The organism is Olivibacter jilunii, assembly GCF_900607235.1.
Classification (GTDB): Bacteria; Bacteroidota; Bacteroidia; order Sphingobacteriales; family Sphingobacteriaceae; genus Olivibacter; species Olivibacter oleidegradans.
In genome coordinates, this window is record NZ_LR027848.1 from 711,598 (window position 1) to 769,268 (window position 57,671).

General features: G+C 40.6%; 40 protein-coding genes (2 of these 40 only partly in view). 20 read left to right on the forward strand and 20 right to left on the reverse strand.

The window, feature by feature from the left end; genetic code table 11:
• Nucleotides 1-1,504, forward strand: partial view of a M56 family metallopeptidase gene (locus tag E0E36_RS03075; RefSeq protein ID WP_130854679.1) — the 3' portion only. Its footprint begins 281 nt before the window's first position; the window shows 1,504 of its 1,785 coding nt (coding positions 282-1,785); its start codon lies off the left edge, out of view; it ends in the stop codon at nucleotides 1,502-1,504.
• A 113-nt stretch (nucleotides 1,505-1,617) separates the two neighbouring features.
• Nucleotides 1,618-2,028 (forward strand): BrxA/BrxB family bacilliredoxin, encoded by a 411-nt coding sequence (locus E0E36_RS03080; RefSeq protein WP_013664527.1) that lies wholly within the window; start codon nucleotides 1,618-1,620, stop codon nucleotides 2,026-2,028.
• An 81-nt stretch (nucleotides 2,029-2,109) separates the two neighbouring features.
• Here E0E36_RS03080 and cdaA read toward each other — a convergent pair whose 3' ends face one another.
• From cdaA to E0E36_RS03095, 3 genes are all read right to left on the reverse strand, one after another.
• Entirely contained in the window at nucleotides 2,110-2,901 is a 792-nt protein-coding gene (gene cdaA, locus E0E36_RS03085) for a diadenylate cyclase CdaA (RefSeq protein WP_165446905.1), read from the reverse strand.
• 67 nt (nucleotides 2,902-2,968) lie between these two features.
• Complete coding sequence (locus E0E36_RS03090) at nucleotides 2,969-4,294, reverse strand: TolC family protein (protein ID WP_130854680.1); 1,326 nt, start codon at nucleotides 4,292-4,294, stop codon at nucleotides 2,969-2,971.
• 149 nt (nucleotides 4,295-4,443) lie between these two features.
• Nucleotides 4,444-5,691 carry a dicarboxylate/amino acid:cation symporter gene (locus E0E36_RS03095; RefSeq protein ID WP_013664524.1) on the reverse strand — a complete coding sequence of 416 codons (1,248 nt, stop codon included), beginning with the start codon at nucleotides 5,689-5,691 and terminating at the stop codon, nucleotides 4,444-4,446.
• 113 nt (nucleotides 5,692-5,804) lie between these two features.
• Between E0E36_RS03095 and E0E36_RS03100 the strand changes: the two genes are divergently transcribed.
• Nucleotides 5,805-6,902 carry a lipase family protein gene (locus E0E36_RS03100; protein WP_130854681.1) on the forward strand — a complete coding sequence of 366 codons (1,098 nt, stop codon included), beginning with the start codon at nucleotides 5,805-5,807 and terminating at the stop codon, nucleotides 6,900-6,902.
• Nucleotides 6,903-6,904: 2 nt separating this feature from the next.
• On the opposite strand, the gene E0E36_RS03105 is transcribed toward E0E36_RS03100, so the two are convergent.
• The 4 genes from E0E36_RS03105 to E0E36_RS03120 form a co-directional block, all read right to left on the reverse strand.
• Nucleotides 6,905-7,570: an ABC transporter ATP-binding protein gene (locus E0E36_RS03105; RefSeq protein ID WP_013664523.1), complete on the reverse strand. Its 666-nt coding sequence runs from the start codon at nucleotides 7,568-7,570 to the stop codon at nucleotides 6,905-6,907.
• A 138-nt stretch (nucleotides 7,571-7,708) separates the two neighbouring features.
• The gene (locus E0E36_RS03110) at nucleotides 7,709-10,099 is read right to left on the reverse strand and encodes an ABC transporter permease (RefSeq protein WP_130854682.1); all 2,391 of its coding nucleotides are present in this window, start codon (nucleotides 10,097-10,099) and stop codon (nucleotides 7,709-7,711) included.
• Between the two features lie 378 nt (nucleotides 10,100-10,477).
• Complete coding sequence (locus E0E36_RS03115; RefSeq protein WP_130854683.1) at nucleotides 10,478-12,898, reverse strand: ABC transporter permease; 2,421 nt, start codon at nucleotides 12,896-12,898, stop codon at nucleotides 10,478-10,480.
• A 70-nt stretch (nucleotides 12,899-12,968) separates the two neighbouring features.
• Nucleotides 12,969-15,377, reverse strand: a complete 2,409-nt coding sequence (locus E0E36_RS03120) for an ABC transporter permease (RefSeq protein ID WP_130854684.1) — start codon at nucleotides 15,375-15,377, stop codon at nucleotides 12,969-12,971.
• 490 nt (nucleotides 15,378-15,867) lie between these two features.
• Here E0E36_RS03120 and E0E36_RS03125 point away from each other — a divergent pair, with 490 nt between their 5' ends.
• Together E0E36_RS03125 and E0E36_RS03130 are read left to right on the forward strand one after the other, a co-directional pair.
• Nucleotides 15,868-16,812, forward strand: a complete 945-nt coding sequence (locus E0E36_RS03125; protein ID WP_130854685.1) for an NAD(P)-dependent alcohol dehydrogenase — start codon at nucleotides 15,868-15,870, stop codon at nucleotides 16,810-16,812.
• Between the two features lie 511 nt (nucleotides 16,813-17,323).
• Nucleotides 17,324-18,727: an MATE family efflux transporter gene (locus tag E0E36_RS03130; protein WP_130854686.1), complete on the forward strand. Its 1,404-nt coding sequence runs from the start codon at nucleotides 17,324-17,326 to the stop codon at nucleotides 18,725-18,727.
• Between the two features lie 171 nt (nucleotides 18,728-18,898).
• Here the strand turns inward: E0E36_RS03130 and E0E36_RS03135 are convergent, their stop codons facing one another.
• Together E0E36_RS03135 and E0E36_RS03140 are read right to left on the reverse strand one after the other, a co-directional pair.
• Complete coding sequence (locus tag E0E36_RS03135; RefSeq protein ID WP_130854687.1) at nucleotides 18,899-21,334, reverse strand: ABC transporter permease; 2,436 nt, start codon at nucleotides 21,332-21,334, stop codon at nucleotides 18,899-18,901.
• A 149-nt stretch (nucleotides 21,335-21,483) separates the two neighbouring features.
• Nucleotides 21,484-23,880, reverse strand: coding sequence for an ABC transporter permease (locus tag E0E36_RS03140; RefSeq protein WP_130854688.1), 2,397 nt, complete (start codon nucleotides 23,878-23,880; stop codon nucleotides 21,484-21,486).
• Between the two features lie 265 nt (nucleotides 23,881-24,145).
• Here E0E36_RS03140 and E0E36_RS03145 point away from each other — a divergent pair, with 265 nt between their 5' ends.
• Genes E0E36_RS03145 through E0E36_RS03160 form a run of 4 tightly spaced genes read left to right on the forward strand, consistent with a single transcriptional unit; the run spans nucleotide 24,146 to nucleotide 25,956 of the window.
• The gene (locus E0E36_RS03145; RefSeq protein WP_130854689.1) at nucleotides 24,146-24,493 is read left to right on the forward strand and encodes a hypothetical protein; all 348 of its coding nucleotides are present in this window, start codon (nucleotides 24,146-24,148) and stop codon (nucleotides 24,491-24,493) included.
• A gap of 1 nt (nucleotide 24,494) precedes the next feature.
• Nucleotides 24,495-24,896: a hypothetical protein gene (locus E0E36_RS03150; protein ID WP_130854690.1), complete on the forward strand. Its 402-nt coding sequence runs from the start codon at nucleotides 24,495-24,497 to the stop codon at nucleotides 24,894-24,896.
• The gene (locus E0E36_RS03155; RefSeq protein WP_130854691.1) at nucleotides 24,886-25,284 is read left to right on the forward strand and encodes a hypothetical protein; all 399 of its coding nucleotides are present in this window, start codon (nucleotides 24,886-24,888) and stop codon (nucleotides 25,282-25,284) included. Before E0E36_RS03150 ends, E0E36_RS03155 begins: the two co-directional genes overlap by 11 nt.
• 12 nt (nucleotides 25,285-25,296) lie before the next feature.
• Complete coding sequence (locus E0E36_RS03160; protein WP_130854692.1) at nucleotides 25,297-25,956, forward strand: hypothetical protein; 660 nt, start codon at nucleotides 25,297-25,299, stop codon at nucleotides 25,954-25,956.
• A gap of 10 nt (nucleotides 25,957-25,966) precedes the next feature.
• Here the strand turns inward: E0E36_RS03160 and E0E36_RS03165 are convergent, their stop codons facing one another.
• Complete coding sequence (locus tag E0E36_RS03165; protein ID WP_130854693.1) at nucleotides 25,967-28,339, reverse strand: ABC transporter permease; 2,373 nt, start codon at nucleotides 28,337-28,339, stop codon at nucleotides 25,967-25,969.
• Nucleotides 28,340-28,493: 154 nt separating this feature from the next.
• Entirely contained in the window at nucleotides 28,494-30,905 is a 2,412-nt protein-coding gene (locus E0E36_RS03170) for an ABC transporter permease (protein WP_130854694.1), read from the reverse strand.
• A 475-nt stretch (nucleotides 30,906-31,380) separates the two neighbouring features.
• On the opposite strand from E0E36_RS03170, the gene E0E36_RS03175 reads away from it, so the two are divergent.
• Nucleotides 31,381-31,953 carry a PhnA domain-containing protein gene (locus E0E36_RS03175; protein ID WP_130854695.1) on the forward strand — a complete coding sequence of 191 codons (573 nt, stop codon included), beginning with the start codon at nucleotides 31,381-31,383 and terminating at the stop codon, nucleotides 31,951-31,953.
• A gap of 130 nt (nucleotides 31,954-32,083) precedes the next feature.
• Here the strand turns inward: E0E36_RS03175 and E0E36_RS03180 are convergent, their stop codons facing one another.
• Complete coding sequence (locus E0E36_RS03180; protein WP_371719638.1) at nucleotides 32,084-33,838, reverse strand: HEPN domain-containing protein; 1,755 nt, start codon at nucleotides 33,836-33,838, stop codon at nucleotides 32,084-32,086.
• Between E0E36_RS03180 and E0E36_RS28300 the strand changes: the two genes are divergently transcribed.
• The 3 genes from E0E36_RS28300 to E0E36_RS03195 all read left to right on the forward strand — a co-directional run bounded on the left by E0E36_RS28300 (nucleotide 33,804) and on the right by E0E36_RS03195 (nucleotide 34,533).
• Nucleotides 33,804-33,890 (forward strand): hypothetical protein, encoded by an 87-nt coding sequence (locus E0E36_RS28300; protein WP_354004832.1) that lies wholly within the window; start codon nucleotides 33,804-33,806, stop codon nucleotides 33,888-33,890. The two genes, E0E36_RS03180 and E0E36_RS28300, sit on opposite strands and share 35 nt — an antisense overlap.
• Nucleotides 33,891-34,014: 124 nt before the next feature.
• A complete protein-coding gene (locus E0E36_RS03190) occupies nucleotides 34,015-34,233 on the forward strand; it encodes a helix-turn-helix domain-containing protein (protein ID WP_013664512.1) in 219 nt (72 codons plus the stop codon).
• 69 nt (nucleotides 34,234-34,302) lie between these two features.
• Nucleotides 34,303-34,533, forward strand: a complete 231-nt coding sequence (locus E0E36_RS03195; protein ID WP_130854697.1) for a hypothetical protein — start codon at nucleotides 34,303-34,305, stop codon at nucleotides 34,531-34,533.
• 88 nt (nucleotides 34,534-34,621) lie between these two features.
• On the opposite strand, the gene E0E36_RS03200 is transcribed toward E0E36_RS03195, so the two are convergent.
• The 6 genes from E0E36_RS03200 to E0E36_RS03225 form a co-directional block, all read right to left on the reverse strand.
• Complete coding sequence (locus E0E36_RS03200) at nucleotides 34,622-37,045, reverse strand: ABC transporter permease (protein WP_165446906.1); 2,424 nt, start codon at nucleotides 37,043-37,045, stop codon at nucleotides 34,622-34,624.
• Between the two features lie 105 nt (nucleotides 37,046-37,150).
• A complete protein-coding gene (locus E0E36_RS03205) occupies nucleotides 37,151-39,532 on the reverse strand; it encodes an ABC transporter permease (protein WP_130854699.1) in 2,382 nt (793 codons plus the stop codon).
• Nucleotides 39,533-39,720: 188 nt separating this feature from the next.
• Nucleotides 39,721-40,191, reverse strand: a complete 471-nt coding sequence (locus E0E36_RS03210; RefSeq protein WP_130854700.1) for a GNAT family N-acetyltransferase — start codon at nucleotides 40,189-40,191, stop codon at nucleotides 39,721-39,723.
• A 204-nt stretch (nucleotides 40,192-40,395) separates the two neighbouring features.
• Nucleotides 40,396-40,815 carry a type II toxin-antitoxin system VapC family toxin gene (locus E0E36_RS03215; RefSeq protein WP_130854701.1) on the reverse strand — a complete coding sequence of 140 codons (420 nt, stop codon included), beginning with the start codon at nucleotides 40,813-40,815 and terminating at the stop codon, nucleotides 40,396-40,398.
• The gene (locus E0E36_RS03220; protein ID WP_130854702.1) at nucleotides 40,805-41,050 is read right to left on the reverse strand and encodes a DUF6364 family protein; all 246 of its coding nucleotides are present in this window, start codon (nucleotides 41,048-41,050) and stop codon (nucleotides 40,805-40,807) included. The genes E0E36_RS03215 and E0E36_RS03220 overlap by 11 nt, the downstream gene beginning before the upstream one ends.
• Nucleotides 41,051-41,289: 239 nt before the next feature.
• Nucleotides 41,290-43,353: a helix-turn-helix domain-containing protein gene (locus E0E36_RS03225; protein ID WP_130854703.1), complete on the reverse strand. Its 2,064-nt coding sequence runs from the start codon at nucleotides 43,351-43,353 to the stop codon at nucleotides 41,290-41,292.
• A 295-nt stretch (nucleotides 43,354-43,648) separates the two neighbouring features.
• Here E0E36_RS03225 and E0E36_RS03230 point away from each other — a divergent pair, with 295 nt between their 5' ends.
• Together E0E36_RS03230 and E0E36_RS03235 are read left to right on the forward strand one after the other, a co-directional pair.
• The gene (locus tag E0E36_RS03230) at nucleotides 43,649-44,239 is read left to right on the forward strand and encodes an ankyrin repeat domain-containing protein (protein ID WP_130854704.1); all 591 of its coding nucleotides are present in this window, start codon (nucleotides 43,649-43,651) and stop codon (nucleotides 44,237-44,239) included.
• Nucleotides 44,240-44,262: 23 nt separating this feature from the next.
• Nucleotides 44,263-45,309, forward strand: coding sequence for an acyltransferase family protein (locus tag E0E36_RS03235; RefSeq protein WP_130854705.1), 1,047 nt, complete (start codon nucleotides 44,263-44,265; stop codon nucleotides 45,307-45,309).
• Between the two features lie 92 nt (nucleotides 45,310-45,401).
• Here the strand turns inward: E0E36_RS03235 and E0E36_RS03240 are convergent, their stop codons facing one another.
• Nucleotides 45,402-47,816: an ABC transporter permease gene (locus E0E36_RS03240; protein WP_130854706.1), complete on the reverse strand. Its 2,415-nt coding sequence runs from the start codon at nucleotides 47,814-47,816 to the stop codon at nucleotides 45,402-45,404.
• Between the two features lie 429 nt (nucleotides 47,817-48,245).
• On the opposite strand from E0E36_RS03240, the gene E0E36_RS03245 reads away from it, so the two are divergent.
• The 5 genes from E0E36_RS03245 to E0E36_RS03265 are packed head-to-tail and all read left to right on the forward strand — an operon-like array spanning nucleotide 48,246 to nucleotide 56,834.
• Entirely contained in the window at nucleotides 48,246-51,509 is a 3,264-nt protein-coding gene (locus tag E0E36_RS03245) for a SusC/RagA family TonB-linked outer membrane protein (RefSeq protein WP_130854707.1), read from the forward strand.
• A 10-nt stretch (nucleotides 51,510-51,519) separates the two neighbouring features.
• The gene (locus tag E0E36_RS03250; protein ID WP_130854708.1) at nucleotides 51,520-53,277 is read left to right on the forward strand and encodes a RagB/SusD family nutrient uptake outer membrane protein; all 1,758 of its coding nucleotides are present in this window, start codon (nucleotides 51,520-51,522) and stop codon (nucleotides 53,275-53,277) included.
• A gap of 42 nt (nucleotides 53,278-53,319) precedes the next feature.
• Complete coding sequence (locus E0E36_RS03255; protein ID WP_130854709.1) at nucleotides 53,320-54,072, forward strand: rhamnogalacturonan acetylesterase; 753 nt, start codon at nucleotides 53,320-53,322, stop codon at nucleotides 54,070-54,072.
• Nucleotides 54,073-54,092: 20 nt separating this feature from the next.
• A complete protein-coding gene (locus E0E36_RS03260; RefSeq protein ID WP_130854710.1) occupies nucleotides 54,093-55,307 on the forward strand; it encodes a Gfo/Idh/MocA family protein in 1,215 nt (404 codons plus the stop codon).
• 33 nt (nucleotides 55,308-55,340) lie between these two features.
• Nucleotides 55,341-56,834 carry a pectate lyase gene (locus E0E36_RS03265; RefSeq protein WP_207303709.1) on the forward strand — a complete coding sequence of 498 codons (1,494 nt, stop codon included), beginning with the start codon at nucleotides 55,341-55,343 and terminating at the stop codon, nucleotides 56,832-56,834.
• A 121-nt stretch (nucleotides 56,835-56,955) separates the two neighbouring features.
• Here the strand turns inward: E0E36_RS03265 and E0E36_RS03270 are convergent, their stop codons facing one another.
• Nucleotides 56,956-57,671: the 3' portion of an ABC transporter permease gene (locus tag E0E36_RS03270; RefSeq protein WP_130854711.1), read on the reverse strand. 1,687 nt of this gene lie beyond the right edge of the window; 716 of the gene's 2,403 nt are visible here — the last part of the coding sequence; its start codon lies off the right edge, out of view; it ends in the stop codon at nucleotides 56,956-56,958.

Sequence of the window (57,671 nt, forward strand, 5' to 3'; positions counted from 1 at the left end):
TTTATTGATATTAGAACGCTACTTTCCGTATATGAGCCTTTTCTATATACTAGGGGTGTGTATACAATTCACGGTTTTAATGGTTGGGTACTTGGGGATTATCCAATTAAGAAGGGCAGAGAAAGGGGGTGTCCCGGAACCTTGGGAAAGGATATTTACCCGCCTCAATGAAACGATGGGTATACGGAAAAAGGTTGGTTTTTACCTTTCCGCAAAGGTAGAGATTCCAACAGTTATTGGATATTTCAAGCCCCTTATTTTATTTCCAATAGCGGCATTATCAGCTCTTGACCTTAAACAAGTAGAAACCATACTCATTCATGAGCTTAGTCATATCCGTAGAAATGATTATGTGCTTAACATGTTAAAATGTTTGGTTGAAGCAATTTTGTTCTTTAATCCTTTTGTACGAATATTATGTAGAATGCTCGAAAAGGAGAGAGAATATACCTGCGATGACGAAGTGCTTAATTACGGAGGAGATGCTATGGTATATGCTTATGCCTTGCTATCTCTTGAAAGTGCTCGCACGAAAAATTCACCGTCTCTAGCTTTAGGGGCCTTTAACAATAAAGAACATCTTCTTCAACGAATTAAAAGAATAACCATTATGAAAACTACAACATTAAATACACGCCATAAATTGAGCGCAATGGCACTTTTAATTGCAGGAGCCTTAGGCTTGGCTTGGGTCAGTCCCGCTAATGACACTGTACCGCATCCGCCTAAACCTCCTGTATTGGCAGAAGCAGATCGTCCTGCACCGCCTTTGCCCATTATTCCTCGTCGTCCTTCTGCGGAAACATTGGAGCCTCTTCCTCCCTTAGCGCCTCTTGCACCGACAGCACCCTTGGCACCCCCATCGAAACCAGATACCTTGGACGAATTAAAAGTAACTGAAAGTGTGGTAAAGTTATTCTCTTCTCCTGAGTGGAAAACCTTGCAGCGAGAGATTGAAGCTAATGGCAAAGAAATAGGGGAAGTAGTAGCGAAGCAATTTGAGACGCCCGAATGGATGACTTTTCAAAAAGAGCTGAGCCAAAATGCAGCGGAACTAGCGCAGCTGAGCACGACCGAGCTTTTTAACTCTCCAGAGTGGAAAGCAGCTATGAAAGATGTACAAGAACAAGCACAAGAGATGGGGCTTCGTGCGATAGGGGGCCACGATTCCACCTATTTTAAATCAAATGAGTGGAAGCAGAAAGAAAAGGAAATGGAAGAGAAGAGCAGGAAACTGGAAGACCTTTCTAAACAAATTGAAGAGAAAATGAATGGCCCCGAAGTAAAGGCAAAAAGAGAAGCCCTCGAAAAGAGGTCGAACGATTTAAGCAAGCGGGCTGAAGTTTTTCAAAAGCAATTTGAAACACCTGAATTTAAAGCAAAGCAGGAAGCGCTTGCAAAAAAAGCAGCTGCATTAGCACGGCGTTCTGAAGCATTCCAGGCAAAAGTAGAAGCAGAATTTAAAGCAAGGTCAGATCAGAAAAAGATAGATTCGGAGAAGTAACTACCTGCTTGTCCCCGAGTATATAATCTGACATTATGTTGAAATAGCTGTATTGCCCATCCGGTTCATATCTAGTATCTTTGCTTTATTATATAAACATAAAAAAGGAAAAGATGTATCCAGAATATTTGGTTGAGCCTATGCGCAAAGAGTTGACTGCTGTAGGCTTTGAGGAACTTAAAACGCCTGAAGAAGTTGATGCGGCGATTAATAGTGAGGGAACTGTTTTTGTTGTCGTAAATTCAGTATGTGGCTGTGCGGCAGCAAATGCTCGTCCGGCAGCTAAGGCTGCTATTCAAAACGAGAAGAAACCTGCGAAGATAGTAACCGTTTTTGCGGGCATGGAGAAAGATGCAGTAGATAAGGCAAGGAACTATATGTTACCTTATCCACCGTCCTCGCCATCAATGGCTTTATTCAAAGATGGTAAATTAGTGCATATGATTGAAAGGCATCACATTGAAGGCAGACCTGCGCAGATGATCGCAGACAACTTGGTAGCTGCTTTCAACGAGTACTGCTAAGAACCAATAATTATCTTATTTGTAGGCTCTCAAAAGAATTTGAGGGCTTTTTTTTGTTAACAGGGCGGGTCTGCGACGAAGCTACACATCCTCATTTAAAAGACGTTCAAGTTCGTCATGCGTAATATTCATATTAACATTTCCTTGTTTGGCATATGAAATCTCGCCCGTTTCTTCAGACACAATAACCGCAACCGCATCACTCATTTCGGTAACGCCAATACCGGCGCGGTGCCGCAGGCCAAATTGGAGCGGAAGGTCTTCGCTATCGGATAAAGGTAGGATACAACTGGCTGTTTTGATTCTAAAATCCACGATTACCAGGGCTCCGTCGTGTAGTGGACTGTTTTTTTGAAAAATGCTTTCTAATAAGCGTTTTGAAATTTCGGCATCTATAAATTCGCCGCTATTCTGATAGTATTCCTCATCAAAAAATTTAGAGAAAACGATCAGCGCACCGGTCCGTGATTTAGACATACTCCTACAAGCATCAATAATAGGTTTTAATCGAGCGGTATTGTCTTTTTCGATCTCTTTCTTTCCCAGGAAAAGTGACCAAAGTTTTTTATTTCGTCTAAAGCTGATGTTCTTTCCGATATGAATTAAAAATCGCCTTATTTCCTGCTGGAACACAACAATTAATGCAATGGAACCGACACTGATAAAGCCACCAAATATTTCGGTAAGCAAGCGCATTTGCGATTGCTTTACCACTAAATAGGCTAAATAGATAATGAACAGTCCGATCAGGATATTTACCGCAATGGTTCCCCTGATGAGGTTATAAATGTAATAGATGATGATAGCTACCAAAAAGATATCAATTACATCCAGTAGGCGGATGTTGAAAAAGCTAAAATCAATATTGCCCATAACATCCGCAATTTATAAATTTTTTTGCTTAGCCTGATAGCATGAGCTGATTTTGCTTGATCCTTGCTTAGCGCTGACCGTTATAGTAGTTCGCAATACGCTGTCTCAGTTGCCATTCATATTGAGCTACCACTAAACTGATATTCGCTTGATCATATTTTGTTTTTTGAAGAAGGAATTCAACTGAATTAATGTCCCCCGCTTCGAAACGAACTTCCGCCACGCGGAAGGACTCTTTGTAAGCTTCTACTTGCTCACGGATTTCCAGGTATTTTTCTTTGGCTGTCTGTAAATTGATCAACACCTGTGCTGTTTGCTGTTGTAAATTATTCTCTGTGTTCTCAAGATCAATCTCCGCGTTTCTTAATTCAAGTTTGGCCCTGGAGACATTAATTCTTCTTCTAAAGCCATCTAGAATAGGGATGCTCAAGGTCAATCCCGCGCCCTTTCCTAAATTGTCCTGAATTTGATCCATGTAGGTCCCTCTGTTTTCGTCAGCGTTTGAGTATCGACTAGTTAGGTTGGCCCCGAGGGATAATGTTGGAAAATATAAAGAACGAGTCGCTTTCAGTTGATATTCAGCGCTCTCTTTCCAGAATTGGGCCGCCTTTAAAGTTCCAAGTGAAGCAGCGGCTCTTTCATAAAGGGCCTCTTGACTTAATGACGCACTGGAAACATCAGGTAGTTGATTAATCGGTTCAAATGAAAGCGCTTGGCTATAAGGGATATTTAATAAGCGTGTCAGCACGATTACATTTGTTCTAAGCGTATTTTCACCAGTTAATACTGTAATTTGATCACCGGAAAACTGTCCCTTTACATCATAATATTCTCCCGGAGCAACTGCTCCGTCCCTATTTAGAATGGCTAAACGTTCCAGTTGTTTTTTGGTGACATCTCGTTGTTGTTTATACTGCTCCAGCGCATCTTTTGCTGTAATGACCTGCAAGTACGCGAGGATCACGTCCATCGTTAGGTTATCTTTTATCCGCTGCTCATCCATTTGGGTAGCTTTATAAGCGAAGGCCTGTTGTCGAATGGTTCTAAGCAAATTGAGGCCGTTGAATAAAACCATGTTTGTATTCAGCCGCTGATTTCCCGATGTTATATTTTCAGAAACAATCGCGTTTGTTATGGGGTCTGTTGAAAAACCTGTGTTAATATTGTGATCGAAGCTTCCACTGAGCGTAGGCAATAAGGCCGCTTTAGCTTGTTTCAAATCTAATGAAGCAGCTTGGCTGCTGTTAGCACTTTTCTGTGCCTCCGCATTGTTTTTGAGCGCCAGTGCGATACATTCTTCTAGATTGTAGTGTGTTTTAACCGAGTCTTGACCATGCGTAATTAACGGGAGTATATATAGAAAAAATAATATCGCTCTTTTAAGTGTGTTCATGCAAAATTTCTTATGCCAAAAGAATACACAGGATAAGCCAAAAACTTATCTGTTTTATTTACAAGCTGTTATTAAAAGCGGGATGATGCTTTACGTTCGGAAACGGGCATTGGGTGTCCGTTTTCGGACAGTGCTAATGGCTGGACACCCTATCGTTGTATCTCTACTGCTTGCTCAAGATCAATTTCTTTTTCCCATTTTGCAATAACGAGCGTTGCCGCCGTGTTGCCTATAATATTGGTTAGCGCTCTGGCTTCGCTCATAAAACGATCGATCCCAAAAACCAGCGCAACGGACTCGACGGGAACATGACCAACCATTGGAAGCGTTGCGGCTAGGATGATAAATCCGCTGCCCGTTACACCGGCGGCCCCTTTTGAAGTGAGTAAAAGAACCAATAAAAGGGTTAATTGTTGATTGAAGTTCATGTGCATATTAAGTGCCTGCGCAATGAAAATTGCTGCCATGGTTAAGTATATTGAGGTACCGTCTAAATTAAAGGAATAGCCTGTTGGAATAACCAAGCCCACAACGGGTTTTGAACAGCCTGCCCGCTCTAATTTCTGCATAATGCCGGGTAGCGCAGACTCAGAAGAGGAGGTCCCCAAAACAATCAATAACTCTTCTTTAATGTATTTTAAGACTTTCCAAACGCTAAAGCCGTTAAAGTAAAGGACTGCTCCGATAATCAGAAAGATAAAAATAAGACAAGTAAGATAAAAGCAGAGCATAAGCATGCCTAGCTGCGTTAAGGAGTTCAAGCCGTATTTACCAATAGTAAAACCCATTGCTCCCAAAGCGCCTATAGGTGCCGCACGCATAATGATCTTAATCACGGCAAATATTCCGTTCAGAAAGGATTGCAAAACGGTCATCACCGGTTCTGCTGCTTTTCCGATTTTCGATAAGCCAAAACCAAGCAAGATTGCGAAAAAGAGCACCTGCAGCAAATCTCCTTGGGCAAGAGCACCAATGACATTATCCGGTATGATATGCAACAAAAAATCCTTAAGACTATCCTGGTGTTTGCTTTCCGTGATATAGCTTTCTACCGAGGAAGTATCCAAGGACGCGGGATCAATGTTCATCCCAGTACCGGGTTGTAAAATGTTTACGATCGCCATCCCCAAAAGCAACGCAATGCTGGTCATTACCTCGAAATAAATAATGGCCGTTAGTCCCACTTTCCCTACCTTCTTCACGTTCTGCATGCCGGCAATGCCCAATACCACCGTACAGAAAATGAGCGGCGCAATAATCATCTTTACGAGCTTGATGAAGCCATCTCCGAGCGGTTTAAGTGATTCGCCTACTTTTGGATAATAATGACCAATTAATACACCAATAATGATCGCTATAATAACCTGAAAATACAGACTTTTCAATAATTTCCTCATAGTGATGGTTGGACCTCGGATGTTTTAGGAATACGTAATTTTTTCCGCAAGATAAACAAAAGCGAATAAAACTTTATAGATTTAGTAGCGTTTCCATAAAGAGAAAACAAGATATGAAGCGATATTTTATTGCCATTTGGCTTCTACTGAACGTACATATTGGACTCCTCCGTGCGCAAAGCTTAAAGCCTGGGTTTGATAAACAAGAGTATCTTACTTTACTAAAGATTTCTTCTTCACAAGGCGATACACTTAAACCGGGGCCCAATTATTTGGAGCCTCCTATGAATTATGAGCGCATTTATCGATCAAAAGAGGCGGGCTTAAAGAATCGATGGGACCTTTGGCTCAGTCGTGATAAACAAATAATGGCAGTTTCTATCCGAGGAACGATTAATGACCCCGTAAGCTGGTTAGAAAATTTTTATTCAGCAATGGTACCCGCGAAAGGCGTATTGCAATTGAATGATAGCACCCAATTTGATTACGTTTTTTCGAAGGATCCGAAGGCGGCAGTTCATGCCGGTTGGACCATCGGAATCGCTTCCATGGCACCTGATATCGTACATCAGATTAAGGAACAATATCAAAAAGGAACGAAACAGCTATTGATTATGGGACATAGTCAAGGTGGGGCGTTGGCCTTTTTGCTCACGTCTTACCTTCGATATCAACGGGAAGAGAAGCAATTACCTGCGGATTTACTTATCAAAACCTATTGCAGTGCGGCTCCTAAACCGGGGAATCTATACTATGCATATGATTATGATTTCATTACAAGGGGTGGTTGGGGATTCACCATCGTAAATGCATTGGATTGGGTTCCTGAAACGCCTTTCTCACTACAAACCTTGGCAGATTTTAATCGGCTAAATCCCTTTCAAAACATTGATCAGGGATTAAAAAAACAGAAGCCTTTCTACGTTCGATGGTATCTTAAGCACGCCTTTAACAAGCTCGATAAATCAAGTAAGAAATCTAGACGGAATTTTGAGAAGTACTTAGGCAAAACACTTTTTAAACAAACTCAGAAAACATTACCACAATTGAAAGAGCCCGCTTATGCGGAAACGATGAATTATATGCGAGCTGGAGTCCCTATTGTTCTCCAGCCCGACTCAACGTATTATAAGGTATATCCGGACACGGGGAAAAATGTTTTTGTGCACCATGCGTTGAAAGCCTATGCAGATTTACTGGAGCGGTATTAGCATTATTTCACAATCTGGCCATCCAAAAGCTCGATAATTCGATTGCCGTACTCGGCGTTTTTCTCTGAGTGTGTAACCTGTATGATCGTTACACCATCTTCTTCGTTCAGCTGCTTAAATAAATCCATAATTTCTTCTCCTTGCTTGGAATTTAGGTTGCCGGTTGGTTCATCGGCCAATAATAATTTAGGGGTAGTAGCGAGTGCACGGGCAATGCCAACGAGTTGCTGTTGTCCGCCTGATAATTGAGAAGGGAAGAGATCTTTCTTGCCGACGATTCCAAATCGGTCTATTAGGTCTGCCACGATTGCTTTGCGCTCGCTACCCTTTAGGTTTTTATAAATGAGCGGTGTTTCGATATTCTCATAAACAGTTAGCTCGTCAATCAAATGGTAGGCTTGAAATACAAAGCCAATATGCTCTTTGTAAAGTGCGGAGCGTTGTTTCTCCTTTAATCGTAGCACTTCTTGTCCAAGGAATTGATAGCTGCCTTCATCCGGTTCATCCAGGAGCCCCAAAACGTGTAATAAGGTAGACTTTCCTGAACCGGAAGGCCCCATAATCGATACAAACTCACCTTCACTGATAGTAAGATTGATATCTTTTAACACAAATGAACGGTTGCCGCCCACATTATACCACTTGAAAATATTGCTCAGTTGAATCATCGTTTTTTTAGATTAAAAAATAAAAATTAAAAGTAAAAAGCCAAGTTCATTGGTACATTAAAATAAACAAAACATTAAAAATCAAAAAACACCGCTGATTCTTAATCTTTATAAGATTCTCCTTTAAGCTCGACAATTTCATTCGTCTTTTAAGGTATCAGCTGGGTTAACAATAGAAACCTTGATCGCCTGATAACTAATCGTAATGGACGCTAAAAGCAGAGTCAATACGGCGCCTACAGCGAAAATATGCCAAGATAAATGAATGCGATAGGCAAAACCATCTAACCATTGACTTGTGCACCACCAAGCAAGAGGTGTAGCTACCAAAATTGCCATACCTATTAACTGAAGGAACGGTTTATTGAGTAAAAGGAAGAGCTGTCGCGTATTGGCGCCTAAAACTCTCCGTATACTTACTTCTTTTTCGCGCAGACTGATTGTAAAGGCCGACATGCTAAATAGGCCTAATAGCGCCACAATCATGACCAAAGTTGAAAACGCCGTAAAAGCTTGGCGGAGTTGTTCTTGTTTAGCGTAGAGTGCAGCATACTGCTGATCCAGAAAGTCGTAAATAAGGTACTTTCCGTCCAGTTTATTGATGGATGGCCATTGTTTTTTCAACGTTTCCATCGTTGAGCGGATGCTATGTCCGTTTACTTTCACTAAAATATCACACTTAAAGGGATGATTCGGATAACCGCACTTCGTTTGTAGCGTGTAAGCTGTTGGCTTGATAAGCTGTTCGAAACCTTGCATTTTGCTATCCTTTACGATGCCTATGATCGTGTAAGTCTGATCACAGATACTGATTTTTTCGCCGTTCGGTTGCTTTATTCCCAAGCGTCGTGCTGCCGACTCATTTACTACGATGGATTGCGTCGTATCCGACAGAAGGGATGAGGAGAAAGTTCTGCCTGATAGCAGATTCATACCCAAAGTTTCGAAATAATCAAAATCAACACCTACATGATCTAATGAATATGTTTTATCGCTGTAAGTAAATGCTTCATTGCTTGGTGCCGGCCCACCGGGGTAGTTTGTTACCACAGTGACTTCCTCGATACCCGGAATGGCTTTCATTTGGTTTCTAATAGAGGCGAATTGAGCAGGTTTGTTGAAAAGGGTAAGATTTTTAATATGTACGACTTGATCGACACTAAACCCTTTATCACTTTTTTCCATATAGTTCATTTGCTTATTAATGACGAGCATCGCACTGATAAAAATAAAAGCGATAATAAATTGAAACATGAGCAAGGCACTTCTTAAGCTAAAAGCCCGTTGTCCATTATGGAATTGACCCTTAATGATGTTAATAGGATGATAACCGGATAAGATGTAGGCAGGATATATACCTGATAGTAGCGTAGCTAGAAGAACGGCCGTGCCCAGTTGACCAATTACGCTCATATTGAAATCGAAAGAAGAAAAATCGTACCTAAAAAAAGTAATCATGGTGTTCCAGCTGATACTGATCAAAAGGCAGGCAATAACAGCAGCTATGAGACATTGTGCAAATACTTCCAACAGAAACTGAAGAGCCAAACGTTTTCGGGTTACACCAAAGACTTTCTTCATACCGATTTCTTTAAATCTTCTCTGTGCTTGTACCAACATTAAATTGGCAAAGTTCATGCAGGCCAATAGTAAGATCACTGAAGAAAGAACACCCAGCGCCCAGACGATCTTGTATCCTGTATCGGAACCGATCCTTGGACGCAGATGCAAATTTTTTAGGGGATCAAGGTAAATGTTGGCTTCAGCGCGTATTGATCCTTTAATTTCTCTTTGTTTAGCTATTGTATTATGGTAGATGGTATTGATTTTAGCGGTGAGCTCCTCTATCCTGGTTCCTGGCCTTACAAGTATATAGGTTTGATAAACATTATTATCACCATCTCCTTTCCCTTGTGCGATGTCCTCTTTAAAAGCAATGTAATCGTATTCAAAATTTGACAAAAGGCGAGGTTTGCTAATGCCATGTATGTTCTCTGTAAAACCGCTCTGCTCGTTCATTAAGGATACGATCTTGGGCGCCTTGAAAGCTGCTTGCTTTTCATTAGGGAAAAGCTTTTTACCTACCTCGGCCGACAATAATCCGATTGATTTTTCCGGAGAATTAGTGATAGATAAACCTTCAAGCTGAATAGCGAAAATATCCGCTATTGTTCGATCGGCGCCCAACCAGTTCTTGATATAAAACATATCATTCTCCGAAATAAAGGGAATTTCAAAAGGAGCTCTAGCGACGCGGCCGGCGCTTTCTATTTCAGGAACTGCAGCTTTCAGTGCAGGCGCAAGTGCTGCAGGTGTAAGATCAGATAGGTTATCTTTGTTGATTAAACCGATAAGATAGATGTTATCGTAGTTGGGGTTCCACCTATCGTAGCTGTTTTCTCGATGGATGTAGGCATAGGCTAAAATGAAGCCGGCGAAGCCAATTGCCAGTCCTAAAATGTTAAGCAAGGTAAACAGCTTGGATTTCCAAGCCGTTCTCCACGCTATTTTTAGGTTATTGGTGTTCATATTTTATTTATCAAGTATGGGATCAAGCCTGCCTGCCGGTAGGCAGGTATCAAGATATTTTAAGAGCCTGCTTATAAATATGAATCTTATGTCTTGATACCCATGTCTTATGTCTTTTTTCTAAAAAGGCTAAGAGTAGGTTACTACCTACCCAGAGCCATCATTTATAACCAATCGTACCAAAATAGGCATAAATAAAACCAAAAACTATAAGTTTCTGATTTTTAGTCTGTTGGTTTGATTCTGATTTTGATAGCTGTTCGATAGTGCACAACCGGTGTTCGGAAACGGACAGTGTTTTTTTGTCGTAATGGTTATTTGTTGTTAGTTATTCGTTATTCGGCCCAATAACAGATAACGAGTAACTAATAACTAAATTTATTCATTCCTCAAACTATCAACCGGATTAGCCCTTGCTGCTTTAATGGCCTGTACGCTCATCGTAAAAAATGCCACACAAATGGCTACCAAACCAGCTAATGCAAATATCCACCATTGAATTTCTATCCGATAGGCAAAGCTCTGTAGCCATTTATTCATGGCCCACCAAGCGATGGGTGAAGCAATTAAGATCGATAATACCACTAGTTTTAAGAAGTCTTTCGAAAGTAAAGCGACAATCCCTGCAATAGAAGCACCCAGTACTTTGCGGATACCGATTTCCTTTGTGCGCTGATAGGCCGTTAAAGTGATCAAACCCAACAGACCTAAGCAACTTATTAGAATAGCGACGACTGTTGCTAGGTTGATAATTTTCGACATTTGTCGTTCTTGCGTATATAAGTCTTCAATGCTTTTATCGTAGAAGGTATATTCAAAAGTCTCTTCCGGATAAAACTTTTTCCAGCGTTTTTCTATTTCAGCGATGCTTTCTTGCCAGCTTTCCGGATTACGTTCCCTTAATTTTATATTGTATGTTGCATTTATTTGCTTATCAATGAGCAAAATAATAGGATCAATAGAACTGTAAAATGTCTTATTGTGAAAATCCTTTACGACGCCTACAATAGGAGCCTGTTTGCCATCTTGGGGACCGATGAATTTCCCGATCGCGTCTTTTGGCGATTTAATGCCCAATACCCTTAACATAGTTTCATTAATTAGATACTCATTTACGGTATCAAGCGGCAAGAGATTGCGACCGGCCAATAACTGCATATTGTAAAGTGCAAGATAGGCGGTATCGATATTCTTTAGATAAGGTTGGAATTCCTTTTTTGCACCACCATTATCAGGTATATAATCGTAGTTATTGCTTATTGTATTATTGCTTAGAGGAGGGGCTGCTAAGGAAACGGCTTCTACTCCTTTCAGCTTTTTCAACTCATTTAACAAGGTATATTTGGTGCCTTTGTCGTTACTCACTTTTCGCCAGGGAACATTCACCAATAAGATGGCATCTTTGTTAAATCCTAAATCTTTATGTAGTGTATATCGAAGCTGCTGACCTACTATAACCGCGCACACAATAAATAACATGGCAATTACAAACTGGAAAATGATAAGCGCTTTTCGGAGTGATAGTCGAACACTTCCAATAGTAATAAGGCTTTGATTCCTAAGAATTTGAATGGGATTGACACGTGTAATCAGCCAGCCAGGATACAGGCCCGCACATAGGGTGGTGAGCAATAAGAATAACCAGAACAGAGCGAAAATCCGGAAGTAGTTAATGTAAGCGTGCATCTGTTCAGGAAATAGTTCTTTGAAGGATAGCAGAAACAAGTAAGTGAGAAAACAAGAAAGGATCGCTGCTAACAGGCAAGTAATAAAAGTCTCGCCTAAAAATTGATAGATTAACCGTCTACCTGAACTACCCATTGTTTTGCGAACAGCGATTTCTTTCCCCCGCTTAGGTAATTGTGCCGTGCTCAGATTAATAAAATTGATAATAGCTAAAATTAACAAAAAGATTGCTACGCCAATGAGGCCTAATAGAACAGGTTTGTTAGCTTTATGGACATTATTTTCTCCGTATTCGGTGGTAAAGTGCATAGTGGCGACAGGAATCAGGCGTTGATCCCGTTTAAATCGCCATTTTTCAAATAAGTCTTTTGTGTTCTTTACAGAAAGCGCATTAATTTGCTGCTGCGTTTTGGCAACAACACTTTTTTCGTCAAGTTGTATATATAATTTATCATTGGAATTGGTGGAGCCCCAATCGCTCTGTGAAAAATAATCCTTAGGTAAGGGAAAAAACTCCTTGCCGTAAAAACTAGTAGCAAATGTTAAATCATCAACAATCCCGCTAACCTGCTTTTGAATTGTATCGTTATAGATTAGTGTTTTGCCAATGATATCGTTAAAACCTATACGAGGGAAATACTTTTCAGCCCGGCTTTTTGTTAAAACAACGGTGTTGGGATTATTGAGTGCCTCATCTTTAGCTCCAGCTAGCCACTCGTAGGGAAGCATGTTAAAGTATTTAGCTACTGTCATTACTTGACGATCTGGCGATTTAAACGTATTCTCTTTACCATCTGCCTGCGGTACGGTTACTTGTTCCATAAACTGTTCTGCAACAGGTACGACGAACTTAATGCCGGGAATCTCCGTTTCTATCGCCCGGCCAAGAGGTTTGGGCACGCCAACATTGTGTCCTTCCTGTCCGTCAAATTCCATATGGCTTACCACATTGAAAATTTGCTTGTGATTTGGAATTGCCTGTTCGAAGCCGAATTCAAAACTGACCAATTGATAAATAATAAAACAAGCACTGATACCGATACTTAAACCTAAAATATTTAAGCTGGTGAACAATTTATTGTGCCACAGCTGACGGAAAATTGTTTTTAACATTGTAGTTATTTGTAGTTAGTTGTTTGTTCTTGATAAGGCATCGCGAATAACCAAGAACTAGTAACGAAATTTATTCTGTTCTTAAACTTTTAACCGGATTGGCCAATGCCGATTTAATGGCACGAAAGCTAATGGTAAGCATGGCAATTGATATTGCTAGAATACCCGCAACAACAAAAATCCACCATTCAATATCGATCCGATAGGCAAAATCTTCCAGCCATTTATTCATGCCTAACCAGGCAATGGGAACAGCAATTAGGATGGCGATAAGTACAAGCTTCAGAAAATCTTTAGACAGTAGTTGAACTAAGCTCTGAACGCTTGCTCCGAGTACCTTTCTGATACCGATTTCCTTGATCCGCTGCTCCGCGACAAAAGTGGCCAATCCCAAAAGCCCCATGCAGGAAATTAAAATAGCCAGTACGGCAAGGATGCCTACAATTTCGCTGGTTGTTTGATCCGTTTTGTAAAGCTCCGTGAAATGATCATCTAAAAATTGGTATTCAAAATCACTATCGGGACTTATGCGTTTCCATACGGATTGAATATAGGCCAGTGCTTCCGAAGCCCTTTCACCGTTGATCTTAATAGAAAGCTCGTTGTAACCAAAGTCTTTTCGGTTGTAAAGGCATAGCGTTTCGATTTTATGATGTAGCGAATTGAAATTAAAATCCTTCGCAATTCCAATGATTGTACTCCCGGAGTCTAAACCATTAAATCCGAAACGCTTGCCAATTAAAGAAGCAAAGGATTGATTACATTCTTCTTTTAAAAGTTCTTTGGCCAGTGTTTCATTGATAATATAGGTTCGGGCATCGTCACCCGGTCTATCCGGTGAAAAATTACGGCCAGCAAGAAGTGGAATCTGATAGACCGTCAGAAAATCAGGGTCTACCACAATTTGAGACGTTACCAGCTCTTTTGCTCCTCGATCTCCGTGAAATTTAACGCTTGTTTGATGCAAGTTGTTGCCTAACTTTTGTTGATTGGCCGTAACGCCTTTAATCAAACTGCTCGTTAAAAGTTCCTGTTTTAAGCTTTCATACACGCGGTAGGCGTTGTTATCCAATGTCACAGTAACCATTTGGTCTCGCGTAAAACCGACATCTTTTTTTTGCATAAAACGGAGTTGCTTAATGGCCAGTAAGGTTGCTGTAATTAATACAATAGCACAGGTAAATTGTGCGACAACTAGAATATTACGAAAGAATGCCTTGTTTTTACCACCGGTAACCGTGCCTTTTAGTACAACAGTTGGTTTAAATGCCGAGAGGTAAGCAGCAGGATATAGACCTGCTAAAAGTCCTAAACATAATGTGCCTAATAATAAATAGAGGATTAGCGACGGATCATGAAGCAAAGGGAAAGCAATGGCTCGGAGACTTATATGGTTTACATATAGGAGCATTAATTTTACCATCCCACAGGCTAAAATCACTGCGATGAAGCAGAGAAGAACGGATTCACCGATAAATTGAAGATAAAGTTGCCCTCTTTTAGCGCCGGTACTCTTTCTTACGCCGATTTCCTTCGCCCGTGCTGTTGAGCGGGCAGTGGTTAGGTTTACAAAATTGATAGAAGCGATCACCAGAACCACTAGTGCAATAGCGAAGAAGATAAGAGTATATTTACTATTGAATTTTTGATAATTGATATAATCATGCGTGATCTCGGTTGAGCCGGCATGCACATCTCGAAGCGGCTGCAGGAATAACTCATAGCCCTTTGCTTGTTGTTCCTCCATGTGTCTCTTAAGGAAAGCTGGAAACCTTTTCTCAAGGCTTTCTATGTCGGCATTAGGTGCGATTTCCAGATAGGTCGTTAGCCAATTGCCTCCCCAGTTCTGCATTTGTTGAGGGCCAACATACGTGTTCATGGAGAATAGGGCATCAAAATGAATATGTGAATTTTCAGGAATATCTACTAAAACGCCTGTAACAGTGAAATTGGTAGTGTCCCTACCGTAGGTGGTTATGGTCTTTCCGAGCGCTTCTTCCTTACCAAAGATCTTCGCTGCGGTTTTTTGTGTTAACACCAAGCTGTTCGGCTTTTCAAAAACGGTACTTCTGTTGCCTTTTAACAGTTCGAAATCAAATAGTTGAAGAAAGGTTGAGTCGACTAAGAAGGTGGAAGGCATTATATGTCGTACTCCGTTTACTAAAAAGGAAGCTTTACCCCATTGATTGACACGCGTAAAGTTCACTATTTCGGCAAATTCTTGCTGAAGACTAGGTCCCATTGGATACATAGAGAGGGCTACCTTTTGGGGAGCCACCATGCCCTCGGGCTTTTGTACTTCATTTAGGCGATAAATGTTCTTCTTATGGATCGCATCAAAATTCCGTTCGTAGTTTACGAAGAGAATAATCACAATACAGACAGCCATACCAATGGCCAGGCCCAAAATATTGAGCAGCGAATAAAACTTGTTTTTCCATAAGTTGCGCCAAGCCGTTTTGAAATAGTTTTTCAACATGTGTTAGTTCTTTAAGGTGTTTCAGCTATTCGCCCGAGGGCTCATGGTTTCAGCATCGTGTCTGTCTTTTATGGTGCTTCAGCTATCCACCATAGGCGGATGGTTTTAACATAATAGTTATTTGTTGTTAGTTAATCGTTCGTGGCCCAATAACCAATAACGAGGAACGAATAACCAAATCATTCATTCCCTAAGCTATTTGCAATGGTTTATCATCGTGGTATCAACTTGTAATCCGACTATCCAAAATGCTTCCATAAAATATAATTGTTTGTATATAAATGTTTTATGTTGTTCTTTTTTAGCGTGCGGTGTCCGAAATCGGACAGATTGATGTTCGATTTCGGACATCTAGGGGTAGCATAGAGCATAAGAAGTCATTCTTTACAATAGTGTAACAAAGAGGCATACAAAATGAGATACAACCAACAATGCCCGGCAAGCAAATCGTTAATTTGCAGCATGTTATTAGTGAAGATGGGATAAAATAATGAAAGCTGCAGTAATAGAAAAAAAGGGTACTGATCCGAGATTTAAGATAAAGGAACTTCCTCGGCCGATTATTAAGAGCGGACAAGTGCTGGTTCGGAATTATGCTTCATCCGTTAATCCGATAGATGTAATGGCGCGCAATGGGAGGGCTTTGCTCGCTAGTGCCGGTTTTAGTAACCAAGTAATCGGCAGTGATTTTTGTGGTAAAGTATTACAATCAAAAAGTCGACTGTTTAAGGAAGGGGATGAGGTGTTTGGAATGATTTCCGCAATAAAAGGTGGCGCCTATGCGGAAGAGCTGACAGTTAATGCGGATCAAATAGCATTAAAACCGAAGAATCTTGATTACGTGGAAGCAGCCGTGATACCCTTGGTGGGACTGACTGCATATCAAGGATTATTTAAGGTAGGTAGAATACAAGAAAAGGAGAATATTTTGATTACCGGTTGCACAGGAGGCGTTGGCTCGGTGGCCGTTCAATTGGCACGAACTTTAGACTGTCACATTAGCGGTTTATGTAGCGAGAAACATCGGGCATATGCTCATAGCGTGGGTTGCGATGTGGTGATCGACTATCAAAATCAGCAGATTCCTTCAGGTGCCCGGTTTGATCTTATATTTGATGCGGCCGGCATGTACACGTATAGCGACTTAAAACATCATTTAAACGAACAGGGCCTATTCGTGACCACAAGAGGCGAAACCAATAATATAAAGGGTTTGGTCAAAACCGCGGTTGATGTTGTATTTGAACCTTATATGAAGTTTGTTTTTGTCAAGCCCAATGCCGACGATCTCAACGTATTAAAGGAAATGATTGAGCAGGGGAAACTAAAATTGCATATTGAAAAAACCTTTTTGCTAAATCAATTAACCGAAGCACAAAGAATGATGAAAAATGGTGGTTTCGTCGGAAAAATAGGAGTCGATATTGGTGAATAATAAATAGTTGAGAGGATCTTGTTGAGTTTTTGTGGGCATTCACTTATTATCTAATAATAGCTTTCTATGATAGTTCAGATACAACCCGTTTTATTAATGGCGTTTCCCTACCTGCCTCGGACCGAATAGAATAAGAACTTTCTTATGATCTATTCGCTGTAGTAGTCGGTCTTTTAATTCTCTTTGTATCATTAACTATACAAATATATAACTTTTATGGATTTGATTCCGCAAAAAGCATAACTTTTATGGATTACCAAACTTGGTAAACTGTTTGCAATATGTTGAGTATCATAATTCAATAAAAGCGATTCTCTTAAGAGTGGTTTGGATTAACCAGGCGAGGCTTGTTTTTCTATTAGTTGAAATCACTTTGTCTTAAATTACCCTCAAATTGTCAGAATTACCTATAATTTGATGCGAATTTCTTCCGTATTTTTACCAATATGTTAGTAAGGAACATGTTCTAACATAAAGAGCCAGTTAATGAAAGGTCTAAATAAATGATTCTATGGAGAAGACACAACATCCACCCACTATTTGGCAAGAGCTAGGCAACGCCATTCGAGGTACCGAAGCTGATTATACGCAGATAAGTTTAAAACGAGCCATTTTATTACTAGCTGTTCCCATGATTTTAGAGCTCATGATGGAGTCGATTTTTGCTGTTGTAGATATTTATTTTGTAGGCAAATTAGGTCCCTCAGCAGTGGCTACTGTGGGACTTACTGAAACGTATCTGTTTCTATTATATTCCATTGCAATGGGACTTTCCACGGCAGTAACAGCAATTATAGCACGTAGAATTGGTGAACGGAAAAAAGAAGAAGTGGGATTGTCTGCTGTTCAAGCAATATTCATTGCAATCTTAGCGTCCCTGCCTTTTGCATTAGCCGGTATCTTTTTTTCTAAAGAGCTGCTTGCCCTAATGGGAGCAGATGATTGGGCCATACAGCATGGCTATGGTTATACCCAGTGGATGCTAGGTGGAAATGCAGTAGTGATGTTGCTTTTTGTAATGAATGCGATATTTCGAGGTGCGGGGGATGCGGCAATCGCTATGCGTGTACTGTGGGTGGCTAATGGCATTAATATTCTCTTAGATCCGCTACTTATATTCGGCTGGGGGCCAATTCCTGCTTTTGGTATTGAAGGTGCGGCTATTGCAACCAATTTGGGTAGAGGGGTAGGTGTGGCGATGCAGCTATGGGTACTGCTTAAAGGAGGAAAGCATATTCGTGTGCGTATCGATCAACTAATTTGGGACATGAAAACGATGTTTACCATATTGCGCACATCTTTGGGAGGTATCGGTCAGATGTTGATTGCCATGACTTCCTGGATTTTCTTGATGCGCATTTTAGCAGAAGTTGGAAGCGAGGCGGTAGCGGGCTCAACTATTGCTATGCGTATCATGATGTTCTGTATGATGCCTGCTTGGGGCCTATCGAATGCTGCCGCCACTTTAGTGGGTCAGAATTTAGGAGCCGAGAGACCAGATCGGGCCGAGTCTGCCGTGTGGAAGATTGGCCGTTATAATATGGTGTTCATGCTTATCATTTCATTGGTGTTTTTCTTCTTTAATAGAGCATTGGTAGGCGTCTTTAGCATGGATGACCGGGTTATTTCTATAGGGAGTGAATGGCTGCGTATTATCTCTTACTCTTTTTTTATTTATGGTTGGTGGATGGTGTCTGTACAGGCTTTTAACGGTGCCGGCGACACAAAAACACCAACAATGATAAACTTCGTATTCTTTTGGCTTATTCAGATTCCGCTTGCCTATTTTCTGGCTATTTCGCTTAATCTTTCTCATACAGGCGTATTCTGGGGAATATTTGCATCGGAAACAGCAGTAGGTATTTTTACCCTTTGGCTTTTTTCGCGAGGCCGATGGAAAACGGTTAAGGTTTAGATTGCAGTACAAGTATCAAGAGACCAGCCTTCCGCAGGCAAGTATGTATCAGGATATTTCAACGTTAAGGATTTTATGGTGCTGAAATATCCTGATATTTGTATTGTTTCGTTCTCAAGCGTTATCATTTTACAAGGTAAGTACCCTATCTGGTTAGGATGGGTCGCGTTCCTATTCAGACCGTAAAGACTTCACCGGATTTGCCATCGCGGCTTTAATAGCTTGGTAACTCACGGTAAAAAAAGCAATAACCAGTCCTAAGAAAGTGGCTGCTACAAATATCCACCAGTGAATTTCCATATGATAAGCAAAATTGGCTAACCATTGATCCATAGCAAACCAGGCGAGGGGCGATGATATAAGCCCCGCGATTAATACTAATTTCATGAAATCGGTGGATAGTAGTTTGATAATATTGTTAACGGATGCGCCAAGTACTTTACGTACCCCAATTTCTTTCGTACGCTGTTGAGCAGTATAGGTTGCAAGACCCAATAATCCTAAACAGGCGATAAAGATTGCCATGCTAGAGAAAATGGAAAATACGTTCCTAAAATGGGTGTCAGCTTCATATTGCCGATTAAAGCTCTCATCAAGGAAGCTATATAAATATGGGCGTTGTGGCGCCAATTTTGTCCATATCTCGCCTATTTTACTAATCGTTGCCGGTAAATTATCCGACTGTATTTGCAAACTCAGAAATCGGCTTGCCATAGGAGCTAAGCGTAAGGTTAGGGGTTCAACACGTTTATGAAGAGAAAGATAATTAAAATCTTTTGTTACACCGATTACTGTTCCGTCCCGTCCCCATTGCGAAAAGCGCTTCCCGATAATATCTTTCGGGTTGCTATAACCATAAAGCCTTGCCGTAGCTTCATTAATGACTAAAGAATGTAACGTGTCTGCCGGGAAATCACGCGAGTAAGGCCTGCCGGCGACCATTTCAATGCCGAAATGGGGAATGAAATCAATATCCACTTCAAAGATGGCCGGAACTTCCATAACGGAATTACCATTTGCCGTCTCGATACTCGTACCGGCGTTCGGGAAATAGCTGCCAGGGACGCTACGGGATGCAGATACGGATACGACTTCTTTTTCGCGCAAAAAAGCCTGCTTAATGGACTCCAATTGCCGGAGTACCTGTTCATCATAATTGAAGTCTATGACCAACATATGGTTTTTTTTAAACCCGAGATTTTTATTTTGCAAGTGATCTAACTGTGATACGACGATAACAGTTCCGGCGATTAGGGCAATTGACAAGCTAAATTGGAAAATAACCAAACCTTTCCTTAAAAGGACTCCTTTTGGAGAAGTACGGAAAACACCTCGAAGGATGGTAATGGGCTTGAAACGGGATAAGACTAACGCAGGGTAGCTTCCTGCTAAAAAGCCGGTAATGAACAGGGTAAGGAGGAAAAGTGAAAATGTTTGCCAACTAAAGACAAAATCCGCGTTGATCTGCTTCCCGGTAACAGCGGCGACAAACGGGAAAAGCAGTAAAACCAATAAAAGCGCTAAAACAGCTGATATGAAAATCATAAGGAACGATTCAGTCAGAAACTGCCAAATCAATTCTTTTCTTGTGCTTCCTACTACTTTACGTACGCCAACCTCTTTAGCCCGCTCGAGCGAACGTGCCGTTGCCAAATTCATAAAATTGATGCACGCTATACATAAAATAAAAATACCTATTACCCCAAAAATGTATAAATTGGCCAAACTACCGGTAGCGCCAGGCTGGCGATCGGCACTTGAGTGCAAATAAGCATTTAACATCGGTTCAAAGGCAATACTGTACCGACCATCATCATTAGCATGGTGCCGATTTAGAAAGGCAGGAATGTCTGCCGTTAACTGCTCAAGATTTGCTTTTTCCGAAAGTAGGAAATAAGTATAGAAATCCACATAACCCCACTCATCAAAAACCTCTGCCCAAGATTGCCTAAAGGAGCTCATAGACATGAGCGCGTCAAAAGTGAAGTGTGAATTAGGGGGTATGTCTTCTAAAATACCGGTTACTGTATAGACACCCGGGGCGGCTCTCCCACCGGTATTACCTCCTTCAATGGTTTTGCCAATTGGATTTTCGTCACCAAAATATTTTTTGGCCGTGCTCTTAGTAAGCACGGCGGAATAAGGGGCGACCAGTGCTGTTTTTGGATTACCGGCAAGCAATTTCCAACTGAAGACACTAAAGGTGTTGGAATCAGCAAAAAAGACATTGTCTTCTTGAAAGGCTTTGTCACCATAGCGAAGCAATACAGGGGATCTGCCGGAAAATTGGACAACCTCTTCTACTCCCGGAAAATCAGCTTCTAGTGCTTTTCCCACCGGTGCATTCCCCCAAATTTGATAAGTATAATCCCCTTTTTGCCCCGCTTTCGTTGTTCCGCTGGTTCCGATCTCTTTATAACCGTGAACAACGCGATAAATCCGATCCTTTTTTACGTGGTATTCATCATATGACAATTCATTCCGGATGTAAAGCCCAATGAGAAGACAGCTGGCAAGGCCGATAGCCATTCCCGTTATATTAAGCGCCGTGTATCCCTTGTTTTTTAAGAGGGTTCGCCAAGCGATTTTCATGTAATTTTTTTTCATATTAAGTATCTTTTGAGTTGTAAGTTTTAAGTCTCACGTTTTACGTATAAGTCGCTACAAAAATTCTAATGGTCTTCGATGTGGCTTATTATTTAGCTCCTTTATTTAGTTTCGAGTTACTTATGACCTAAAACTTGCTACTCAGAACACTATTCACTTCGCAAGGAATCAACCGGGTTCGCCAACGCTGCTTTAATTGCTTGAAAACTGACCGTCAACAAGGTTATTATTAAAACGGCGACACATGGAAAAACAAGCAGCCACCCATTAATTTTAATGTGATAGGCGAAGCTTTGCAGCCAAGTATGCATGAAAAACCAGGCGATAGGTAAGGCTATCAATGAGGCCAAGGCAACAAGCTTTAAAAAATCTCCAGATAGCATTTGTATAATATCGGCTGTGCTAGCTCCTAGAACTTTCCGAATCCCCACCTCTTTAGTTCGCTGCGCCGTAGTGAAAATGGAAAGGCCAAATAAACCGAGGCAGGCTATTAAAATTGCCAAAGCCGTAAGTAGCAGTGTCATTGCCGCCTGTTTTCTTTCTGCGGTGTATTGTTTGGCAAAGTTCTTATCCAGGAAATAATAAGAAGTAACATTTGATCTGTCGAAAGTTTGATAGACCTTTTCCAAGTATTGGAGACCTTCCGGGATATGGTTTTTTGCCAGCTTAACGTATAAGTTGTCCTCCATAGTCGTTACAGGAGGCATTACCATCACGAGTGGTTCAATTACATGTTGAAGTGAATAAGTATGAAAATCTTTTACAACGCCCACGATTGTTCTTTCTGCCGTGTTTCCTCGATCGTCTATGTTAAACTTCATTCGTTTCCCAATCGGATTCGTCCAACCGAGCTTTTTCATGAGGGTTTCATTGATTAAAGCGGAACTATATTGATCTGAAGGCATTGCGGTCGAAAAGTTTCTACCCAACGATAGTTTGATATCCATTGTTGGTAGGAAGTCTGCGTCAACCATTAACTCCTGTGCAGGAATAGAAGGAGCGGAAAAATCGCCATCAGCGGTTTCAAATTTGTATCCCAAACCACCTAGGTTGTTATTGCCAATAGGGTTTCCCGCCGCTGAAACGCCTTCTATAAAAGGACTTTGCAACAATTGTGCTTTTAGAGCTGATATTTGATTTCGTACTTGCTGGGCATCGATATGGAAAGTTACTACTTGGTCTTTATTGAAGCCTAAATCCGCTTGTTCAGCGTAACGAAGTTGTTTAAAAATAACAAGTGATGCAGAAATTAATATAATCGTTATGACGAATTGAAAACTAACCAATGATTTCCGTACTGTAGCATTCATCGCCATGCTTCCGATTTGGCCTCTAAGTGCGGGAATCGTTTTAAAACGAGCTAAAAATAGAGCGGGATAGACGCCAGCAACAATTCCTGTAAAGAGAGAAAACACCAGCAACGTAATCAACGTGTTGAAGACACCGAAGCGCCAAACGAACAATTGCTTTCCGGTGAGTTCATTAAAGTAGGGGAATGCCAGTTGAATTAAAACAATTGCAATACCTGAAGCAATGAACGTCAGCAAAAGAGCTTCCGTTAAAAACAGAAAGGCAATGTTTCGTTTACCTGAACCGATCACTTTACGGACTCCTATTTCTTTAACGCGTGTTATATATTGAGCAGTGGATAGATTCAAATAGTTTATAAGGGCAATGAGAAGAATCAAAATAGCTACAACACTGAGTAAAGTTACTTTTTTTATACTGCTATTTGCACTTAGTTCGTAAGCGAGATTTGAGTGCAGATGAATAGAAGGTACGGGTTGCAGTTCGATTATATAATCGGCAACCTGCATACGCTTTTGGATGGTTTGAGCAGCAAATGATGCTAGTTTTTTTTCTAATGTACGATAATCGATGCCATCCTTGAGCAACAGATAAGTATACACATGGAAGTTCTGCCAACCTCCTGTGAAGTTATTATCGAAAGAACGAACACCGCTAAAACGTAAATGTGAATTTTGCGGTATATCAATAATGACACCTGTAATTTGGTTTGGAAAATTGTCATCAAAATACAGTGTACGATTAAAGGCCTGTTCCGCTGAACCAAATAACTTAGTTGCTAATTCTTCTGTAATAACAATAGATTGCGGCTTCAATAGGGCAGATGCCGGATCGCCATAAATAAAATGATAAGAGAACAATCGGAGTAAGCTAGCATCGGCAAAGACGATGTCTTCTTGTTTAATCTTTTTATCGTTTACCCTTATAATACCTCCGCCTTCAAGGTCAATGCGTGCTGCTGCTTCGATTTCCGGAAAAGCTGCTTTTAAAGCAGGAGCAAATGGAGGAGAAGTAGGCGCTTGATGTAGATCATTCCCATTCCATCTGGTACGTTGAACTACGCGGACAAGACGATCGGCATTCGTATGATAACGATCGTAGCTAAGCTCATCGGCAACATATAATGCAATAAACCAAAAAGCCGCTAACCCGATTGCCAAACCGATAATGTTAATGACTGAAAAACCTTTATTTCGGAAAAGGTTTCTCCATGCTATTTTGATATAGTTTTGAAACATCTTAATGGGTTCTTCAGTATCCCTGCTATCGATCCGTACAATTAAGTTGCCACATTAAGAAAGCTATTAAATAACCTCCAAAGACAGGTTTTAAAAAAAGTGATGTACGGAAATGAACACTTATTTGTTCATTTCCGTACAGGAGCCTATTGAACTTCTAAAAAGATTGCTTTTTTTATTGGTAAAAATATTTTTAATAATATATATATGCTTTTAAATAATATTTTTATATCTTTGAGTCATTATTAAACACCCTAAACTTATCATGAAAAGAACAATTGAACTGAACCTGCCGGAGGACTTTGTTGTCGTTAGTGAGCTATTTAATATTTCCGTAGAGAAAACGCTCGAGACACTCTCACAGCGTATTACACTTTACGAATTTTTGGATAAGGACAATAAAGTCAAACAGTCAGAGGCCATAAAAATTCTGCAACGGTTTTTAAGGTTTCAAGGTATTAGTAGAGAAAAGATGAATGATGATTTCGCTCATAAGTTTCATCCTTACTTAGAGAATATAAGCAAATTGATAAAAATAGATGCTGGGAGAAAATCGCGGGAATATCAATCAATAGTTAATTGCTGTTATGATGAATTAAACCATATCGCATAATATGAAGAAAGTAATAAAGATTAAGCTATTAAAAGATTTTGAACTGTTGTTTAAAATGTTAGATATCGAGCAAGAGCAGTTCTTTCAGTATTATTTGGATCGGATTTCTTTGCCTCGATTGATGAGTGTTCATCCTGAAGACCCCGAAGGTTTGCTGACGGATTTCTTTCTCAAGAATACACCGGTTGAGGACACAAAAGAAACACAAGAATATATCGAAAAGAAGGCAAAGGGAAAATATCATCACGCAATGATGACTATTGTGGGAACAGAATTGGAACAGCCGGAATGCGAAGAACAGTTAAGGGTTGAGGTGAAAAAATGGCGTGATGAATATGTTATGTTGAGAAAAAAATTAAAGGAAAAAGGGAGACCAATTAAAATCATCAATTATGGAAATTAAGATATATTTTACCTCCGAATTCGAAACAGCTTGTGATATCCTTTATTGGAAACCTGAAGAAATTTTACAGGAGTTTATTAATCTGGTTTCTTTAGCCAAATATAATAGTCAAGAGGTGAGTGATAATGAAGGGCTGGCAACTAAGTTTATGTTATATCAGACAAAGAAAAAGGGGAATCGACTGGTTCCGGCAAAACAAGTCCATATTGAATACTGTCAAAAACTGAAAGAAATTCAAAAAAATTATAAAGAAAACAGTCTTGATGAACGGCATGCAGCTGTTTCCAAGCTGTTTTCATCATGGCGAAAAGAGCTGATTATGAATATGTCAGAAAAGGACTTCATTATTAATGTGAAGGAGAGGAAGAAACAATTGGGTATTGATTAATCTTTTACCATAATGCAACCTAAACTACCTGTAACCTATGGAGGCATGTTGACACAAGATGAACTTGCCGAGCGATATGTCTATATTTCCGCGAGAGTTAGATGTAATTATACAGAGGAAGAGCTCTCTTTTTTACTGGGAAGAGCGCCCTATTATTTTAGCGATTATGAACGAATGGAGGAAGGGGCTAAGTTAACGGGGATTGATATGGAAAATTTGAAATACATTTTTTCGGAAATTTATCTAGATGAGCTATCCTTTGAAAAGGATGAATTTTATGCCTACAATGAAAAAAGAATTGTGAGAGTTCAAAAGGAATGCGAAAAGGATAAGCTGATATATCGGATTTTTCACCCTTGGATTCAACGAAAAAATAAGCGAAAGGTAAATGAGCCGCTTGTTCTTCATGAGTTATATCGCAATATTACTGTTTTAGAAGAACAGGAAATAAAAGAATATATGTTATACATGTTACGCTTACTCTTGCGCCGGCGCTTCTTTAATATGCCGCGAGCGCCTTATTGTATCTATCGGGAAGTGGATAAGCAAAAACCAGCAGGCACAACAATTTATCCGATTTGCCTAAAGCACGCCTTATACGACTTGACGCATAAAGGGTTATTCAGCATGAAAAGGATGAACGGCGTCTTATTTTTTTCTAGTAGCCTCTAATGAATAAACCTTATTCGCTTCGCAAGGAATCAACCGGATTCGCTATTGCAGCCTTAATCGATTCATAGCTTATGGTTAATAATGCAATCACTAAAGCAGCAATGGAGCCTATTACAAATACCACCCAACTTAAATTGATGTGATAAGCAAAATCATTTAACCAGCTATGGATCGCATACCAAGACAGCGGAACAGCGATAAGAATTGCTATAAAGATAAGGCGCATAAAGCGGATAGATAATAAACGAACTACACTGAGAACTGATGCGCCCAGAACCTTTCGTACCCCAATCTCTTTAAACCGCTGTTCGGCCATATAGGCAGATAAACCATAAAGACCCAAGCAAGAAATAAAGGTAGCAAGGATGGCAAAAAGATTAAACAAACTTCCCAGCTGCTGTTCCCCTCGATACAAGTTTGCTAAGTCTTGATCGAGAAAGCTGTAAGAAAAAGGAAATCCGGGATTTAGACGGGTGTTAATCTTTTCTAATGCCTTGATTGTCGCTTCTGTTTTACCGGGTTGCGTACGCACTGCAACTACACCTCCCCATCGATTCGGTTCCAGAATAATCGGTTCAATGGCCTGTTGAATAGGTTTAAAATTAAAATCTTTCACCACGCCGATAACAGTTCCCCGTTTATCCCACATTGCTAATGGTTTACCAACCGCTGTCGCAGCAGTTAGCCCCATCATTTTGGCCAGCTTTTCATTGATAACATAATTGCTTGAGTCGCCCCTAAAATCTTTAGAAAATCCTCGACCGGAAATGATCTTCATTTGAAAAACTTCAAAAAAACGTTCGCTTACGCTTAAGCTTGGAATAACTACTTGCGCATTTGGGTCTTTGCCTTCCCATTGTACGTTGATTGTACCGCTTGTTAAGTTAGTTGGCAAATCATTTGTAATAGTAAAATTGGCCGTTAAGGGATTTTGTTCTAGTTCACTTTTATAAGCCGTTTGCCTATTCCAGATATCACCCTTCATGGGCACATATAACAAATTTGACTTCTCATAACCCAAATTCATATTTTTTATGTAATTCAGTTGCCGATATACAACGGCGGTTCCTATTAATAATACAATAGACACGACAAATTGTAAGACAACCAGTGTATTTCGAAAGAGTAGATCGCCCTTTCCGCCAAGCTTCATCTGCCCTTTAAGTACTTTTATCGGTTGAAAACCGGATAAAAACAAAGCAGGGTAACTCCCGGCTATAAATCCTGTTATCAATGCAATGCCAATTAATATAAAAACGAGCTTGCCATCAAAAAGACGGATCGCCAGTTCTTTGCCAGCCAGGTAATTAAAAGCAGGCAAGAGAAGCCAAACAAGTGTTATAGCAATAAAAAGTGATAGGCAGGAAATTAAAACCGATTCGCCCAGAAACTGTCCGGCCAACTGAGATCGGGCCGCGCCAACAACCTTCCGCAAACCCACCTCTTTTGCCCTTCGGCCGGAGCGAGCCGTAGCTAAATTCATAAAATTAATGCAGGCAACTAATAGGATAAAAACAGCCACCAGCGAGAGGATATTTACATATTGAATATTACCATTGTCAGATAACTCTACCTGTAAGTGAGAGTGGAGATGTATATCCCGTAATGGTTGGAGATGAAAAGTTATTTTTTGATTAGTTTCATGTGATTTATAAAGCGCATTCATTTGGCTTTCCAAAGCCAATAGATTGGCTTCATTAGCCTCGAAATCCCTGTTTAACTGAATGTAAGAATAGAAATTAAAGTTCTTCCAGGTATTCTGGATCAGATCGTTATGCGTTTTCGCGATTGCCGCCATAGGCATGAGATAATCAAATTGCAGGTGCGAGTTAGTAGGGACATTCGCTAAGACGGCCGTTATGGTAAGAAGTTTTTCGTTATTTATTTTAAGCGTTTTTCCAATTGGATCTGTATTCCCAAAATACTTTTTGGCAAAGTTTTCCGTGATTAGTAAGGCGTCCGGACGCTTAAGCGCTGTGGCTTGATTGCCGGAAATCAACGGAAAGGAGAAGACGTCAAAAAACGTTGAATCGACAAAGAAGCCCCTTTTTTCTTCAAACTTTTTATCCTGATATTCAAAAGCATTAGTAGAGGGATGGCTTAATCGAACAGCATTTTTAATGGCCGGTATTTTAGCTTTAAGTTCAGCAGGCATACCGGCAGGGTTTACAGCCGCTTTGAAGTCGTCTGACGCTACGGCTGTAATACGATAAATTTCATTTGTGTGCTCATGAAAGCGATCGTAACTTTTCTCATTCCGAATCCAAAGAAGGATCAGAATGCTCGATGCCATACCAACTGCAAGGCCTGCTATATTCAGCGAAGAAAAAGATTTGTGCCGAATTAGATTCCTGAGGGCGATTTTGAAATAATTCTTTATCATTATAAGTATCAAGTATCTTTTGAGTTGTGAGTTGTAAGTCCTACGCTCTACGTATTAACTTGCTTCAAAAAAAGGTTTTTGATGTGGCTTATTATTAACTTCTTTGTTTAGTTTATCAAGACACTTATGACCTAAAACTTACTACTTCTAACTTCTATTCACTTCGCAATGAATCGACAGGGTTAGCAATTGCAGCTTTAATAGCTTGATAGCTTACCGTTAATAAAGCGATTGTAACTGCGCCTAGTCCGGCGAAGGCAAACATCCACCATTGCACGGTTATTTTAAACGCAAAGTTCTCTAACCATTTATTCATGGTCCACCAGGCAATTGGTGTGGCAATCATTAACGCGATCAATACCAGTTTGATAAAGTCTTTAGAGAGCAGTCCGGTTATTCCGCCAACGGTAGCTCCCAGCACTTTGCGAATGCCAATTTCCTTGGTGCGTTGAAAGGCGGTAAAGGCGGCTAAGCCATATAGTCCTAGACAGCTGATCAACAAAGTTATAGCGGTAGCCACATTCACCAGTCGGGATGTACTATGCTCCTGCCGGTATAGCGATTTTATCGTGTCATCATAGAATTGATAAGAAAATGGCGCTGTTGGGTAAACTTGTTTCCATTCTTGCTCAATAAGGGCAATCGCTTTTTTCCAGGAGGAAACCTTAGGTGAAGATAGTTTGATATTAAAAGTTGTTAAACCAGGCTTTTGCGCTGTAAAACCGAGTAAATCAATTGTGCTCTTCAAGTTAAACTGATGAAAATCTTTAATAACTCCAACAATAGTCCGCGGCATGTTACCTTGATATAAAGTTTGCCCAATGGCCTCTTCGGCACGAGAGAAGCCAAAGGCTTTGAGCGCGGTTTCATTTAGAAGCAATTCGCGCACGGTATCCGTTAACTGGGCGTTCCTTCCCGCAAGTAACGGTATTTGATAAAGATCAAGGTAATTATTGTCTATATTTTTAAACATCACTTGCTTTTGTATGGTGCCGTTTTTTCCGCGATAATCCATTAACCAAGCCGTCATTCGGTCAATCATCGGTAAGTCGCCCAAAGAAACCGCTGCGATCTCGGGATGTTGAGCCAGTCGTTGCTTTAAAACAAATTGAGAGCCTTGAAAAAGCGAGTCTTGCTGTAGCTTATAGGGGATTTCGACCGTTAAGATGGCTTCATGTTCAAAACCTAAATCTTTGTCCAAAGTATATTTCAGTTGTTGTCCGATAATAATGGCGCAAATCACAAATACCTGCGCAATTACAAACTGGAACACAATCAGTCCCTTACGGAGATTCAACTGATAGCCCCTAATCGATTGCTTTGTTTCACCTTTTAATACGCGGACGGTTTGTACACGGGTAGCGAGCCAGCTAGGATAGAGTCCTGCAAGAACCGTAATAAAACTGATCAATGCAATGGAAAAGCCAATCATACCGGGATAATTGGTGAAATTGTTCATACCCTCGGGGATGTATTCCGCAAAAACGCGCAGGGATAAAAATGTTAGAAATAGTGACAAGGCGACTGCTAGTAGACAGACAACAAAAGTTTCCAATAAGTAAGAACGGATAATGATTCCTGACGTACTTCCTAACGTTTTCCGAACACTTATTTCTTTTGCCCGTTGAGGTATTTGTGCGGTAGTCAGGTTAATATAATTGATACAGGCTAGGGCAAGTAGAAAGAACGCAATGCCTATCAAGCCGAATAATACGGATTTATTGGCGGTACGGGTGTCAGATTGGGTGGCAAAATGTTTGTCCTTCAGCTGAAGCAGCTTAAAATGTGATTTAAAGTTGCGTTGTTTAAAAACCTCGCTGTTGATCTTTTCGTTTAGTGCATTCAATTGATCAAGAACAGTCTTAGTGCTAACCCCTTTCTTAAGCTTAACAAACAATAGCTCATTGGAAGATAAGCTGCTCCAATCGGTACTGGTAAGACTTTCTTGGTCTATAGGAAAAAACTCTTGTGCAGGAAAACTATTGAGATAGCCTAAATCTGCGAGAACACCGGACACCGTTTTTTGTATGGTATCATTATAGGTGATGGTTTGTCCAATAATTTCTGAAAGGCGTTTACCGGGGAAATAGTATTGTGCTCGCGAAGCAGTTAATATAACTTGCTCTGGTGTTTTCAGAGCCTGCTGGGCATTTCCCGCTAGCCATTGATAGCCTATCATTTTAAAATAGCCTGGTAATGTGGCTATCCGTTCAGAGAGGTTTTCTACCAACGGACTTTTGGCAGTTTGGGCCGTTTCGTAATGCTGATAATAAACAGGAGAAACCTCCTCCAGTCCGGAAATTTCCCGGAGCATTGCTGGCAATACACCTTTAGGAACAACAGCCATCTCACGATCCCGTCCATCTGGTGTTTTGAAGCTCGATGTCAGTTGAAAAATGCGTTCACGATCGGGTTCAAATTTATCATAACTAAATTCAAAGCTAACCATTCGAAAGATGATCCAGGACGCGCTAATGCCTATGGCCAATCCCAAAATATTTAAACCTGTAAATAGTCGATTCCGCCATAAATAGCGAAAGGTCGCTTTAAGGTGATGATTAATCATTTGGTTACTGTATAAGATTTCAATATGTATTGTGTCGATTACGTTGTTGCTGGGTACTATTTTTCAATGACGAACGTACCTTAACCAACTGTTTGTGCACAATTAGGCGGCCACAATAAAAAAGCAGTGCTTTCGCAGCTTGAACGAGGTTTAGAATAAAAGTAATGTACGGAAATGAACAAAGAGTGTTCGTTTCCGTACAAAGGACAGCTGAGAATACCATTTTGTAAGGTAACCTTTAGGAGGGCGGTATAAAGGTCCCATAAAGAAAGATCCCGAAGCGTAAAAGTGTCGGGGATTGATTCGGTAAAAAGGTGTCCTAATTCTTGAGTTAAATCCAAGAGTATTATGTTTTTTAGATGATATTTTGGAACATGATTGATATATCCAGACCGTAATTCAGAGAGACTTTTAGACTGCGAAGAATCTATTTAGCCATCGTAAAAGCGTATCTTTGCAGTCTAAAAGTATATAAATGGTAATAAATGAAACCTTAATGGTCAGAAGCGGTGGGAGATGTGAGTTAAGTAACAAAGAAGGGGAATTGGTGGTTTATAGCATAACTCCTGATAGCTATTCGAATAATGAGCTTGTAATAGCCAAGACATTAGCGGATCAGCTGGAAGGTAAAGAAGCTTTTTCTCCCGAAGATTGGCGTTTCTTGCCGGATGTTATGTGGAGTGAGCTACCGGCCGTGCAGGTATTAGCTTGGCGGGTACTGAACCACTTGAAAGGAGAAAGCTGGGCAGCGGATGCACTTGACATTCTTTATTTGGAGCAAGAGACGCTTTCGTGGGCACAAGCTGGGTTTTTTGAAGAAGGAGAAGCTCTTAAGCCGATGCATAAGGATGCAAATGGCAATGTGCTCCAAAATGGCGATTCCGTGGTATTGACAAAAACATTGGATGTAAAAGGAAGTTCGATCTCCGCCAAATTAGGAACTGTGGTGAAAAATATTCGTTTGGTAGAAGATAATCCCGAGCAGATAGAAGGAAGAGTAGAGGGACAGTTGATTGTGATTCTAACTAAATACCTGCGTAAACAATAATTAGTACCCGGAGGTGTAAACTTCATCTAACACGACCTCCAAATAAATTTTGCGGTGCTGTCCCCGCAAAATTTATTTTGCACAAAAATAGAAGTGTTTACGCAAAACATGTAGCTAGGTTTAGGAAGGGCTACAACGCATTGCTAGGTTTTACGACATGGTCGTCTTTTGCCGATTCAACCAATTCTTTATTTGAAGATTCTGCCAGTATTCGCTTCTCCAGTTGAGCGAAATTAGTGGTGCAGGAAGCGATGGCAATGGCTTGGAAACGTTCGTAACAGGCCATAGCGATTGCCAATTCTTTGTCGTTGGGAGCTGCTTCCTTTTTATAACGAACGGCATGCAGACTGTTGGCAAGCGATTTAAATGCCTGCTTTGTGTCGTCTCCTCCGAAAACAAAACAATCAGCGAGCTGTGGCGATATAAGCTTGGTGACCTGAAGCAAAAATGGAAGCGTGCTCTGATCTACATGATAGCCAAGACAGGCATAAATCAAACCAATACAAAGTTGCTCCATGCTCTGAGAGAGAAGAAACATGGCTATGTGAGTGTCTTGACGTTGATGGATGGCAAGTTCTGCGCAGGTTAGAAAAGTATCGGCTTTATACTTTTTATAATTCCAAGCAGCTTGTGCTTTCTCTAAAGTCAGCATCCAATCAGGTTCAGGAATAGAGAATAAGGGTTGGTCTGCATTTTGGTAAAGTACCGTCCCGTGGGTAAGTGTTTGTATAAAAAAGCGATTTTTCTTTTCGAGCTCTTGACTTACCCTGGATGATGCACATAAAATTACGGTAACCCGGATATCCGTATGGGCAATAATATGGCTTTTAGAAGTACTGCTCTTCGTACTGATGCCAAGCAGATAACAATGTTCTGTTTGCCTGATATCAAGGTTATCACATTGGTAAAAGGCTATTTTTTGTGATTCATGAGTTTCATGTCCAATAAGGACTAGCTGTTGCAGCGCTTCCTTTTTAATAAGATTCGTGCAAATAGTAGTTAAAGCCTTTGCTTGTTGTTCATTCAACTGGTTGCGTAATTGATCGGGAAGTGATAGCGTGATAGTGGGTGGGGCGTTGATTGTTGTTGCCTGTATAATGGGTTCGACCGATGCTTGCCGGATCATCGCATCGAGTTCGATCATGCAAGTATGGTAATAGTCGTTGCACCAATCTAAAACGGGAATCAGTTTGAATACCAACTGCTCGATTTCCTCTTTTTCCACTTCAAACTGTCGTTCATAACGCACGGCCGTATAAGATTGATCGATCAATTTGACTAAACGATAATAATGGGGTTCTTCTTTGTCAAAAAGGGTCGCCAGTTCAGGGATGTACCGGGTAATTAACTTAAGATGCTCCTGTAAACTATGACAGGGGCGATCACGCTTAAAAACAGCCTTTTCAATACCCCGAAAGGTTAATTCTGTAGCTTGGTGCAACATAAACAGAGCTTGTTCAAAGTTGTTTTTGCTACGATAGAATTCCATACCTTCTAAGAAATCACGCTGTTTAATCGCTGCTTTTTCAAAATGTTCCCGCGCCTTTGTTCGGATACTTTCCAGTTCTATTTGTGTAAGATGAGGAAGAGGTTTTTTGCCTAAACTTAGTTTCAAATGCTGCTTGCGGCATGCCAAGGTGGAGTAGAGTGTTCCGTTTTTGATTGCTGTTTTCAGTTCGCCATAAGGTATCAACGTATAACTATGCAAGGGTGTTTCCGCTAGACAGAGTTCAGCCATTGGTTCTAAGGTTTTGGCAGGAACCTGACACTTGGAGTCAATTACAATGAGTAGGTGCTGTTTCTCTTCCCCTAAAAAAGTATAGGGGAATTCGTAAATACAGTCAACAGGAATCTTTTCAGCCAGTTTTTCCAGAATGGGTTTAATATCATTCATGATCAAGGGATTTATTGTGACAACATCTAATTGCTGTGTATAAGCTCATTTTTGTAAAGAATTTCTTTACAAGTTTAAAGAAATAATTTCAATATTCAAATAAAATGTAAAGAAATTCTATATAAATAGAATATTTGTCGGTACAACATAAACTAAAATCTTACAAAATGACTTCGTTAGGAGAATATTTAGCCAAGAAATCTGTCAATAAATCGCTTGTTGCAAGGCGTACGGGATTAAGTAAACCAAGGATTAGTGAACTGTCGCTTAACCCTACAGCAAAATTAAGGGCTGATGAATTGGTATTGATTGCCAAAGCGATTGATGTTGATCCCTGCGAGTTATTAATAAAGCTCTATGGGCATTTGAAATTAAAAACAGAATGAGATAAACACATTATCGCTTACCTGTTCGGTAAAAAGCATCGTAACTTTTGCATGTAATCCAGAAATATTATGATTATTTCGGAATCAAATCCAAAAATATTATGGTTATTTTGGAAAACGACCCAACAGCGGGAAATTGATTTAATAGAAGACGATTATGGCAAACTCCATGCATTTGAATTTAAACGGTCTGGCAAAAGAAAGGTACGTTTTCCTCAAACATTTACTGCAAACTATCCAGAAGCCTCCCCGCAAATTGTTAGTCCAGAAAATATGGATGAATGGCTGCTCTATATGTGAATAAGAGTCTTATGCCTTTATCGGTCTTCGTTGTTCATTCTGAGTAGGATCATACGAATAACCAATAACAATTAACCAATAACCAAAATCATTCACTTCTCAACGAATCCACCGGATTTGCTTTGGCTGCTCGTAATGACTGAACACCTACTGTCAAAATTGCTATTAGTAATGCGGCAACTCCCGCCAAGGGAAAAATCCAAACGGGCATATCCATACGATAAACAAAATCGTCTAACCACAGATTCATAGTCCACCAAGCAATAGGGGCCGCAATTAAAAAGGCAATGATAACAGGTTTCACGAATTCGCGGATCACTTTAGCTGTGATATGGGCCACCGAAGCACCCAATACTTTCCGTATACCGATTTCTTTTACTTTTTGATGAATAATAATGAGTGCTAGACCAAATAAGCCCATGCACGAAAGCAAAATGGCAATTCCCGCCGAGACCGAAAAAAGCGTAGCTAGGCGTTTCTCTTTTTTATACCAACGGTCGATATTCTCATCAATATAGCTTCCCTTAAACTCTGCGTTCGGTTCCAAGCTGGCATACGTTTTCTTGAGCATATCCATGGTAGCAACCGGGTTTTGCGTATTGACTTTTACGAAAATATAATCTAGGGAGGGGTCGCCTTCAATAGCGATTGTGAGGGGCTCCGTTGGATTGTGCATAGAATACAGGTGAAAATCTGGAATGATGCCTATGATATGCCAGCCATTGCGGCCCGCTGAATCGGTATTAATATTGCGCCCCAGTAATTGCCCGCTACCGAGTTGCTTGGCCATACTTTCCGTGATGATAACAGCTGCTGATGTGTCTGCTGAAAAAGCAACAGAGAAATCCCTTCCTTCCAATGGTTTAATGGACAGTGTTGTCAAAAAATCGTAATCAGCTGAAATGTAGGTTGTTTTTATATTCTTTCCTTCATGGCTGAAGCCGACCTGCGATTTAGAAGTACTTCCATCTTTGCCAACACCCAAATTAACGTCTGCACCCGTTACACTTAATACCGACGGGTTAGAAGCGAGACGCGTACGTAATTTGGCACTGATATCCCGACCGTGTGTAACGTCTTTAACGGGTATGCTAACAATGGATGCGGTATTGTAACCAAGACTAGCCGTGCGAAGATGCTGAAATTGCAAATAGCATATAGCCGTCGCACAGATTAGTATGATAGCGGTGATAAACTGGAGCGTAATCAGAATGTTCCTGCCGATTCCTGATTTAATAATGCTGAATTTGCCTTTAAAGATGTCTGTAGTTTTAAGCTTGTTCAAGATGAAAAAGGGATATCCGGATGATAAAAAGGAAATGAGTATCCATATGGCACATACACTTATTGCCATTTGCGGATTGTAAAGAACGGCATGATCGAGTTTAAAGAAATTATAAAGCGTCAGTATTTTAATAAGCGCAGCTACACCTAACAAACCAATAAATAATGAGAGTCCGATCTGTATAAAATTCTCCCAAAACAATTGTCCCCATACCTGCCGGGCGGCGGCTCCTAAACACTTTCTTACACCTAGTTCTTTGCTGCGAGTGAATGATAGGCTGATTTGAATATTGATAAAGTTGAAGCAGGCAATAAATAAAATAACGATACTCACCAACAGGAGAATATAAAGATAGGTTTTGCTGACGGTATCGCCCGAACCTATTTCCGTATTAAAGTGAAGCTTGTTTAAGGATAACAAACGCATACCTAAATAATCGCCATTGGCATCGGCTTTGAATCCGTCTCTTTTTAAAGACTCCCCGTCTGGATGCAAATACTTTTGCACGAACAAATGCAGTTGCTTTTCCGCTTGTGCTTGACTTACGTGTGGCGCGAGGCGCACGTATACATTGTGATGCTGCTCATACCATTCTTCCTTGGTTCTGGCCCAGTTGGGATCTAGCTCTGTGCGTGCCAAGATGGGGAGCTTAAAGGTTGAATTCTGCGGAGCGTCTTCCATTACAGCGGATACGATAAGACGCTTCCAATCACCACCTATTTTAATCTCAACTGGTTTTCCTATGGGGTCTTGTTGGCCAAATAAACTAGTTGCGGTCGTTTGATTCAACACGATAGCATCTATGTTATCCAACGGTGAGCGAGTTTGACCGTGTATAATCCGGAAGGAAAAGATGTCGAAAAAGTCAGGGTCAACTAGATTTATTCCCTGCTCGAGTGATTTGGCTCCATTACGAATTTCTCTACCACTATTTTTAATTCGAGTTACTTTGTCGATCCCAATATTCTCCTTCTTCAGGTAGGTAGCTACCGGATAACCCATGGTAGCGCCAAGTTCCGTTCCCTTTACTAAATTATGGAATTCATAGAGCTTAAATACGCGATCTTTATACCGATGAAACTTATCAAAAGAAAATTCGTGATAAACAGCAGCCAATAATAGCATGCTACAGATAAAGGCGATGGCCATTCCCAATATATTAATAAAGGTGTGCGCCCTATGCTTTAGCATATTGCGCCAGGCAATTTTTAGATAGTTTCTTATCATTTCGTTTTCCGTTACTCGTTGTTTGATCTGACGCGTCTTGGCAGATTTCAGCATCTTGATTGACAGGTCTACGAACAGCTGACAATCAAGAACCAATAACTAAATCTATTCACTTCTCAACGCATCAACCGGTTTATTAAGCGCTGTTTTAATGGTTTGCAAAGCAATTATGAATAATGTAATTCCTCCTAAAACCAACAGGGGTATAATAAACGTACTTGCTTCCAGTTCTGTTCTTATATAATAATTTGTTAACCATTTTTTCATTAACCAATAGCTAGTTGGTACCGCTATGCATGCCGCTAATAGAAACAGTGGATATACATCGTGGATGAACAGATAAATAATTTGTCTAACAGAGGCTCCTAAAACCTTTCGTATGCCTATTTCCTTCACCCTTTTTTGTAGATTGTGTGATACAAGCCCTACAATGCCTAATAGAACGATGATCATTGCAAGTATAGTCGCTACTGTTCCTGCATGTTTCAACTGCATTTCCGTCCTATACTGTTGTGCTAGTTTAGCATCCATAAACGTGTAATCAAACGGGGCGGTTGGTAATATTTGCTTCCAAGCAGTGGTTAAATGATTTAATGAAACGCCGACATTTCCTGGTTTTAAGCGAATACTGAAATAGCGGTAAACATTACTGTTTTTTATGTTAAACCATAGCATTGGTCCGATGGGAAAGTGCATAGAGGTCCCATAAAAATTTTTTGTTACACCCGAGATGATAGCAGAACTTGCATCCGTAAAATAAATGGCTTGATTAACGGCATCGACAGGACTGGTATAACCAAGTGCCTTTGATAAAGCTTCATTGATTACTACACGGTCCGTAGGTTCGGACGCTTCGTTAGGGCTATAAAAATTGCCCGCAAGTAGCGGTATTTTATAGGTTTCGGCAAAATGCCGATCGGAAAAAACTAAACCGGTACTGATGGGATCGGTGCCTGTCGCGTTTTTCAGAACGTTTGTATTGCCCGAAGACATCGCCCCGGGGATATCATAAGAGATGGAAATATTTTCAACCTCGGGGAGTTTAGCGAGTTCTTGCCTTAATACTTCGGTATGTCGTAAGCCTTCTGCAGTCCAATCGCGTGGCACCTGTACCGTTAATAGATATTCTTTATCATAACCTAGGTTTTTGCTAAAGAACAAACTAACCTGTTGGGCAATAATAGCCGATGATGTCAGTGCAATCAGCGCAATAGCAAATTGAACACTGATTAACCCCCGAAGAAGAAAGGACCCATCTTTGCTTTGTGCCAGCTTACCGCGTGCTGACTGGACGGTAGGAAGCGAGGATAAACGAAGCGCCGGATAGGCTCCGGCAAATAGTCCTATTATTAAACAACTAAGGATAGCGAATATCCAAAACGACCCGGGTAAGTTGAAAAGTGAGGGGATGGATTTTCCCAATACGTTGGATATTACCTTCGACAAGAAAGGATAAAGGCATATTGATAGTAACATAGATATAACCACAGCCAATAAGGCTTCAGCAATAAATTGGGCCTGTAATTGTTTTTTGGTACCCCCAACCACTTTTCTGATGCCAATTTCTTTCAATCGGTTAGCGGAGGTATTGATGCTAATATTAACAAAATTAATGACAGCCAAGAGCAAAATAGCAAAAGCAACGATCGAGACGGTGTACAGCAAATGCTTAATCGATCCATCACCTTTTTCCAGATGATAGGTCTTTAAAGGCGCCAGCGAGGCTTTATAATCTTTTACGATCGCTTTAGGAGCATGTGCTTGAATGAGATCTCGTATAGGTTTCTCCAAAGAACTTGGAGAGACATTTGGTTGTAGCTCTAAATAGGAAGCTATATAAAGGCTTTGCCAATCGTCAATAGGTCGGCCAAAAAAGCTGGTTGATTGTATTGGTAGTATTAAATCTGTCGCGGGGCCCGTCAAGTTTAAAACAGCATTTTCTCCTTTGTTTTCCAACACGCCACCAATCGTAAAAAGCTGTTCTTGATTGTTAAAGTTCCGGACAGTAAGTTGTTTACCCAGCACCTCCTCATTCCCAAACAGACACTTAGCAAAGGGTGCTGATAAAATGACCTGATTTGGTGTTTTTAATGCATGGTTTACATTGCCGCTAAGTAACTTGAAACCGAACATTTCAAATAAACTTGAATCAGCTACAATAGCGTTACTTTGAACAGGTTGGCCGTCATAGGCAATAATAGCCGTGATGCCATCAAAGCGGAAATAGTTCTTTACTAAATGGGGATAATTCTCCTTAAGAGCCCGCGGGAGCATACCAATGGCGGAATATTCGTTAAGATTACTTTTTAAGAGATATTGCTGATCAATATGTTTAATGTCTTGATTGACCCGAAGTTCTTGCCATACAAATGCACCGATAAGCAATGCAAAGGACAAGCCGCACGCTAAGCCCAGTATATTGATCGCTGTATTGAATTTGTGTTTTCGTAAGTTTCTCCACGCAATTTTGATATAATTTTTAAACATATTGTCAATTTTTCGGCGATGTATCGGCTATTCATTGAATTGCTTAAAAACTTTGCCAAATCGAATGGGCATTATAAGGTCTTGATTTTTAGTGTATTTTGCTAGTGTAAGTGATGTGGCTGTTCGATATCGGACAGCAGAGTGTGCGATACCGTACAGTGGATTAAGTTTCGTTAAAGGGAATTTGTCTAGGCGTCTACTTTCTTGATCATTTCAATATGATCAATCCCATCTTCATCATAGACTTCTCCATCCACAACAAATCCAAGTGATTCGTAAAAGGGTGTGGCATATACCTGAGCAGCGATACGGATGGGACCTTCGCCAAATAGCTCATAACACGCTTGAATGGACCGCTTCATCAGCTCTTTTCCCAAGCCGGTTCCTCTGGCGAGCTTGCTGGTAATAATACGGCCAATCGACATTTCCCGATAGGATATACCCGGAGGAACCAAGCGTGCATAGGCCGCCAAGGTTTCGTCCTGATAGATTAATAAATGATGGCACAACTGGTCTTTATTATCGGCATCCAAATAGGCACAATTTTGTTCTACGACAAACACCTCACTTCTTAATCTTAAAAGCGCATATAATTCATAAGGATTAAATGCGTCGAAAAGTCTGATGTACTGCCTGAGGGAGCTAATATCAAGTTTCATAATAGGACAAAGATACAGGCTTTTTTTGTTTAAGTATCAAGTATCAAGCCTGCCTGCCGGTAGGCAGGTATCAAGATATTCTTAAACTCCTATTTGTAGAGTTACGTCTTATATCTCGCTAACGGCATCTTTTTTTAGTCTACTAACCAATAACGAGCCACTAATAACCAATAGTAAAGATTTTAGGAGCCTCTTCTGATTAAATCATGCATTCAATCTAATAAATTCCTGAGGAGAAAGAACGGGTAGAGAAGGGAGGCTGTTTTTCTGAAAATGTTGATCGCGACTAATGACAAAATCAAGTTTATGATGCAGAGCCGTATAATATAATAAAGCATCTTCCACGTCAGTCATAGATGAATGGATCGCCGCCAAAACCTGTTCATGAGGAATTTCGATACTGTCTAAAAAGCTTAATAACGAACCGAGAATTTCTTTTGCTTTAACGGGACCATATGATTTGGTGATCCAGTAAGCACATATTTGTATGACAGAAGGGGATATGTATCCTTTTATCTTCCCTTGTTCCGCCCAGACTATAATGGTTTTTCCTTCTTCATAGGCTTTTCTTTGGAGAACAAAATCTAGTAGAATGTTGACATCCAACAATACTTTAAAAGCCATATTTATCCGCGTTATCCTCAAAATAATCTTTTGCCAAATCCGCTTGATCTTGGATTTCAGGTTTTGGCAAACTTTCAATAAGCTGAACGATTCCTTTTTCAGGCGGCTTTTTCACAATGAATGTTCTAAAATAACTTTCTACAAGCTCGGAAACACTACTGTGTTTTTGGGTGGCATATGCTTTTACCTGTGCCAATAGCTGTTCATCAATAGTTAAATTTAATTTTGCTTTCATGGGCCATTCTTAATAAAGCAAATATACGCATAAATTTACAATATACGCATCCGTTGCGAGCAAGATGTTTTATTTCATTACGAGATGGGCTAAACCGTTAATCATATCTTTCCCGCAGATAAATAAGATTTTCCTCAATCCAAAATTCGTTTAGTGACAGCAAGGAAGTGGTGGAATTCTTGATTTGGTGAATTGGCAGTTTCATCGGGTTGTATTGCACGCTTGCTTTTATACCTCTACTATAGTAATCCCTTTTCTTCTAGCGATACCTTTATCTCCTTGTGCTTATCCCAGAACTTTGTTTTGATGGTATGCATTACCGTCTTGAATTCAGGCAGATTTCTAAAAGGTTTAACTAAAGGATCTCTTTCAAGTAAAAGTATCCAATATTGATAATTATCTACCTTGCTAAATAGCTTCAAGTGATCGAGGGTTTTCTTGCTGTCTTTCAGATAAGCGTAGTACATAGCTAGGTGTACATGCTTATAAATAGATTGGTCATTGTCCGCAAACTCTTTAAAACTGGTTATGAATTTATTCGACTCCTCGTTAAAGCCCAATTTAGCTAGAACGATTCCAACAGTAAGATCTACGTGTTTAAAAATGTCCAATCGTTGAGCTTCACGCAGTTTAATAAATTGCTTGTAATACCGATAAGCGGCTTGATAGTCACCAATGTAACAGTAAACATTTCCTATTTCCTGCAAAATATGGAGTTGTGTACTATCTCTATCCCATTCTTTCAGCAACAACTGTTTTGTTTGTTCGGTATTACTATCTTTGGCAAAAAGGATGGCTGCCTTTACCCAGGTGGCATAGGAATTTTCGGGGTTGTAACTTATCGACTTATTAATGTAATGAAGTGATTCTTCGACAAATCCGGTTTGTATCAGCGCATTGCTGAGGTGTAAATAGTTAACGCTTGTGGTCGTAGAATCTTGTAATCCCGCATTCAACTTAACCCCTAGAAGCGCATACTCGAGGTACTTGGCGGTATTGGGAATAGAATAGTTGTAAAAATCTAATAAAAAGTGGATAGCCAAAATGGAATTAGGATTGTATTCCAAGGCTTTTTCAAGATAGGGAATGGCAGCCTCATGGTCTTTTTGATGTGCATAAAATAAAGCTTTAGCGATCAGGCTCTCGGGCAAAAGAGGGTCGCATAAAAGTGCTTTATCTGCGTAAAAACCCATTTCAGCGGTATAAATTTTTCTTTCTTGAAAAAGATCCAGATAGTAATAGGCGATGGCAGAAACGGCATAAGCAAGGGCAAATTGAGGATCTTCTTTAATAGCCCTTTTGAAATAGCTGATGCCCTGCTCTAAATTGGTACGGCCACCTTTATGTAATAAATCGCTGCCTTTCAAAAAAAGGTCGTATGCCACCAAATTCTCGGTTGGATTTTTTTCAATCCTCGATCGTTCTTCACGAGTAATGGTCGCTTGAACTTCTTTGGCAATGTCTTTGGCAATATCCTGCTGCAATTGAAAAATATCTTTAACCTCTCTGCGGTATTGACGAGACCATAAGTGTCGATCATTTAGAGCTTCAATCAACTGCACATTTAACAAAATTTGGTTACTGATCTTTTGACCGCTCCCCTCTACAAAATAATTTACATTTAGTTCTTTTGCCATCTCAGGGATGGATTTGAATATATTTCTGTACTTTTCGGACGATGTCCTACTCGTTACTTTCAAATCTTTTATTTTTTGAAGGTTATTGAGCGTAGATTCCATGAGACCATTGATTAAATAGACATTAGTGGAATCATTGCTGTCATTTTTGAAAGGTAATACGGCAATCGATTTTTCAAGTGAGCTCTTAGCAGATGAATCTTTCATACCATACCTGAGTAAAGCGATGGCTAATACAACGATTAACCCGGCAGATAGTAAGATAAAAATGAAGCGCCGATTACGGTTTTTGGAAATAGCAGGAGGAGGAATATTTTCCGTTGCTTCTCTTTGACTATTAGCCGCTCCGGGAGGGAAGCCATAATATTCGCGAAAGCACTTGATAAAATAGGACGTGCTGCTAAAACCGACACGGTCTGCTACTTCAGAAACGTTTAAAGAAGACTCCCGTAGCAGATTCATCCCATGCTCTAAACGCACCTGCCTGATTAGTTGACTTACTGACAAATTGCTGAGCTTTCTCACTTTACGGAGTAGGTTTGAACGGCTCATGTTCAACTCTTCAGCTAACTCGGAAACGCCAAACTGCTCATTAGAGAGATTTTTCTCCACGATGGTAGCAATTTGACGGATAAACTCATTTGCAATGGGCTGATAATCAGGCATTGGTTTACATCTTATCTTTTCATATCAAACTTAGACAAATTCCTTTTTATAGGCAATATAATACCGTCACATATAAAAGGAAATTGCTGGTCTCTTCTCTGCGTTTGGAGCTTATTGTTATTAAGGAAATATACCTATTTGAACGATTATGCATCATAATTTATATCGATTCATCATAATTTATATTGTCATCTCTAAACTTGATGGTTTTATCCGCATGGCTATTTAGTGTACCATGTGAACTAGAACGATCTTTACAACATAAAAAAATCGAAAACAACTAATACTAGCCATCATGAAAACGAAAGAAAGAAATTTATCAAAAGCAGCTTTTACATTATCCTTTTTAATAGCCTTGTTTATTATGACTGGATGTCGAGGCGGTTCTAACCAAAAGGAAAATGCTATTGAAGATAAGGACAAGGTTGCCGCTCCAAAAGTTGATATCCACACAGCAGTTATAACGGGAAATTTGGAAGCTGTTCAGCAGCATATCGACGCGGGAACAGATCTAAATAAGAAAGATCCTTATGGAGGGTCAAGTCCGCTAATATCCGCCGCGTTATTTGATAAGCCGGAAATGGTTAAGCTATTAATCGACGCAGGAGCAGATCTGAATTTTCAGAATAAGGAGGGATCCACTGCACTTATTACGGCCGCATTTTTTGGTCGGCCTCATATTGTCAAAATGTTACTGGATAGTGGGGCTGATAAAACAATAAAGAATAAATATGGAGCTACAGCCTACGAATCTGTAGCAGCGCCCTTCAGCGAAGTCAAGAGTACCTATGATATGATGGGTAAAATGCTTGAGCCTTTTGGATTGGAGTTGGATTACGCATATCTCGAAAAAATTCGACCGGAGATAGCCGCCCAATTGAAATAATATACAAAGAAAAAGGAAAGAATATGCCAGTACTAGATAGAAGATACGATATTGATTGGATGCGGGTCATCGCGATTGCATTGCTCTTGATATATCATATAGCAATCGGTTTCCAGCCTTGGGGGATGATGATCGGCTTTATCACGAATGAAAAATCATGGGATGCTTTGTGGATCCCTATGAGCATGATGAACATATGGCGGATACCACTTTTATTTTATGTGTCAGGGATGGGTGTTTATTTTGCCATGAGAAATAGAAGCTGGAAACAACTTTTTCTGGAGAGAGCCAAAAGGATATTACTTCCATTTCTTTTTGGGATGCTATCGATCGTTCCGCTCCACCTTTATATATGGCAAAGGTATTACCATTTTGATACAGCCTATTTACCCGGTCCCGGCCATCTATGGTTTCTTGGTAACCTTTTTGTTTATGTTATCATGTTCGCGCCGATTTTTTTCTATTTAAAGCGGCAAGAACATAGTCGGCTAGTGAATAGCATGAAAAAGACATTTAGTAGTCCGCAAGGCATACTATTAGTAATGAGTGTATTTATCGCCGAAGTTTTATTAATTGATCCGATGCCTTTTGAATTGTATGCGATGACATGGCATGGTTTCGTTCTGGGGATGCTGGCGTTCTTCTTCGGCTTTTGTTTTGTCTTGTGTGGTGCTACCTTTTGGCATATGATTCTAAGGTGGCGATGGCTGTTTCTTGCGTTTGCAGTAACCTTTTTTATAATAAGGATTACTTATTTTCAGTCTTCAGCGCCGACTTATATGCTGTCTATTGAGTCGAATTGCTGGATTATTTCATTTTTTGCATTTGCTTACAAATATTTCAATTATCCCAGTAGCATACTTTGCTATTTAAGCCGTGCGGCGTATCCATTTTACATACTTCATATGATTTTTCTTTACCTTGGATCTTATTTTATCTTTCCATTGGATATAGATGTACGTATTCAATTTGTTTTGGTTTTGCTCGCTACGATAACCGCTTGTTTCCTTACTTATGAATTCCTTATCAGAAGAATACCTTTCATCAGATTACTATTTGGATTAAAATGAAATCATCGCTATTATTATTCTATTTGTTATCAGCTCTTAATAGAACATAGCAAAATAACCGACAACTAATAACCAACAACTAATAACCAGCCTCACTCATTGCGCAAACTATTCACCGGATTGGCCAATGCGGCCTTAATTGCTTGAAAGCTGATCGTTACAAAAGCGATGATCAGGGCCATAACTAAAGCAAAACCAAAAATCCACCATTCCATCTCAATGCGATAAGCAAAGTCGTTTAACCAGTTGCTCATAACATACCACGCCAAGGGAAGAGCGATGACCGCAGCAATGAGGACTAGACGTAAAAAATCGGTAGAAAGTAGTCGAATAATGGTTGTGGTACTGGCGCCTAGTACTTTTCGAATACCTATTTCTTTGACGCGCTGTGTGATGGTAAAAGCAGAAAGGCCGAACAAGCCCAAACAGGCGATGGCAATGGCAATACACGAAAATAAGGTAAATATTACCTGTTGTTGCTGTTCCGCTTTATAAAGATCGGCAAAACGGTCATCCAAAAAAGTATAAGTAAAAGGTGTTTCCGGTAAGTATTTTTCCCAGACTGCTTGTAAGTGCGCTAAAGCTTGCTGGACATTCCCGTTAACCTTAATCGAAATTCGCCCGTAACCATTCTCATCAGTAGAACTAAACAAAACTAAGGGCAAAATGCGTTGATGTAAAGATTCGAAATTGAAATCGTTCATAACGCCGACAATTTGTCCCGCCCTCGTGTCGTATTTAAAAGGTTTACCAATCGCGTCTTCCGGCGTTAATCCCAGAACACGAACTGCAGCTTCGTTCAGAATAAAGGATGAAGTGTCTCGATCATTATCGGCGCGAAAATTCCTGCCGGTAATGATATCTATTCCATAAGTAGGGATAAAACCGGCATCGCTACGTACATATTTGATATCAGCCTTTGAAGGAGCGAGGCCATTTCCTAAGTTAATTTGCGACCCGGCCGCATCTAACAACCTTCCCGAAGGAATTCGGCTTGATCGTCCTACTTCCTTAACGTTCGGGTTAGCCAATAGGCTGGTTTTAAACGATTGAAAAGTACCATCCAGTCCTTGGTTATTATTAAGCACAACGATCTGTTCTTTGTTAAAACCCAAACTTTTGTTTTGGATGTACTGAAGTTGCCTGAATACAATCAGGGTACCAACGATCAATATAATGGAAATGGAAAACTGAAAAACTACAAGTGCCTTTCGGAGCGAAAATGTATGCTCGCCGGTTTTGAAAATACCTTTCAGTACTTTGATAGGTTGGAAACCGGAAAGAAATAGGGCGGGATAAATGCCTGATAACACACCAATAATGAAGGGAAGAATCGTAATGGCAATTAAAATGGGGACTTGTAGCAGGTGGTTTAGCGTAAAGGTCTTTCCGGCCAGTAGATTTAATCCGGACAATGCCATTCCTGTCAATACAACCGATATCAACGAGGCCAGTAAGCAGAGCAGGACACTTTCGCTTAAGAACTGATAAATCAATTCTGTTTTCTCTGCTCCAACTACTTTCCGGATTCCAATTTCTTTTGCACGCAGGGCGGAGCGTGCGGTGGACAGGTTCATATAATTGATACAGGCGATCAGTAAAATAAAAAGACCTATTATAGAGAAGATATAAACCCGTTTGATATCGCCGTTTTCTTCCAATTCGGAATCCTTATGAGAATGAAGGTGAATATCTGTTAGTTTTCTTAACGAAAGGAAGGTCCACTCCTGGGCTTTATTGTCGGCACCGGGAATATGTCTGTTTAAGAAAGACGGAAATTGTGTTTCCAGTTTGCCGGCATTGTAATCTTTAGGCAACAAAACATAGGTATAAAACGCGTTGTTTCCCCAATTGGTACGAAGTTGTTCCTCTCCGTATATTGCAGTATCCCTTAATGTAGAAAAAGAGACCATGATATTGGGATGCCAATGCGCATTGGAAGGAAGCGATTTATAAACGCCCGTTACCGTACCGGTAAGCTTTTGGTCAACTTTTAACAACTTATTTAAAGGGTTTTCCGTTCCGAAATACTTCTTGGCCATTTCTTCCGAAAGCATTATGGAATAAGGTTCTTGCAGTGCCGTTTTCGGATCACCTTTAGTTACCGTAAAATCAAAGACCTTAAAAAGGTCTTCATCCGCACAGTAGACATTATCCTCATTGAATACCTTGTCCTGGTATTGAAAGGTCATACCCCCAATAGGAAGTATGCTGGTCAGTGCCTGAATTTCCTTAAAGTCGTTTTGTAATAAAGGACCAACAGGCGGCGCAACCGCACCGAGTTCTAGGGAGACGCTTTTACTCTCTGTATTTAAGAAAGTTCGTTCTACTCGGTAGATTTGGTCTGCCTTGCTATTATAGCGGTCATAACTCAGTTCATCAAGTACATACAAGGCGATGAGTAGGCAACAGGTGATTCCGATACTCAAACCAAACAAGTTGATGAAGGAAACGAATTTGTAGCGTAACAAATTTCGCCAAGCGATTTTTATGTAATTTTTTAACATGGTATCAAGTATTAAGTATCAAGCCTGCCTGCCGGTAGGCAGGTATCAAGAGATGTTAAAAGCTCCTTTACGACGTTGCGTCTTACCCGCTAGTCAGACAATCTTGCGTCTTATATCTTTACTCAACTTTATTGCCATAACAAAAAGAGTCCTTTTTAGCCGTTTGGGCTATTGTTATTTCAATTGTTGTTCGAATATGGACAACCGGTGTTCGTATTCGAACACTATTGAAACCTGCCAGTTTTCGGCAACGTTCTCGTTAATAGCTTGATCATTTTCATGAAAGCAATGCGGTTAACTGATATTTTTGGAATACGAGGAGTATATATTGCTTTATATTCCTGTACAACAGCCAATTTTTACCAATATAAACTCAGGGTCGTGTTATCCGCGTCCTATTAGGAGCGGAAAAAACCTACTGTTTAAATTATGAAACGAAAAAAAACCTATCCAACAGCTTTATTAGGGCTACTCGTAGTGCTCCTTTTGTACGGAAAAGGATATGCACAACAAAACAAGACAAGTGAAACTATTCGCGGCACCGTTCGGGATGCGGATTCGAAGGAACCGATTAAAGGGGCTACCGTGCTAGTTCTCAGATCATCCGTCGTTACGCAGACGGATGAAAATGGCCATTTTCAGCTATCACTTCCAGCGGGTAATAATGCCGTCTTGGTTGTCAGATCAATGGGGTATTTACAGAAAGAGATACCGATTACGAACCAGCAAACACTGCAGATCGCGCTCAAAAAAGACCAAGTAATGCTGGATGAGGTGGTGGCTATCGGATATGCTACCGTGAACCGGAAAGACCTAACAGGCTCAGTTTCTTCCCTAAATGATAAACAATTAAAAGACATCCCCATTAATTCAGCCGCGGAAGCACTTACCGGCAGGCTGGCAGGTGTGCAGGTAACTACATCAGAAGGCTCACCAGGGGCTAATGTCCAGTTGAAAATTCGAGGAGGAGGTTCTATTACCCAAGATAATTCACCCTTATATATTATTGATGGTATACAAGTAGAAGATGGCCTCAATAGCTTGTCCCCTCAAGATATCGCATCCATTGACGTGTTGAAAGACGCCTCTTCTACAGCAATTTACGGGGCACGAGGAGCGAATGGTGTCGTGATTATCACCACAAAAGGCGGAAGGGAAATGAAAACGGAGATAGGCTACAGTAATATTTTTGGCTTAAAGCAATTGGCGAATAAGTTGGATGTGATGCATCCTTATGATTTCGTAATCAGGCAGTATGAACGTACGAGAGGAAACAGCAGTATGGAAGAGGGCTTTGCCACAATGTACGGTCAATGGAATGAACTGGAAAAATATAAAAACGAACCTTTTATAGACTGGCAACAGAAAACATTTGGCAACGATGCATTCATGCAGACGCATAATCTGAGTATTACGGGCGGTACAGAAGCCATTCAATATAACTTAAGCTTAACCAGCAATGATGAGGAAGGTATTATGCTTAACTCAGACTTTAATCGGAAAATGCTCAATTTTCGATTCGATAATAAGGTAAACAGTAAACTGAAAGTTGGTTTTAATGTTCGCTACAATAATCAAAAAATAAACGGAGCGGGAACTTCAGATGAATCGGGGTCGACTTATAATATGCTTCGGCATACCATAAAATATAGGCCTCTTACTGTTGGCGGTTTGTCGGAAGAAGAGCTGGATGAAGCCTATTATGAAGAGACCAATACAGGAAATGCGCTTGGTATTATAAATCCGGTAGAGCTAAGCAATGCACAATACAGAAATAGACATACACGCGTCACCAACCTGAATGGCTATGCCAATTATGTGTTCAACGACTGGCTTTCATTCCGCACGGCAGCGGGTTTTAACTATCAACTCGAAGACATTAATCGTTTTGATGATGGGATCACTTCAAGGGCCAGAACATTAGGTGCGCGCTTGCCTATGGTATCACTCTTGGGTACCGAACGCAACAGTTTTAACAACAGTAATGTCTTAACCTTTAAGATACAGCGCGAGCAACATCATATCGATGCGATTGTAGGGAATGAATTTTATACCATATCGTCCAAGAGGACAGAAAACCAATTGCGCTATTTTCCAGAGGGGATTAATGCTGAAAAGGCGCTGGCCCAATTAAGCCTCGGTACGGTTATTCCAACCTATCCGCAAACCTATAATTCCGAAACACGTACGGTCTCTTTTTTCAATCGAACAAACTACGCTTTCGCGGATAAATATTTGGCTTCCTTTAGCATACGTGCCGATGCATCTTCTAGATTCGCTTCCGATAAACGTTGGGGTTTCTTTCCTTCTGGCTCCATCGCCTGGCGGCTTTCAGCAGAACCTTTCCTGAAAAATATGCCTTTCATTTCGGATATAAAATTGAGGGCAAGCTATGGCTCCGCTGGAAATGACAGAATAGACGACTACTTGTTTTTAAATATCTTCGGTATTGGTTCTAAATATGCCCTCAATGAGCAAATACTACCGGGGCTGGCGGTTAATGATTTGGCAAATCGTGATCTGATATGGGAAACTACGGTATCTAAAAACATTGGGTTGGACCTTGCCCTGTTTAACTCCCGTATACAGCTTACGATAGATGCCTATCACAATAAAGTGAACGATTTATTGTTAAACGTACCTATACCGACTACCTCAGGGTATAAAACACAGTTACAGAATATCGGTAATACGTCCAATAAGGGCATCGAATTTCAACTCAATGCCACGGCCGTCAGCAATAAGAACTTTACGTGGAATACGGCATTCAATTTATCTTTTAACCGTAATCGGATTGACAAATTATCCAACAGCCAGTCTTATTATTATGAATACTCTGGTTTTGGCATCTCTGGTCAACCGGCAGATTATGTCGTGCAGGTAGGTCAATCTGTTGGTACTATGTATGGCTTTGTATCAGACGGCTTCTATTCAGTGAACGATTTTCATTATGATCCGGCGACTTCCATTTATACGCTAAAAGATGGTGTGGTGGATGTTTCTAATGCCATCGGCACTGCCCAGCCGGGATGGATGAAATTGAAAGACCTCGACGGTAACAACCGGATTGATGAAAATGATAAGACTATCATTGGCGATGCGACACCTAAATTTTCGGGCGGTTTGTATCAGCAATTCACCTATAAGAATTTTGATATGAGCATTTTTTTGAATTTCGTGTACGGAAACAAAATTTACAATGCCAATAAGATAGAATTTACCAATGGTTACAGCAGCAATTCAAACTCCTTAGCAATTATGAATGATCGTTGGAAGACCATCGATGGTAATGGCCAGGTAGTACAGCAAGTGGTAACCGAGGGAGGAAAGCAGGTGGTAAAAGGGATAGCACCTGATGCCTTGGCCGCCTTGAATCAGAATGCCGGTATCTGGATGCCCATCAGCGGTGTAGGTGCTTGGTACCCTACATCTTGGGCAATGGAAGACGGATCTTTTTTGAGGATAAATAACATCACTTTTGGCTATACTTTTCCGAGTGCTATGCTTCATAAAATCAAACTTAAAAAGTTAAGAGTTTATGGTACCGTGAATAATTTAGCGGTGTTTACCAATTATTCAGGTTATGATCCCGAGGTGAATACACGGAGAGCCGTGCCCACGACACCTGGAGTTGATTATTCAGCTTACCCAAGAAGTAAAACATTTATTATCGGTCTTAATCTTACGCTTTAATACCATGATCATGATATCCAAGATTCATTTAAAAAGAATAATCCTTGTTCTTGTACTTTCCGTATCGCTATTTTCATGCAAGAACTATTTGGACCTGGAACCGCCCTCTGCGTTCAGTGAAAATTATGTATTCAGTAACCTGCCTAATGCAAGAAGTGCGGTACTAGGCGTATATGATCGTTTATCGGGTTTACAAGCCTATGGCAGTCGGTTAAGCTTGATGTATCCTTACGACAGTGATGAAATGGTTGGTGTTTTGAATGGTGCCGCTCCAGATAACAGTTCCAGAGACTTATCCCGCTATAATTTACAGGCAACCAATGCACAGCTCGCGGGGCCTTTTGAACAATTATATGCAGGTGTCGAACGAGCTAATATTTGTATTAAAAACATTCCCGCAATGGATCAGTACAGCAATGGTACGGCCTCTGAACAGTTGGAACTAAAGAGATTGCACGGAGAGGCTCTCACCCTTAGGGCACAGTTTTATTTTGAGCTTATTCGAAATTGGGGGGATTTACCGGCACCTTTCGAACCAGCAGCCGACCAGGCGGAGCTTACCCTGCCAAAGGTTGATCGTGATACGATCTACAATCGTTTGATTGCAGATCTGAAAACTGCGCAAGAGCTGTTACCCTGGCGTACGGAAGCAAGTAACGATGAGCGTATTACGAAAGGAGCCGCAAAGGCCTTACGGGCAAGGCTGGCTCTGTATCGTGCTGGCTTTTCCCTTCGCAGAAGTAACCGTATGGAACGAACAGGTGATTACCTGTCTTTTTATCAGATTGCCCGAGATGAATGTTATGAACTCATGCAACATCGGGAACAACATACCCTCAATCCAAGCTTTCAGGCGGTATTCAAAGATGGAATTGATGCGTATACGCTCGACCCACATGGCGAAATCTTATTTGAAGTAGCTATGGGACGTGAAACAGATAGTAATTTAGGGTATTATGATGGACCGCGATTTTATGTGCCGGGAAATACCTCTTTATTAGGAAATGGCCAGATTAGAATTATTCCTGCTTATTTTTATGCCTTTGATTCGTTGGATACCCGACGGGATGTTACCTGTGCACCTTATTATAATGATCCGGATTATAGTAAAAAGGTGCAACCCTTGTTGAATATGACCAGCGGAAAATTCCGTTCGGATTGGATCAATCCGCGCCTTTCCTCCGCCATTCAGGCAACGGGTTTAAATTGGCCACTAATCCGATTTTCTGATGTCCTATTGATGTTTGCGGAGGCTGAAAATGAACTCCATAATGGGCCCACAAGCGAGGCCATATTAGCCTTACAGGAAGTGAGAACCCGTGCTTACGGTGGAAACGAAACCGGAAATATTCCAAACGACAAAGAGGGGTTTTTTAACAGCTTGGTACAGGAACGTTACCTTGAATTTGGCGGCGAGGGGATCAGAAAATACGACCTTATTCGCTGGAATCTGATTGGTCAGAAGATACAAGAGGTGCGGGATGTGTTGACTAAAATGAAAAATAAGGTAGCTCCCTATGATCAACTCCCGCAGTACATGTATTATAAACCGGCAGAACAGGAAGTTGTATGGGGAAATTCGTTGTATAAAGCGAGTCCTGCAATCGCGCCTGAGGGTTTTGTAAGAGTAAATTGGATGGCAGCCTTAACAGATGTTTGGATTACCAATGTTGCCCAGCTTTTTAGGGCCAATCACAGCGAGCTATTTCCGATTCCACAGACCGCGATCGATGCCAACCCGAACCTAACACAAGACTATGGTTATTAATTGTAAACATTTAATCGCAGCGAGATGATACCCTACCGTTATATGAAAAAGTTTGGCCTGATATTAGGCCTTATATGTCTATTTAGCTTTAAACAAACCGAAGAGATACATATTTATTCCATTGGTGATTCTACCATGGCCGATTATAGGGCAAGTTATCTCGATAAATTTGGTAAAGGATACCCCATCCGTGGTTGGATGCAGCTTACACCCTCTTTATTTACAGAACACGTACATATACATAATGAGGCAATGAGCGGGCGCAGTTCAAAAAGTTTCCGTGATGAGGGCTTTTGGTCGAAGGTCATACAACAGGTTAAGGCTGGTGATTACGTATTTATTCAGTTTGGCCATAATGACGCCAAACCAGATACGGCCAGGCATACAGAGCCATATACGACCTTCAAGCAAAATATAGAACGCTATGTTCGAGAGGTACAGGCAAAAAAAGCATATCCCATTCTATTTACATCCATACCACATCGGAAGTTCGATCAAGAAGGGCATATCGTAGATACCCACGGCGCTTATTTAACGGTTGTAGGTGAAGTAGCGAAGTTAACACATACACCGCTTATCGATTTACATGCACTGGTAGCTGCTTTTTTAGAAAAAACAGGGCCGGAGCAATCCAAGAAATTATTTTTACATATTCCACCTGGAAAATTTGCTTCTTTACCCAAGGGGAAAAAGGACGATACCCATCTATCGGAATTTGGTGCGAAGTGTGTTGCCGGGCTCGCAGTTTCCGCGTTGAAAGAAACCAACTTACCACTCCGCGCATATATTAAATAACCGTTAATTCTTAACCAATCATGAAAAAATTTAATCATTATTCTAGAAAAGAGTTTTTAACGCGCAGCGGACTGATGCTCTCCTCACTGGCGTTGGATAAACTGCCTTTGTTTTCGAGCAGACTATCAACTGATCAAGTACAGGTAGGTATTATTGGAACCGGGTCGCGGGGTACCGGTTTAGCTAAAATATTAATGGGAATAAACGGGGTGAAGATCACTGCATTATGCGACGTTTATCCACCTCATCTTAATAAAGCCCGTCAGATAGTAGGAGATAAGGTGTCGACCTACACGGATTATCGAAAATTGTTGGAAGACAAAAACATCGAGGCTGTCGTTATTGCTACACCGCTCTTTTTACACCATCCGATGGCGAAAGATGCTATACAAGCTGAAAAACACGTCTATCTTGAGAAAGCCATGGCCTATGATATTCCACAGGCAATCGACTTACGGAAGGTTGTTGAGGCGTCTTCGAAGGTATTCCAAGTAGGGTTTCAATATCGCTATTTCGCGCTTTATCATAAGGTGAAGGAAGTAATTAGTCAAAATTGGTTAGGTAAGATTACACATTTTGAGTGTCAATATAATCGAAATTCTAATTGGCGTTTTCCGGTAAATAATCCGAAAGATGAAAAGCTGATCAATTGGCGGATGTATCGCGCCTATTGTGGCGGACCCCTATCCGAATTATGTGCACATCAGATTGATGCGGTGCATTACTTACTGGATAAGAGACCTATAAAAGTTGTTGGGTTTGGAGGCGTCAATTATTGGAAAGATGGTCGGGAGACTTATGATCATATTCGAACGGTTTATGAATATCCCGAAGGCATCCAGTCGAGCGTAACCTCTGTGCTGTCAAACGCTTATAACGGCTATAATATACGGATTTTAGGAGATCGGGCCACCTTAGAGATCCAAAGGGATAAAGCGTTTATTTATGCAGAGTCGACAAAGAACCAACAAGGTACTGTTGATGGCGTTACCGGCGCCACGCTTCTGGCTAGAACACAAGGAGAAGCCGAAGAGCTGATTTTTAAGGAAAAGAATGAGCAGCTACCCGATCCTTCCGTGCTTTCTTTACAACACTTTATTCATTGCATCGTGACCAATGATAAGCCTTTATCTAATGCGCATACGGCATATGATAGTACAATTGCCATACATATGGGCAATTTAGCAGCCGAGACGGAAACCGTTCAACACTGGAAACCCGAGTATACGCCATGACCTTATATCCTAAACAATCAATAAATCGCTATTATGGAAAGAATTAAATGGATGTTCATTGGCCTTGTAACATTAATTTCTTGTAGCAAGGCAACAATTGACACACCGTCAAAACAATTGACAAGTACTCGAAACGTACTGCCTAATGATGTTCTTGTGGCATTTCCGGGGGCTGAGGGATACGGAAAATTCGCTACAGGTGGACGAGGAGGAACGGTGTATTACGTAACCAACTTGAATAACTCGGGCCCCGGAAGTTTAAGAGATGCGGTAAGCCAACCCAATCGAACGGTACTGTTCAAGGTTTCGGGGACGATTTTTCTGGAAAGCAACTTATTTATTGCTCAAAATAATATCACCATTGCCGGACAGTCGGCCCCGGGGGATGGGATTTGTATTGCGGGGTATGGAACCGCAATACGGGCAAATAATATCATCATCAGGTATCTTCGGTTTAGACTGGGTGATATTAACGGTATCACAACGGATGCACTCTATACGTCGCTTCCGGCAGCGGGTGGCACCCCTTATGCAAATATTATTATTGATCATTGTTCCTTAAGCTGGTCGGTAGACGAAATCGGTTCGTTTTACGGTATCACGGATTTTTCGCTCCAATGGTGTATACTGAGCGAAAGCTTATATAAATCGGCCCATGAAAAAGGGACGCATGGCTATGGAGGAATCTGGGGAGGGAATAGATCTTCGTTTCATCATAATCTGCTAGCTCATAATTCAAGTAGAAATCCTCGTTTTTCAGGAACATTGGCTGCTACCGGTCCAGACGAAGAGTTGGTAGACTTCCGCAATAACGTCATCTATAATTGGGGTAATATAAATTCCACTTATGGCGGAGAGAATGGCGACTACAATATGGTTAACAACTATTATAAATATGGCCCTGCTACACCGGGGAGTACCCTAAGTAGTATAAGCAATAAGAGGAACCGGATCTTGCAATATACCAGTTATAGTATTTCCGCCGGTGATACCGTATGGGGTGGGAGGTTCTTTATCCAAGGGAATTTTGTTGACGGATTTCCAGACGTAAGTGCTGACAATTGGGAGAAAGGGGTGCAACGCGACAGCTATTCCGGTGCAGCAGCACTTATTGCGGCTGCCAAACAAAGTTCGCCCTTCCCGACTTTACCGATGCTTACCAGTACAGCAGAAGACGCCTATGAGGAAGTGTTGAACAATGTAGGTGCAGTATTGCCCAAGCGAGATACTATCGATAAACGAATTATTCAGGAAGTAAGAAACAAAACAGCGACCTATGAGGGGGCTACTTATGCCTTGGTAAATACGACGGGTATCCTGCATCCGTCTGGTATCATCGATAGTCAACAAGACGTGGGTGGATGGCCCACACTGCAAAGTATTACACCACCTGATGATTCAGATGGAGATGGTATACCAGATGCTTGGGAAACGGATCACCAGCTCGACCCAAATAACCCAAGCGACGGGAACAACTATGCTGCCGATGGATATACAATGCTCGAGAAATATTTGAATAGTTTGTAAGGCATGACAACACTTCCTGTCCGTTTTTAGTTATTCGTTATCCGTTCTTAGTCTGGTATGACAAATAACCAATAACGAGTAACTAATAACCAATAACCAATAACGAGTAACCAATAACCCATTACTCACTTCTCAACGATTTTATTGGATTAACCGTAGCAGCCCTTACAGACCGGAAACCGATGGTGACAATAGCAATAACAAAGGTAATGGCGACAGCAAGCAGGAAAACATTAAGTCCTATTTCAATTTTGTAAGAAAAATCCTGTAAATAGGTTTTCATGCCCCACCAGGCGACCGGCGCAGCAATCATAAATGCAATGACCAGTAAACGGACGAATTCCCTCCCAAAAATCCATAGAATATCCGGAATGGTAGCGCCCAAAACTTTGCGGACACCAATTTCCTTAGTTTTATGAAAGGCCATAAACGATATGAGGCCGTATAAACCAAGGCAGCCGATTAAAATAGCTACCAATGCAAAAGCTTGAATCAGTTTTAAGAGGGTGTTATCGGTTTCATAGAATTGTGCAACTGCTTCATCCATAAATTGGTGAGAGTATACATAATCAGGATAGGTTTCACTCCATATTTTTTCAAAAGAGGCTAATGTGGAAGTGAGGTGTTGACTGCTCAATTTAATGGAACAATTAACATATTCTTTGTTGTTAGATGCAATGCAAATAGCGTCCTTTTCGTTACGAAAGGAATAATTATAGAAATCTTTCACCACACCAACAATAGGACCACTATAAGCTGTGCCATTTATGGTGATATTTTTTCCAATTACTTCTTCTGCTGACGTTAGATTAAGCTTTTTGACAAAAGTTTCATTCA

Bases quoted from the DNA above. Each gene is read 5' to 3' on its own strand.
- E0E36_RS03080 (WP_013664527.1), top strand. From the start codon at position 1,618: ATGTATCCAGAATATTTGGTTGAGCCTATGCGCAAAGAGTTGACTGCT.
- cdaA (WP_165446905.1), bottom strand. From the start codon at position 2,901: ATGGGCAATATTGATTTTAGCTTTTTCAACATCCGCCTACTGGATGTA.
- E0E36_RS03090 (WP_130854680.1), bottom strand. From the start codon at position 4,294: ATGAACACACTTAAAAGAGCGATATTATTTTTTCTATATATACTCCCG.
- E0E36_RS03095 (WP_013664524.1), bottom strand. From the start codon at position 5,691: ATGAGGAAATTATTGAAAAGTCTGTATTTTCAGGTTATTATAGCGATC.
- E0E36_RS03100 (WP_130854681.1), top strand. From the start codon at position 5,805: ATGAAGCGATATTTTATTGCCATTTGGCTTCTACTGAACGTACATATT.
- E0E36_RS03105 (WP_013664523.1), bottom strand. From the start codon at position 7,570: ATGATTCAACTGAGCAATATTTTCAAGTGGTATAATGTGGGCGGCAAC.
- E0E36_RS03110 (WP_130854682.1), bottom strand. From the start codon at position 10,099: ATGAACACCAATAACCTAAAAATAGCGTGGAGAACGGCTTGGAAATCC.
- E0E36_RS03115 (WP_130854683.1), bottom strand. From the start codon at position 12,898: ATGTTAAAAACAATTTTCCGTCAGCTGTGGCACAATAAATTGTTCACC.
- E0E36_RS03120 (WP_130854684.1), bottom strand. From the start codon at position 15,377: ATGTTGAAAAACTATTTCAAAACGGCTTGGCGCAACTTATGGAAAAAC.
- E0E36_RS03125 (WP_130854685.1), top strand. From the start codon at position 15,868: ATGAAAGCTGCAGTAATAGAAAAAAAGGGTACTGATCCGAGATTTAAG.
- E0E36_RS03130 (WP_130854686.1), top strand. From the start codon at position 17,324: ATGGAGAAGACACAACATCCACCCACTATTTGGCAAGAGCTAGGCAAC.
- E0E36_RS03135 (WP_130854687.1), bottom strand. From the start codon at position 21,334: ATGAAAAAAAATTACATGAAAATCGCTTGGCGAACCCTCTTAAAAAAC.
- E0E36_RS03140 (WP_130854688.1), bottom strand. From the start codon at position 23,880: ATGTTTCAAAACTATATCAAAATAGCATGGAGAAACCTTTTCCGAAAT.
- E0E36_RS03145 (WP_130854689.1), top strand. From the start codon at position 24,146: ATGAAAAGAACAATTGAACTGAACCTGCCGGAGGACTTTGTTGTCGTT.
- E0E36_RS03150 (WP_130854690.1), top strand. From the start codon at position 24,495: ATGAAGAAAGTAATAAAGATTAAGCTATTAAAAGATTTTGAACTGTTG.
- E0E36_RS03155 (WP_130854691.1), top strand. From the start codon at position 24,886: ATGGAAATTAAGATATATTTTACCTCCGAATTCGAAACAGCTTGTGAT.
- E0E36_RS03160 (WP_130854692.1), top strand. From the start codon at position 25,297: ATGCAACCTAAACTACCTGTAACCTATGGAGGCATGTTGACACAAGAT.
- E0E36_RS03165 (WP_130854693.1), bottom strand. From the start codon at position 28,339: ATGATAAAGAATTATTTCAAAATCGCCCTCAGGAATCTAATTCGGCAC.
- E0E36_RS03170 (WP_130854694.1), bottom strand. From the start codon at position 30,905: ATGATTAATCATCACCTTAAAGCGACCTTTCGCTATTTATGGCGGAAT.
- E0E36_RS03175 (WP_130854695.1), top strand. From the start codon at position 31,381: ATGGTAATAAATGAAACCTTAATGGTCAGAAGCGGTGGGAGATGTGAG.
- E0E36_RS03190 (WP_013664512.1), top strand. From the start codon at position 34,015: ATGACTTCGTTAGGAGAATATTTAGCCAAGAAATCTGTCAATAAATCG.
- E0E36_RS03195 (WP_130854697.1), top strand. From the start codon at position 34,303: ATGATTATTTCGGAATCAAATCCAAAAATATTATGGTTATTTTGGAAA.
- E0E36_RS03200 (WP_165446906.1), bottom strand. From the start codon at position 37,045: ATGATAAGAAACTATCTAAAAATTGCCTGGCGCAATATGCTAAAGCAT.
- E0E36_RS03205 (WP_130854699.1), bottom strand. From the start codon at position 39,532: ATGTTTAAAAATTATATCAAAATTGCGTGGAGAAACTTACGAAAACAC.
- E0E36_RS03210 (WP_130854700.1), bottom strand. From the start codon at position 40,191: ATGAAACTTGATATTAGCTCCCTCAGGCAGTACATCAGACTTTTCGAC.
- E0E36_RS03215 (WP_130854701.1), bottom strand. From the start codon at position 40,815: ATGGCTTTTAAAGTATTGTTGGATGTCAACATTCTACTAGATTTTGTT.
- E0E36_RS03220 (WP_130854702.1), bottom strand. From the start codon at position 41,050: ATGAAAGCAAAATTAAATTTAACTATTGATGAACAGCTATTGGCACAG.
- E0E36_RS03225 (WP_130854703.1), bottom strand. From the start codon at position 43,353: ATGCCTGATTATCAGCCCATTGCAAATGAGTTTATCCGTCAAATTGCT.
- E0E36_RS03230 (WP_130854704.1), top strand. From the start codon at position 43,649: ATGAAAACGAAAGAAAGAAATTTATCAAAAGCAGCTTTTACATTATCC.
- E0E36_RS03235 (WP_130854705.1), top strand. From the start codon at position 44,263: ATGCCAGTACTAGATAGAAGATACGATATTGATTGGATGCGGGTCATC.
- E0E36_RS03240 (WP_130854706.1), bottom strand. From the start codon at position 47,816: ATGTTAAAAAATTACATAAAAATCGCTTGGCGAAATTTGTTACGCTAC.
- E0E36_RS03245 (WP_130854707.1), top strand. From the start codon at position 48,246: ATGAAACGAAAAAAAACCTATCCAACAGCTTTATTAGGGCTACTCGTA.
- E0E36_RS03250 (WP_130854708.1), top strand. From the start codon at position 51,520: ATGATATCCAAGATTCATTTAAAAAGAATAATCCTTGTTCTTGTACTT.
- E0E36_RS03255 (WP_130854709.1), top strand. From the start codon at position 53,320: ATGAAAAAGTTTGGCCTGATATTAGGCCTTATATGTCTATTTAGCTTT.
- E0E36_RS03260 (WP_130854710.1), top strand. From the start codon at position 54,093: ATGAAAAAATTTAATCATTATTCTAGAAAAGAGTTTTTAACGCGCAGC.
- E0E36_RS03265 (WP_207303709.1), top strand. From the start codon at position 55,341: ATGGAAAGAATTAAATGGATGTTCATTGGCCTTGTAACATTAATTTCT.